The organism is Cellulosimicrobium sp. KWT-B, assembly GCF_002127155.1.
GTDB lineage: Bacteria > Actinomycetota > Actinomycetes > Actinomycetales > Cellulomonadaceae > Cellulosimicrobium > Cellulosimicrobium funkei.
Window position 1 is genome coordinate 914670 of the sequence record NZ_NEDO01000001.1, and the last position, 57671, is coordinate 972340.

The 57671-nt window shown below is 75.4% G+C and carries 46 protein-coding genes, 1 tRNA gene and 1 pseudogene (2 of these 48 cut by a window edge); 21 read left to right on the plus strand and 27 right to left on the minus strand.

What is annotated here, in order from left to right:
- The 5 genes from B9L22_RS03975 to B9L22_RS03995 form a co-directional block, all read left to right on the plus strand.
- Positions 1 to 974, plus strand: the 3' portion of a protein-coding gene (locus B9L22_RS03975) for a sensor histidine kinase (RefSeq protein WP_233139713.1). Its footprint begins 718 nt before the window's first position; only the last 974 of its 1692 coding nucleotides appear in the window; its start codon lies off the left edge, out of view; the stop codon is at positions 972 to 974.
- Positions 971 to 1711, plus strand: coding sequence for a response regulator (locus B9L22_RS03980; RefSeq protein WP_233139714.1), 741 nt, complete (start codon positions 971 to 973; stop codon positions 1709 to 1711). The genes B9L22_RS03975 and B9L22_RS03980 overlap by 4 nt, the downstream gene beginning before the upstream one ends.
- Before the next feature lie 59 nt (positions 1712 to 1770).
- Positions 1771 to 2556 carry an exodeoxyribonuclease III gene (locus B9L22_RS03985; protein ID WP_086149277.1) on the plus strand — a complete coding sequence of 262 codons (786 nt, stop codon included), beginning with the start codon at positions 1771 to 1773 and terminating at the stop codon, positions 2554 to 2556.
- Between the two features lie 90 nt (positions 2557 to 2646).
- Positions 2647 to 3297, plus strand: coding sequence for a DUF4190 domain-containing protein (locus B9L22_RS03990; RefSeq protein WP_086149278.1), 651 nt, complete (start codon positions 2647 to 2649; stop codon positions 3295 to 3297).
- On the plus strand, positions 3294 to 4127 hold the full coding sequence (locus tag B9L22_RS03995) for a DUF4190 domain-containing protein (protein ID WP_233139715.1): 834 nt from the start codon (positions 3294 to 3296) through the stop codon (positions 4125 to 4127). The genes B9L22_RS03990 and B9L22_RS03995 overlap by 4 nt, the downstream gene beginning before the upstream one ends.
- Before the next feature lie 21 nt (positions 4128 to 4148).
- On the opposite strand, the gene B9L22_RS04000 is transcribed toward B9L22_RS03995, so the two are convergent.
- Both B9L22_RS04000 and B9L22_RS04005 read right to left on the minus strand, forming a co-directional pair.
- The gene (locus B9L22_RS04000; RefSeq protein WP_086149279.1) at positions 4149 to 4820 is read right to left on the minus strand and encodes a TetR/AcrR family transcriptional regulator; all 672 of its coding nucleotides are present in this window, start codon (positions 4818 to 4820) and stop codon (positions 4149 to 4151) included.
- An 88-nt stretch (positions 4821 to 4908) separates the two neighbouring features.
- Complete coding sequence (locus B9L22_RS04005) at positions 4909 to 5718, minus strand: peptidoglycan-binding protein (RefSeq protein ID WP_143317060.1); 810 nt, start codon at positions 5716 to 5718, stop codon at positions 4909 to 4911.
- Between the two features lie 292 nt (positions 5719 to 6010).
- Between B9L22_RS04005 and B9L22_RS04010 the strand changes: the two genes are divergently transcribed.
- From B9L22_RS04010 to B9L22_RS04025, 4 genes are all read left to right on the plus strand, one after another.
- On the plus strand, positions 6011 to 6724 hold the full coding sequence (locus B9L22_RS04010) for an ABC transporter ATP-binding protein (protein WP_086149281.1): 714 nt from the start codon (positions 6011 to 6013) through the stop codon (positions 6722 to 6724).
- Positions 6724 to 7617: a hypothetical protein gene (locus tag B9L22_RS04015; RefSeq protein ID WP_086149282.1), complete on the plus strand. Its 894-nt coding sequence runs from the start codon at positions 6724 to 6726 to the stop codon at positions 7615 to 7617. The genes B9L22_RS04010 and B9L22_RS04015 overlap by 1 nt, the downstream gene beginning before the upstream one ends.
- A 144-nt stretch (positions 7618 to 7761) precedes the next feature.
- Positions 7762 to 9069: a sensor histidine kinase gene (locus B9L22_RS04020; protein ID WP_086149283.1), complete on the plus strand. Its 1308-nt coding sequence runs from the start codon at positions 7762 to 7764 to the stop codon at positions 9067 to 9069.
- A complete protein-coding gene (locus B9L22_RS04025) occupies positions 9066 to 9725 on the plus strand; it encodes a response regulator transcription factor (protein ID WP_085386651.1) in 660 nt (219 codons plus the stop codon). The genes B9L22_RS04020 and B9L22_RS04025 overlap by 4 nt, the downstream gene beginning before the upstream one ends.
- 2 nt (positions 9726 to 9727) lie before the next feature.
- On the opposite strand, the gene B9L22_RS04030 is transcribed toward B9L22_RS04025, so the two are convergent.
- The 4 genes from B9L22_RS04030 to clpB form a co-directional block, all read right to left on the minus strand.
- Positions 9728 to 10453 carry a YqjF family protein gene (locus B9L22_RS04030; RefSeq protein ID WP_158097143.1) on the minus strand — a complete coding sequence of 242 codons (726 nt, stop codon included), beginning with the start codon at positions 10451 to 10453 and terminating at the stop codon, positions 9728 to 9730.
- A 77-nt stretch (positions 10454 to 10530) separates the two neighbouring features.
- Entirely contained in the window at positions 10531 to 11286 is a 756-nt protein-coding gene (locus B9L22_RS04035) for a UdgX family uracil-DNA binding protein (protein WP_086149285.1), read from the minus strand.
- 62 nt (positions 11287 to 11348) lie between these two features.
- The gene (locus B9L22_RS04040) at positions 11349 to 12332 is read right to left on the minus strand and encodes a diacylglycerol kinase family protein (RefSeq protein WP_086149286.1); all 984 of its coding nucleotides are present in this window, start codon (positions 12330 to 12332) and stop codon (positions 11349 to 11351) included.
- A gap of 133 nt (positions 12333 to 12465) precedes the next feature.
- Positions 12466 to 15087 carry an ATP-dependent chaperone ClpB gene (clpB, locus tag B9L22_RS04045; RefSeq protein WP_086149287.1) on the minus strand — a complete coding sequence of 874 codons (2622 nt, stop codon included), beginning with the start codon at positions 15085 to 15087 and terminating at the stop codon, positions 12466 to 12468.
- 294 nt (positions 15088 to 15381) lie between these two features.
- Between clpB and B9L22_RS20155 the strand changes: the two genes are divergently transcribed.
- On the plus strand, positions 15382 to 16752 hold the full coding sequence (locus B9L22_RS20155; RefSeq protein WP_198947191.1) for a hypothetical protein: 1371 nt from the start codon (positions 15382 to 15384) through the stop codon (positions 16750 to 16752).
- 73 nt (positions 16753 to 16825) lie between these two features.
- Here B9L22_RS20155 and B9L22_RS04055 read toward each other — a convergent pair whose 3' ends face one another.
- A complete protein-coding gene (locus B9L22_RS04055; protein ID WP_086149664.1) occupies positions 16826 to 18157 on the minus strand; it encodes an enoyl-CoA hydratase/isomerase family protein in 1332 nt (443 codons plus the stop codon).
- Between the two features lie 106 nt (positions 18158 to 18263).
- Between B9L22_RS04055 and B9L22_RS04060 the strand changes: the two genes are divergently transcribed.
- From B9L22_RS04060 to B9L22_RS04070, 3 genes are all read left to right on the plus strand, one after another.
- Entirely contained in the window at positions 18264 to 19241 is a 978-nt protein-coding gene (locus B9L22_RS04060) for an alpha/beta hydrolase (RefSeq protein ID WP_086149288.1), read from the plus strand.
- 65 nt (positions 19242 to 19306) lie between these two features.
- Positions 19307 to 20911: a DNA-3-methyladenine glycosylase 2 family protein gene (locus tag B9L22_RS04065; RefSeq protein ID WP_304441579.1), complete on the plus strand. Its 1605-nt coding sequence runs from the start codon at positions 19307 to 19309 to the stop codon at positions 20909 to 20911.
- Positions 20908 to 21483, plus strand: a complete 576-nt coding sequence (locus B9L22_RS04070; protein ID WP_086149289.1) for a methylated-DNA--[protein]-cysteine S-methyltransferase — start codon at positions 20908 to 20910, stop codon at positions 21481 to 21483. The genes B9L22_RS04065 and B9L22_RS04070 overlap by 4 nt, the downstream gene beginning before the upstream one ends.
- Before the next feature lie 27 nt (positions 21484 to 21510).
- On the opposite strand, the gene B9L22_RS04075 is transcribed toward B9L22_RS04070, so the two are convergent.
- From B9L22_RS04075 to B9L22_RS04130, 12 genes and pseudogenes are all read right to left on the minus strand, one after another.
- Positions 21511 to 22059 carry a DoxX family protein gene (locus B9L22_RS04075; protein ID WP_086149290.1) on the minus strand — a complete coding sequence of 183 codons (549 nt, stop codon included), beginning with the start codon at positions 22057 to 22059 and terminating at the stop codon, positions 21511 to 21513.
- Between the two features lie 133 nt (positions 22060 to 22192).
- On the minus strand, positions 22193 to 23209 hold the full coding sequence (locus tag B9L22_RS20160) for a CAP domain-containing protein (RefSeq protein ID WP_198947192.1): 1017 nt from the start codon (positions 23207 to 23209) through the stop codon (positions 22193 to 22195).
- Positions 23210 to 23293: 84 nt separating this feature from the next.
- On the minus strand, positions 23294 to 24286 hold the full coding sequence (locus B9L22_RS04085) for a cation diffusion facilitator family transporter (RefSeq protein ID WP_021483834.1): 993 nt from the start codon (positions 24284 to 24286) through the stop codon (positions 23294 to 23296).
- Positions 24287 to 24563: 277 nt separating this feature from the next.
- A pseudogene (gene mnhG, locus B9L22_RS04090) lies at positions 24564 to 24947 on the minus strand (monovalent cation/H(+) antiporter subunit G); the annotation flags it as partial.
- On the minus strand, positions 24947 to 25354 hold the full coding sequence (locus tag B9L22_RS04095) for a monovalent cation/H+ antiporter complex subunit F (protein WP_043653007.1): 408 nt from the start codon (positions 25352 to 25354) through the stop codon (positions 24947 to 24949). The pseudogene mnhG and the gene B9L22_RS04095, both read right to left, overlap by 1 nt.
- Positions 25351 to 25950, minus strand: coding sequence for a Na+/H+ antiporter subunit E (locus tag B9L22_RS04100; protein WP_086149292.1), 600 nt, complete (start codon positions 25948 to 25950; stop codon positions 25351 to 25353). Before B9L22_RS04100 ends, B9L22_RS04095 begins: the two co-directional genes overlap by 4 nt.
- The gene (locus tag B9L22_RS04105) at positions 25947 to 27575 is read right to left on the minus strand and encodes a Na+/H+ antiporter subunit D (RefSeq protein WP_086149293.1); all 1629 of its coding nucleotides are present in this window, start codon (positions 27573 to 27575) and stop codon (positions 25947 to 25949) included. The genes B9L22_RS04100 and B9L22_RS04105 overlap by 4 nt, the downstream gene beginning before the upstream one ends.
- Positions 27572 to 28192, minus strand: a complete 621-nt coding sequence (locus tag B9L22_RS04110) for a Na(+)/H(+) antiporter subunit C (RefSeq protein ID WP_369824792.1) — start codon at positions 28190 to 28192, stop codon at positions 27572 to 27574. Before B9L22_RS04110 ends, B9L22_RS04105 begins: the two co-directional genes overlap by 4 nt.
- Positions 28189 to 31218 (minus strand): Na+/H+ antiporter subunit A, encoded by a 3030-nt coding sequence (locus tag B9L22_RS04115; protein WP_233139717.1) that lies wholly within the window; start codon positions 31216 to 31218, stop codon positions 28189 to 28191. Before B9L22_RS04115 ends, B9L22_RS04110 begins: the two co-directional genes overlap by 4 nt.
- A 225-nt stretch (positions 31219 to 31443) precedes the next feature.
- Positions 31444 to 32514 carry a hypothetical protein gene (locus B9L22_RS04120; protein ID WP_086149295.1) on the minus strand — a complete coding sequence of 357 codons (1071 nt, stop codon included), beginning with the start codon at positions 32512 to 32514 and terminating at the stop codon, positions 31444 to 31446.
- Positions 32515 to 32579: 65 nt separating this feature from the next.
- Positions 32580 to 33155 carry a dCTP deaminase gene (gene dcd, locus B9L22_RS04125; RefSeq protein WP_086149296.1) on the minus strand — a complete coding sequence of 192 codons (576 nt, stop codon included), beginning with the start codon at positions 33153 to 33155 and terminating at the stop codon, positions 32580 to 32582.
- A gap of 176 nt (positions 33156 to 33331) precedes the next feature.
- Entirely contained in the window at positions 33332 to 33889 is a 558-nt protein-coding gene (locus B9L22_RS04130) for a TM2 domain-containing protein (RefSeq protein ID WP_086149297.1), read from the minus strand.
- A 154-nt stretch (positions 33890 to 34043) separates the two neighbouring features.
- On the opposite strand from B9L22_RS04130, the gene B9L22_RS04135 reads away from it, so the two are divergent.
- Positions 34044 to 34114 (plus strand) — tRNA-Gly (locus B9L22_RS04135).
- A gap of 73 nt (positions 34115 to 34187) precedes the next feature.
- Here the strand turns inward: B9L22_RS04135 and B9L22_RS04140 are convergent.
- From B9L22_RS04140 to B9L22_RS04175, 8 genes are all read right to left on the minus strand, one after another.
- The gene (locus B9L22_RS04140) at positions 34188 to 34379 is read right to left on the minus strand and encodes a hypothetical protein (protein WP_086149298.1); all 192 of its coding nucleotides are present in this window, start codon (positions 34377 to 34379) and stop codon (positions 34188 to 34190) included.
- Between the two features lie 53 nt (positions 34380 to 34432).
- On the minus strand, positions 34433 to 35713 hold the full coding sequence (locus B9L22_RS04145) for an AGE family epimerase/isomerase (RefSeq protein WP_086149299.1): 1281 nt from the start codon (positions 35711 to 35713) through the stop codon (positions 34433 to 34435).
- Positions 35714 to 35863: 150 nt separating this feature from the next.
- Positions 35864 to 41299: a GH92 family glycosyl hydrolase gene (locus B9L22_RS04150; RefSeq protein WP_086149300.1), complete on the minus strand. Its 5436-nt coding sequence runs from the start codon at positions 41297 to 41299 to the stop codon at positions 35864 to 35866.
- 285 nt (positions 41300 to 41584) lie between these two features.
- Positions 41585 to 42712, minus strand: a complete 1128-nt coding sequence (locus B9L22_RS04155) for a LacI family DNA-binding transcriptional regulator (protein ID WP_198947193.1) — start codon at positions 42710 to 42712, stop codon at positions 41585 to 41587.
- A 1-nt stretch (position 42713) separates the two neighbouring features.
- Positions 42714 to 43928, minus strand: a complete 1215-nt coding sequence (locus B9L22_RS04160; RefSeq protein ID WP_086149301.1) for a sugar ABC transporter permease — start codon at positions 43926 to 43928, stop codon at positions 42714 to 42716.
- The gene (locus tag B9L22_RS04165) at positions 43925 to 44725 is read right to left on the minus strand and encodes an ATP-binding cassette domain-containing protein (RefSeq protein WP_086149302.1); all 801 of its coding nucleotides are present in this window, start codon (positions 44723 to 44725) and stop codon (positions 43925 to 43927) included. The genes B9L22_RS04160 and B9L22_RS04165 overlap by 4 nt, the downstream gene beginning before the upstream one ends.
- Positions 44722 to 45798, minus strand: coding sequence for a substrate-binding domain-containing protein (locus tag B9L22_RS04170; protein ID WP_233139719.1), 1077 nt, complete (start codon positions 45796 to 45798; stop codon positions 44722 to 44724). Before B9L22_RS04170 ends, B9L22_RS04165 begins: the two co-directional genes overlap by 4 nt.
- Before the next feature lie 50 nt (positions 45799 to 45848).
- The gene (locus B9L22_RS04175; RefSeq protein WP_081895839.1) at positions 45849 to 46967 is read right to left on the minus strand and encodes an ROK family transcriptional regulator; all 1119 of its coding nucleotides are present in this window, start codon (positions 46965 to 46967) and stop codon (positions 45849 to 45851) included.
- Between the two features lie 372 nt (positions 46968 to 47339).
- Between B9L22_RS04175 and B9L22_RS04180 the strand changes: the two genes are divergently transcribed.
- The 7 genes from B9L22_RS04180 to B9L22_RS04210 all read left to right on the plus strand — a co-directional run.
- Entirely contained in the window at positions 47340 to 48641 is a 1302-nt protein-coding gene (locus tag B9L22_RS04180; protein WP_021482622.1) for an ABC transporter substrate-binding protein, read from the plus strand.
- A gap of 140 nt (positions 48642 to 48781) precedes the next feature.
- On the plus strand, positions 48782 to 49684 hold the full coding sequence (locus tag B9L22_RS04185) for a carbohydrate ABC transporter permease (RefSeq protein ID WP_061267180.1): 903 nt from the start codon (positions 48782 to 48784) through the stop codon (positions 49682 to 49684).
- A complete protein-coding gene (locus tag B9L22_RS04190) occupies positions 49681 to 50583 on the plus strand; it encodes a carbohydrate ABC transporter permease (RefSeq protein WP_086149305.1) in 903 nt (300 codons plus the stop codon). Before B9L22_RS04185 ends, B9L22_RS04190 begins: the two co-directional genes overlap by 4 nt.
- A gap of 253 nt (positions 50584 to 50836) precedes the next feature.
- Positions 50837 to 54814, plus strand: a complete 3978-nt coding sequence (locus tag B9L22_RS04195; RefSeq protein ID WP_143317062.1) for a discoidin domain-containing protein — start codon at positions 50837 to 50839, stop codon at positions 54812 to 54814.
- Between the two features lie 197 nt (positions 54815 to 55011).
- Entirely contained in the window at positions 55012 to 56442 is a 1431-nt protein-coding gene (locus tag B9L22_RS04200) for an efflux RND transporter periplasmic adaptor subunit (protein WP_086149307.1), read from the plus strand.
- Entirely contained in the window at positions 56439 to 57188 is a 750-nt protein-coding gene (locus tag B9L22_RS04205) for an ABC transporter ATP-binding protein (RefSeq protein ID WP_086149308.1), read from the plus strand. The genes B9L22_RS04200 and B9L22_RS04205 overlap by 4 nt, the downstream gene beginning before the upstream one ends.
- On the plus strand, positions 57185 to 57671 hold the 5' portion of the coding sequence (locus B9L22_RS04210; RefSeq protein WP_086149309.1) for an ABC transporter permease. 731 nt of this gene lie beyond the right edge of the window; the window shows 487 of its 1218 coding nt (coding positions 1–487); the start codon lies at positions 57185 to 57187; its stop codon lies beyond the right edge, outside the window. The genes B9L22_RS04205 and B9L22_RS04210 overlap by 4 nt, the downstream gene beginning before the upstream one ends.

Below are 57671 nucleotides of genomic sequence, written 5' to 3' on the forward strand. Positions count from 1 at the left end.
CGCAGCGCCTCCTCGGGATCGCGGCGGCCGACGCCGTCGGGCGGCCCGCGCACGACGTCCTCGACCCACAGCTGCTCGCGCTCGTGCCCGACGCCGCGGGGCCCGCCGACGTCGACGCGCCCGCCGCCGGGCCCGAGGAGGGCGGCGCGCTCGTCCTCGCGGGCGAGCGCGTGCTGCTCGCGCGCGCCGACCGGGCCCGGGTCGCCGGACGCGCCGTCGGCACCGTGCTGCTCCTGCGCGACCACACCGAGCTGCACGCGCTCCTGCGCGACCTGGACGGCGCGCGCGGCCTCACCGACGCGCTGCGCGCGCAGTCCCACGAGTTCGCCAACAAGCTGCACGTCGTCTCGGGCCTGCTGGAGCTCGGGCAGGCCGACGAGGCCGTCGCGTTCATCGAGCGCGCCGGGCACGGCGGCCTGCTCACCGCGTCGGGCGTCGCGCCCGGCGTCCACTCCCCCGAGGTCGCGGCGCTGCTCCTGGTCAAGGCCACGACGACGCGCGAGCGCGGCTCGCGCCTCGAGGTGTCGCCGTCCGCGCACCTCGCCGCGCCCACGGGGCCCGACGACGCCGCCCTGCACGGCGACGCCCTCACCGTGCTCGGCAACCTCGTCGACAACGCGGTCGACGCCGTCGGGGCCGGGGGGCGCGTCCGCGTCCTCGTGACCGACCGCGCGCCCGACGGCACCGGCCCGACGCCGGGCGACCGCGTGGTCGTCGTCGTCGAGGACGACGGGCCCGGCATCCCCGCGGGCTCCCGCGCCGACGTCTTCGCCGCCGGGTACACCACGAAGGCGGGCCCGCCGGGGCGCGGGATCGGCCTCGCGCTCGTGCGGCGCGTGGCCGCGCGGCGCGGCGGGACGGTCGAGGTGACGACCTCCGTCCTCGGCGGGGCGCGCGTCGCGGTGGCCCTCCCCGCGCAGCCCGTCGACGCCGCCGCGGGCGCCCGGGCCCGGACGCCGGAGACGGCGTCGTGACCCCCGCCGGCCGCTCCCCCGCCCCCACCGGCGCGCCCACGGCGCCGCCGGGCGACCGGCTGCGCGTCCTCGTCGTCGAGGACGACCCGACGATCGCGCGCCTGCACCGCGGCTTCGTCGAGTCGCACCCGCGCTTCGTCGTCGTGGGCGAGGCGCGCACGGCGGCCGAGGCGCTGCGCGCGTTCGCCGTGCTCGACCCGGACGTCGTGCTGCTCGACATCTACCTGCCGGACGCGACCGGGCTGCACGTGCTGCGCCAGATCCGGCGCCGGCCGTCCCCGCCCGTGGACGTCGTCGCGACGACCGCCGCGCGCGAGCTGGAGAGCGTCCGCCAGGCCATGGCGGGCGGCGTGCAGCACTACCTCGTCAAGCCGTTCACGGCCGCGGCGCTGCGCGGCCGGCTCGACGAGGTCGCCCGGCTGCGCGACTCGCTGCGCACCGCGGGCGACGAGCTCGACCAGGACGCCGTCGACCGCCTCGTGCGGCGCGGGACGCCGGACACCGCCGCGCTGCCGAAGGGCCTGTCCGAGCGCAGCCTGCGGCTCGTCGTCGAGGCGCTCGCGGCCGCGTGCGCCGACGCGGGCGACGCGTCGGCGGGCGAGGTCGCCGCGCGGACCGGGATGTCGCGCGTGAGCGCGCGCCGCTACCTCGAGCACCTCGTCGCGACGGGGCGCGCCGACGTCGCACCCCGGTACGGCGCGGCCGGGCGGCCGGAGAACGGCTACCGGCCAGCCTGACCGTCGGGGCCGCTGCGGGTCGCTGCGGGTCGCGCCCGCGACGCCGTACGGTGGGGCCCGTGCGCCTCGCGACCTGGAACATCAACTCCGTCCGTGCCCGCGTCGACCGCGCGGTCGCGTTCCTCGAGCGGACGGGGACCGACGTCCTCGCGCTCCAGGAGACCAAGTGCACGGACGCGCAGTTCCCCGTCGCGCCGTTCGAGGCGGCCGGGTACGAGGTCGCGCACGTCGGCGTGAACCAGTGGAACGGCGTCGCCGTCGTCTCGCGCGTGGGCCTCGACGACGTCGAGACGTCGTTCCCCGCCCAGCCCGCGTTCGGCGACAAGGTCGAGGCCCGCGCGCTCGGCGCGACGTGCGGGGGCGTGCGCGTGTGGAGCCTCTACGTGCCGCACGGGCGCGAGGTCGGCGACCCGCACTACGCCTACAAGCTGCGCTGGCTCGACGAGCTGCGCGCGCAGGCCGCGGGCTGGCTCGCCGCCGACCCGGCGGCGCAGGTCGCGCTCGTCGGGGACTGGAACGTCGCGCCGCTCGACACCGACGTGTGGGACGTCGCGTACTTCGCCGGGAAGACGCACGTCACCCCCGCCGAGCGGGACGCCTTCGCCGCGTTCGGTGCCGCCGGGTACACCGAGGTCACGCGCGAGGCGATCCCCGCCGAGCGCACCTACACCTACTGGGACTACCAGCGGCTGCGGTTCCCGCGGAACGAGGGCATGCGCATCGACTTCGCGTACCTGTCGCCCGCCGCCCGCGCGCGCGTCACGGGCGTGACGATCGACCGCGACGAGCGCAAGGGCAAGGGCGCGTCGGACCACGTGCCGGTCGTCGTCGACCTGGCGGGCTGACCTCCGGGGCGTCCGCCGTCGGGCTCGGGCCGCGGGTCCGAGCCGCGGGTCCGGGCCGGACGGGGCGCGTCCCCTCGCTACGGTGTGTCCATGACGACGCCACCCGTCCCTCCGTACGGGTCCCCCGACGAGCCCGCCGACCCGTACGCCCCGCGGCGTCCGCACCAGCCGCCGCTCACGCCGTACCACCCGCCCACCGAGGACGCCCCCGCCGCGCCGGACGACGGCGGGTTCGTCGCGCCGTCGGGCGCCGGGGGCGGGTACGGGAGCACGCCGGGCGGCGGGAGCGGGTACGGGAGCACACCGGGTGCCGGCGCCCCGTACGGCGCACCGGCCGCGCCCGCCGGGTCGCCCTACGGTCCCGGCTCCCCCTACGCTCCCGGGGCGACGCCGTCGTACGGCGGGACGCCCGGGTACGCGGCGCCGCCCGGACCCGCGGCGTACCCGGCGCCCGGCTACGGGGGCTACCCGCCGCCGTACGGCGCGCCCTACGCGCCCCCGCCGCGGACGAACGGGCTCGCGCTCGCGTCCATGATCGTGTCGATCGCGAGCCTCGTGCTCTGCGCGGGCTTCCCCGGCCTCGTCGGCCTCGTGCTGGGCATCGTGGCGCTCAACCAGGTCATGCGCGACGGCACGCGCGGGCGCGGTTTCGCGGTGACCGGGATCGTCGTCGGCGCGGTCGGCACGGCGTTCGCGATGCTCGTCGTCCTCGCCGGCACGCTCGGGGACTCGGCACCGTGAGCGACGACGACCTCTTCGCCCCGCCCGGCGGCCGCACGTCCGGGCCCTCGGGAGGCCCGCCCGTCCCGCCCCCCGCGGCAGCGCCCGGGGCCCCGGAGCCCCCCGCCGCGGACGGCGCGCCCCAGGCCGGCCCGACGCCGCGCGGCCCCTCCGGTGCGGCGGCACCCGTGCCGCCGCCCGGGCCCGGCGACCGGACCGGCTTCGCCCCCGAGACGTACTACGCGCCCGGGTGGCAGCCCGCGGCGCCCGGCGTCGAGCCGCTCGCCGTCGCGAGCGTGCCCGTGGGCGTGGTGCTCGGGCCGGTCGGGGTCGGCCTCGGTGCCGCGGCCCTGTCGCGTGTCCGCTCGCGCGGCACCCGCGGACGCGGCCTGGCGGTGACCGGGATGGTGCTCGGCGCCGTCGTGACGCTCGGATGGGTGGTGGGCGGGATCGCCTGGTGGCAGGGCGAGCAGGCGCGCACGCCGCTCGCGGGCGACGTGGACGCGCCCCGCACGGTGAGCGCGGTGCAGCTCGTGCTGGGGACGTGCCTCGACGAGCTCCCGCCCGACGGCGAGGTCTCGCGCGTGCGCGCCGTCCCGTGCGCGGACGAGCACCGGGCCCAGGTCGTCGCCCGCACCGACCTCGGCGCGGACGAGGTCTGGCCCGGCCAGGACGCCGTGGACCGCCGCGTGGCGCGCGTGTGCACGCCCGAGACCCTCGGCCCGGACGCCCCGGAGGACGTGCGGCTCGTCGTGTGGGCACCGACCGAGGCGTCCTGGCGCGGCGGCGACCGCACCGGGCTGTGCCTGGCGAGCAGCGAGGCCCCGCTCCCGGCGGACCTGATCGGTTGATGGTCCTCGCGGACCGCGCCGTCAGCGTTCGGCGTCGGACAGCACGAGGCGCAGGTACGCGCGCAGGTCCGCGGCCATGTCCACGCGCTCGGGCCGCGGGCGGTCGAGGGACAGCAGCCACTGGACCTGGAGACCGTCCATGAGCGCGACGAGCTGGCGGGCCGCGACGTCCGGCTCGACGCCGTCGCGCAGGCCGCCCGCCCGGGCGCGGCGGGAGAGCTGCTCGCCGATGCGCGCGACCGTCGACTCGTAGCGCTCGACGAAGTACGCGTGCGCCGGGTGGTCGGGCGACGTCGCCTCCGCCGCGAGCGCCGTGAACAGCTCGACGATCGGCCGGCGCAGGGCGTTGCGCTCGACGAGCCGCACGAGCGCGTCGAAGAAGTCGGTCCCGCGCGCGAGGTCCTCCTCGAGGTCGGCGCGGTCGACGGTCTCCCGGTGGTCGAGCACCGCCTCGAGGAGCGCCGCCTTCGTCGGGAAGTGGTGGAGCAGCCCGGGGTGGGACATGCCCACGCGGGACGCGAGCTCGCGCAGCGACGCGGCGTGGAAGCCGACCTCGCCGAAGAGCACGACGGCCGCCTGGAGGATCTCCTCGCGCTTGGCGCGCCCCTTCGCGTACCCGCGGGCGGGGTCGGGCGCCGCGGCGCGGCGGGAGCCCGTGCGGTCCTGCCCGGCGCCGATGGCCGCGCTCGTCATGGCACTGCTCCGTCCGTCGTCCGACGAGGGCACACCCTACCGACCGCGGTGCGGCCCGGCGGGGTGCCCGCGCCCGGGCGGAGGAGGTTCAGGGTGCGGGGGCGAGCGTCGGGGCGGGCTCGTCAGCGCTCGACGACGGCCCGGGCACCGCGACCGACGGCCGGTCGGTGGAGGGCGTCGGCGCGGGCTCGGCCGGGGGCGTCGGGCCAGGTCCGGTGGGGTCCTCGGCGTCGGGCGGCGCGGCGCGCAGGGCCTCGGCGGTCGCCGCGGTGACGGTGCCGTCGGGCGTGAGGCCGTGCGCCTTCTGGAACGACCGCAGCGCGGTGCGCGTGGCGTCGTCCATCGTCCCCGTGACGGCGACGTCGGCACCGTGCACCCGGAGCCGCTCCTGGACCCACGAGACGGACGCCGTGCCGGGGTCGGTCGTCGGGGAGGGCGTGGGGGTGGGCGCGGTCGGTGCCGGGGTCGGCTCGGACGCGGTGGGAGCGGGCGCGGGCTCGGTGGTGGGCGAGGGCGCGCCGGGCGCGGCCTGCTCTCCCGGTCCGCTCGCGGACGGGCGCGGGGACGGGGCCGGGCGCGCGTCGTCGGACGTGCCGTCCGCCGCGTCGGGCGGAGGGATGCGGGTCACCTCGGGGCGGGGGGTGTCGGGGCGCGGCGTGACCGCGGGGACCGTGTCCTCGCCGTTCGCGCCGCCCTCGGCGGAGACCCCGCCGACGACGACCGCCTCGCCACCGCCCGTCGCGGCACCGACCATGCCCGCGACGGCGACGACGAGCGTGACCGCCCCGGCACCGGCGGCGACCGTGACCCACGGCGTGGCGGTGCGGCGCGCGGGCCGCTGGAGGGGGGCGGTGCGGTCCCGCTCGGCGGGTCCGGACCGGTCGTGGCGTCGGCGCACGTCGCCTCCTTCCGGGGCTGTCGAGGGGGCGGACGGCGCGACACGCTGCCCGCCGGGGCGGTCGGGTGGACGTCCACCCTGCCCCATCCCGGCTCGTGTGTCACGCCCGACGCCCTCACCTGCGGCGATGCCCGCCACGGCTCCCCCGGTCCAGCGGGGCGGCGCCGCGCCTCCGACGGAGGTCGCAACGCAGGTTCCGCCCTGCGCCGCAAGACCCGGCGGGGGCCCGCGCGACAGCCTGGTGGGGCACCGCACGGGAGGCCCGTGCGGGACGCACGAGGGAGGGACCGGCATGACCACCATCCACGTCTCCGGGCTGCGCAAGGCGTACGGGGCGTTCGACGCCGTGCACGACGTGACGTTCACCGCGGCGCCGGGCCGCGTCGTCGGGCTGCTCGGCCCGAACGGCGCCGGCAAGACGACCACGCTCCACGTCCTGCTCGGGCTCGCGGCCCCGACCGCGGGCACCGCGACGTTCGACGGCCGCTCGTTCGCGGACCTGGCGCACCCGGCCCGCACCGTCGGCGCGCTGCTCGACGCGGGCGGCCTGCACCCGGGGCGGACGGGGCGCGACCACCTGCGCGTGCTCGCCTCCGCCGGCCGGATCCCGGCCCGGCGCGTCGACGAGGTGCTCGCGCTCGTCGGCATGACGCCCGCCGCGGACCGCCGCGTGCGCACCTACTCGCTGGGGATGCGGCAGCGCGTCGGGATCGCGGCCGCGCTGCTCGGCGACCCGGAGGTCCTCGTCCTCGACGAGCCCGCGAACGGTCTCGACCCCGCCGGGATGCGCTGGCTGCGCGACCTCGTCCGCGCGTTCGCCGACGACGGCGGCACCGTGCTCCTCGCGAGCCACGTGCTGTCCGAGGTGCGGCAGGTCGCGGACGATCTCGTCGTCGTCGGGCAGGGGCGCGTCGTCGCGGAGGGGCCGCTCGACGAGCTGCTGCACGGGGAGTCCCTCGAGGACTTCTACCTCGACCTGACCGCCACGACCGAAGGGGTGCGCTGATGTACCGCGCCGAGATGCTCAAGCTCCGCACGACCCGCGCGACGTGGGCCGTCGCGGCCGTCGCCGTCGCCGGGATGCTCGTCGTCCAGGCCTTCACCCTGCTGCTCCCGACGATCCTGCGCAGCGCCGACGTGGCCGGCGGCGGCACGACCGTCGGGCTCCAGGCCCCGCCCGAGATGGTGGCCGAGCTCGCGCCGGACCTCGGTGCGCTCGCCGACGTCTCGCAGCCCGCGTTCCAGCGCTCGATGCTCGACCTCCTCGGCACCGGCCTCGGCGGCTCCGGCTCCGTCGGCGTCGCGACCGTGTGCATGCTCCTGCTCGGGGTGCTCGCCGTGACGACCGACTTCCGCACGGGCGGCATCGTGCCCACGGCGCTCGTCCAGCCGTCGCGGCTGCGCATCCTCGGCGCGAAGGCGGGCGCGACCGCGACCGTCGCGCTCGGCGTGGGCGTCGTCCTCGCCCTCCTGGGCGCCCTGGGCCTGCTCGTCGCGATCGTCACGACGCCGGGCGCGGGCCTCGCGCTCGGCCCCGGCGACGTCCTCGGCGTCTGGGCCCGCGGGCTCGCGGTGCTCGTCCTGCTCGCGTGGCTCGGGCTCGGCATCGGCACCCTCGTGCGCGGCCAGGTCGCGGGCGTCGTCACGGTCGCCGCGCTCGCGCTCGCCGAGCCGATCGTCCGCGGGGCGGTGACGCTCCTGTCCGGCGGCGACTCGGCCGCGGCCGAGTGGCTCCCGCTCGGGCTGGGCGCGCTCGCGTCGACCGGCGGGTCGGCCGCGACGCTCCTCGGCGGCGCGGCCCCGCTCGGCGCGCTCGCCGCCCTCGCCGGGCTCGCGGCCTGGGCCGCGCTCCTGCTCGGCGGCGGCGCCGTGAGCCTGCGCCGGCGCGACCTCGTCTGACCACAGCCGGTCGGCTCCCGACGCGACGACCCGGTCGTCCACAGGCCGGGAACCGCGCGGCGCCGTCGGCCCGCCCGCCCCGTAGGGTGGGCGGGCCCGACGGCGCACCCCGTCCCCGCACCCGTCGCCCGTTGGAGGAGGACCGTGACCGAGACCCTGCGCCGCGCGCTCGACCGGGTCGGCGTCCGCACCGACACCGGCCGCGACGCCGTGCTGGCCGGTGTCGTCGCCCTCGCGACCGTCGCGCTGTTCCTCGGCATCGAGCGCGTCCTCGCGACGGAGGTCGGCGCCACGTTCGGCGCGGGCCCGGGCGAGAGCGTGATCAGCCCGGGTGTGCGCGCGGCCGTGCTCGCGCTCGTCGTCGGCCAGGCGGCGGCGCTCGTGCTGCGCCGTCGGGCGCCGCTGGTCTGCCTCGCGCTGACGGTCGTCGCGCAGGTCGCGATCACCGCGCTCCTGCCCCCGTACGTCGGGTTTCAGGCCCCGGCGACGCTCGTCGCCGCCTACTCCGCCGGCGCGTACGCGCCCCGCCGCGCCCGCCTCGGGGCGCCGGCGCTCGCGGCGCTCGCGCAGGTCCTGCTCGTCTTCGCGCTCGGCGGTCTCGGCAACCCCGCCGGGGCCGGGCCCGCGCAGCACGCGCTCCAGGTGGGCGGCGCGCTGCTCTCGGCGGTCCTCACGTTCGTGGGCGCGGCCCTCGTCGGCTCGTACGTCGCGACGCGGCGCGAGCTCGTCGCCGAGCTGCGCGACCGCGTGGTGCGCGCCGAGCGTGAGCGCGAGGCGCTCGCCGCGCAGGCCGTGCTCGAGGAGCGTGCCCGCATGGCGCGGGAACTGCACGACGTCGCGGCCCACCACCTCTCGGGCATCGTCGTGCAGGCGTCCGCGGCGGAACGGCTCGTCGACGCCGACCCGGAGCGCGCCAAGGAGTCGGTGCGCTGGATCCGGTCGCAGGGCCGCGAGACCCTCGACGACCTGCGCCTCGTGGTCGGCATCCTGCGCGGGCGCGACGACGAGGGCGACGAGCGCGAGGCCCCGCAGCCGACGCTCGCCGACCTCCCCGCGCTCCTCGAGACGGCGCGCGCGGCGGGCACCACGGTCACCGTCGAGACCGAGGGCGAGCCCTGGGAGCCCGCGCCCACCGCGCAGATCGCCGTCTACCGCGTGCTGCAGGAGGCGCTCGCCAACGCGCGGCGGCACGCACCCGGGCGACCGGTCGCGGTGCGGCTCGCGTGGAGCCCGGCGGCCGTCGTCGTCACCGTGCGCAACCCCGCCGGTCGCGCCGCTCCCCCGCAGGACGCGCGACCGGGCCACGGCCTCGTCGGGATGCGCGAGCGCGCGGCCGTGCTCGGCGGCACGCTCGACGCGCGGCGCACGCCCGACGGCGCGTGGCTCGTCCGGCTGACCGTCCCCCGCGCCCCCGCGCGCGACCCCCGCACCCCCGCCCAGGAGGCCTCGTGACCCGCGTCGTGCTGGTGGACGACCAGGCCGTCGTCCGCGCCGGTTTCACCGTCATCCTCGAGAGCGAGGGCCTGGAGGTCGTCGGCGAGGCGTCGAACGGCGCGGACGCCGTGCGGGTCGCGCGCCGCGAGCGCCCCGACGTCGTGTGCATGGACGTGCGCATGCCCGGCGGCGACGGCATCACGGCGACGCGCGCGCTCGCCGGGCCCGACGTCACGGACCCGGTGCCCGTCCTCGTGGTGAGCACGTTCGACCTCGACGACTACGTGTTCGGGGCGCTGGAGGCCGGGGCGAGCGGGTTCCTGCTCAAGGACGCCGAGCCGGAGGTGCTCGTGGACGCCGTCCGCCGCGTCGCGTCGGGCGACGGCCTCGTGGACCAGTCGCTCACGCGCCGCGTGCTCGGCGAGTTCGCGCGACGTCGTGCCCCGGTGTCGCGGGACGACGACGCGGCGGCGCTCCTCACGCCGCGCGAGCTCGACATCGTGGCGCTGCTGTGCCGGGGGTCGTCGAACGCGGAGATCGCGACGGCGCTGTTCCTCGAGCCGAGCACCGTGAAGTCGCACCTGAGCCGGGCCATGACGAAGACGGGCGCGCGCGACCGCGTGCAGCTCGTCGTGTGGGCATTCCGGCACGGGATCGTCGACCCGGCCGCCTGACCTCAGCGCACGGGCCGCGGGACCGCGAACCGGGCGTGCACCGGCGCGGCGACGTGCACGAGCGGCGGGTCCGTGGGCGGCAGCCCGAGGCGGTCGAGCAGGTCGGTGTCGAGGGCGTCGAGCGTGCCCCGTCGCAGGGTCCACGGCTCGTGCACCACGGGGAACCGCCACAGCCGCCCGGCCCGCGCGCCGTACGCGGACCACCGTGCCGTGAGCCACCGCACGAGGCCCGACGACGCGTCCACCTCCTCGTGCGCGCGCACCTCGGCGTGCAGGGAGAGGTCGCGCAGCCCCGGGTGCTCGTGCGGCACGCGCAGGGGCCCGCGGCCGTCGGACCGGAACCGGTAGCGCACCGCGGACGGCGCCCCGGCCCGGTCGCCGCGCGCGTGCACCGCCGCGCGGGCCGGGTGGTACGGGACGCCGGCCGCGCGCGTCGCGGCGACGAACGCGCGCGACGTCGCCCACAGGCCGAGGAACCACACGCCCTCGGTGCCCGCACGGTCGCGCACGTACACGCGGACGTTGAGCTCGGGGAACGCCGACCACGCGCCCAGCGGCGGCAGCGGCGGGACCCGGACGCCCGCCATGGAGAACGGGACCACCCCGAGCCACGTCGTCCCGCCCGCCTCCTGCACGGTGAGGCCGGGCGGGAGCCAGCCCTGCACGACGGCCGGGTCGACGGGCCAGTGCAGGAACGTCAGGGCCTCCCAGCGCTGGGCGTTCACCACCACCCGCGGTGTCGGGTGCGGCGACGCACCGGGCGGCGGCGTGCCCGGCCCCGCACCGGGCGGGGCCGGGTGGGCGCTCACCGCGTGCCCGCCGCGTCGGCCGCGTCGGCCGCGAGGCGGAGGTCGTCGACGAGCGCGGCGAACGCCGCCTCGCGCTCGGCGCGGTCGCGCACGCGCAGCAGCGCGGACGGATGGGTGGTGAGGACGACGCGCGGCGCGTCCGTCGGCCGAGGCAGGCGGGCGCCGTCGGACGGCTCGGAGCGCCCACCGCCGCCGGGTGCGCCCGGGGAGAACGGCGACGCCGGCTCCGCGTCGCCGAGGTCGAGGACCCGTCCCCGCTCGGCGGTCACGCGCACGGGCCGCCCCAGGACGGCGCGCCCCGCGGTCGCGCCCATCGCGACGACGACGCGCGGCCCCACGGCGGCGACCTCGGCGGTGAGCCACGGCAGGCACGCGCGGACGTGCGCGACGTCCGGGCTCTTGTGCAGGCGGCGCCCGCCGCGCTGCTCGAACCGGAAGTGCTTGACGGCGTTCGTCAGGTACACGTCGTCGGCCGCGAGCCCGGCCGCGTCGAGGGCGTCGTCGAGGAGGCGCCCGGCCGGGCCCACGAACGGCTCGCCCTCGCGGTCCTCGTGGTCGCCGGGCTGCTCGCCGACGAGGGCGAGCCGCGCGTCGTGCGGCCCGCGCGAGAACACGACCTGCGTCGCGTCCGCCCAGAGCTCGCACCCGTGGCAGTCGTGCGCCGCCCGGTCGAGCGCCTCGACGTCGTGCACGGCGCGGCCGCGGGGCAGCCACTCCTGCGCGCCGGGACGCTCGGGCGGTCGTGGGCTCATGGCCCTACGGTGCTCCCGCGCGCCCGCCCTCGCACGACGTCGGCGCACCGGTCAGAACAGGCTCAGCGGTTGCCGGGAGCACCGCGCGTGAGGTCCTCGGACTCCTCGGGGTGGTAGACGCACACGTGCAGGGCATCCGGTCGCACGCTGACGTCGAGGCGCTCGTCCGGATCGATGACGTCGCCGTCGAGCTGGCGGGGCTGCGGCCGGTCGGACACGACGGACACCTCGCGCCCCCGCACGACCTCGCGGCTCGGCACCCGGCTCTTGCCGCGCACCACGCCCCACAGGAGCTGGACCCAGTGCTGGAGGTTCCGGGGCGCGAAGATCGCGACCTCGAGCTGGCCGTTGTCGGGTTCCGCGTCCGGGAGGAGATTCGTCCCGGCCTGGAGCCGTCCGACGTTCCCGATGACCACGGTGCGCGCCCGGCGCCGCCGCGTCCGCCCGTCGACGGTGACCTCGACGTGCATCTCGTCGTCGGCGAGGTGCTTGAGCGCGGAGAAGACGTACGCGATCGAGCCCGCGCGGGCCTTGAGCGCCGTCGGCGCGTCCTGCATCATCGCGGCGTCGAGGCCCATGCCGGCCATGATCGCGAACGTCTGGCCGTCGGCCACCCCGACGTCGATCGTGCGCCGGCCGCCGCGCAGCACGAGCCGGATGCCCTCCTCGGCGTCCGACGGGACCCCGAGGTTGGCGGCGAGCAGGTTCCCCGTGCCGCCCGGCAGGATCGCCAGCGCGGCGTCGGTGCCCGCGAGCCCCTCGACGACGGCGCGGACCGTGCCGTCGCCGCCGCTCACGAAGACCACCTCGGCGCCGTCCTCGACGGCCTGGCGCGCCTGCCCCGTCCCCGGGTCCTCGGCCGTCGTCTCGAGCCACGCGGGCTCGGGCCACCCGGCGTCCGTGAGGCGCGCGACGATGAGCTCGCGCAGCGCGTCGAGCCCCTCGACGCGGTTCGGGTTGACGATGACCGCGGAGCGGCGCGGGACGTCGTCGGGCCGCCGCTGCGCGGAGGTGGTCGCGGAAGAGGTCGTCTCGTCGGTCGGCACGGACCGAGTATGTCCCGGTCGCCGCGAGGACGCTCGGCCGAGGACCGCCGAGGACCGCCGAGGCGCGAAGACGCCGCGGCCCGTGCCGCGCCCCGCCCGCGGGGGCAGGACGCGGCACGGGCCGGCGGTCGGGTCAGGCCGTGAGGATCTCCGTGCCGAGGGCGAGGCCGTCGCCCTCGGGGTCGCGGTCGACCCGCACGACGTCGCCGTCGGCGACGTCGCCCGAGAGCAGCATCCGCGCGAGGCGGTCGCCGATCTCGCGCTGCACGAGGCGGCGCAGCGGGCGCGCCCCGTACGCCGGGTCGAAGCCCTCGAGCGCGAGCCACTCGCGGGCGGCCGTCGTCACGTCGAGCGTGATGCGCCGGTCCGCGAGGCGCCGGCCGAGCGCGGCGACCTGGATGTCGACGATCCGGCCGAGCTCCTCGATCGTCAGCGGCTCGAACACGATGACGTCGTCGAGCCGGTTGAGGAACTCGGGCTTGAAGGACGCCCGCACCGTGCTCATGACGGCCTCGCGCTTCTCCGCGTCGTCGAGCATCGGGTCCACGAGGAACTGCGAGCCGAGGTTCGACGTCAGCACGAGGATGACGTTGCGGAAGTCGACCGTGCGGCCCTGGCCGTCGGTGAGACGGCCGTCGTCGAGCACCTGCAGCAGGATGTCGAAGACCTCGGGGTGCGCCTTCTCGACCTCGTCGAGCAGCACGACCGAGTACGGCCGACGCCGGACGGCCTCGGTGAGCTGGCCGCCCTCCTCGTAGCCGACGTACCCCGGGGGCGCCCCGACGAGCCGGGCGACCGAGTGCTTCTCGGAGTACTCGGACATGTCGATGCGCACCATGGCGCGCTCGTCGTCGAAGAGGAAGTCGGCGAGCGACTTCGCGAGCTCCGTCTTGCCGACGCCCGTGGGGCCGAGGAAGAGGAACGAGCCCGTGGGGCGGTCCGGGTCGGCGACGCCCGCGCGCGAGCGGCGGACGGCGTCGGACACCGAGCGGACGGCGGCCTGCTGGCCGATGAGGCGCTCCCCGATGACCTCCTCCATGTGCAGGAGCTTCTCGCTCTCGCCCTGGAGCATGCGGCCGGCCGGGATGCCCGTCCACGCGGACACGACCTCCGCGATCTCGTCGGCGCCGACCTTGTCCGCGATCATCGGCGCGGCCTCGGGGCCGGACGCGGCGAACGCGTCGTCGGCCTGCTCGGCCGCCTCGGCCTCGTCGAGCTCGCGCTGCACCTGCGGGATCTCGCCGTACTGCAGGCGGCCCGCGGTCTCGAGGTCGCCCTCCCGGATCGCGCGCTCGACCTGGACGCGCAGCTCGTCGAGCTTCGCGCGCAGGTCGCCGACGCGGTTGTGGCCCGCCTTCTCGGCCTCCCACCGCGCGGTGAGGGCCGCGAGCTCCTCACGACGGTCCGCGAGGTCGGCGCGCAGCTTCTCGAGCCGTTCGAGCGACGCGGGGTCGGTCGACTCCGACAGCACGACCTCCTCCATCTCGAGGCGTGTGACCGCGCGCTGGAGCTCGTCGATCTCGATCGGCGAGGAGTCGAGCTCCATGCGCAGGCGCGACGCCGCCTCGTCGACGAGGTCGATCGCCTTGTCCGGGAGCTGGCGCCCGGTGATGTACCGGTCGGAGAGTGAGGCCGCCGCGACGAGCGCGGAGTCGGCGATGGTCACCTTGTGGTGCGCCTCGTACCGCTCCTTGAGCCCGCGCAGGATCGCGACCGTGTCCTCCACCGAGGGCTCGCCGACGAACACCTGCTGGAACCGGCGCTCGAGCGCCGGGTCCTTCTCGATGTACTCGCGGTACTCGTCGAGCGTGGTCGCGCCGACGAGGCGCAGCTCGCCGCGCGCGAGCATGGGCTTGAGCATGTTGCCCGCGTCCATGGCGCCCTCGCCGCCCGCGCCCGCCCCGACGACCGTGTGCAGCTCGTCGATGAACGTGACGACCTCGCCGTCGGAGGACTTGATCTCCTCCAGGACGGCCTTGAGGCGCTCCTCGAACTCGCCGCGGTACTTCGCGCCCGCGACCATGCTCGCGAGGTCGAGCGACACGAGGCGCTTGCCCTGGAGCGAGGTCGGGACGTCGCCCGCGACGATGCGCTGGGCGAGACCCTCGACGACGGCCGTCTTGCCGACGCCCGGCTCGCCGATGAGCACCGGGTTGTTCTTGGTGCGGCGGCTGAGCACCTGCACGACGCGCCGGATCTCGGAGTCGCGCCCGATGACGGGGTCGAGCTTGCCCTCGGCGGCCCGCGCCGTGAGGTCGGTCCCGTACTGCTCGAGCGCCTTGTACGTGCCCTCGGGGTTGGGGCTCGTCACGCGCGCGCCCCCGCGGACGGCGGGCAGCGCGGAGCGCAGGGCCTCGGCGGTCGCGCCGGCCTGCTGGAGGATCGTCGCGGCCTGCGACGACCCGGCCGCGATGCCGAGGAGCAGGTGCTCGGTCGAGACGTACTCGTCGCCGAGCGCCTGGGCCTCCTTCGCGGCGGCGTCGAGCGCCGCGGACGTGGCGCGTGACGGCGTCGGCTGCGCGACGGCCGAGCCGCTCGCGGTGGGCAGCGCGACGAGCGCCGCGCGCACCTTCTGCCCGACAGCCTGCTTGTCCGCGCCGACGGCGTCCAGGAGCCCGACGGCGACGCCGCCCTCCTGCGTGAGCAGCGCGGCCAGGAGGTGGGTCGGCTCGAGCTGGGGGTTGCCGGCGGCCGACGCGGTCTGGATCGCCTCGCCGATCGCCTGCTGCGACATCGTGGTGAACTTCGTTTCCATAGGTGCTCCGTGTGATGCTCGAAAAGATGGTCTGACCAGTGGAACGACTCCTAAGTTGAGTGTATTCCGCTCAACTTCGATCGGCACCCCCGTGCGACCTCTCCTCGCCCGCCCGCATGCCGGAGCGGATGAAGTCCGGCCGCATTCCGTCTCAAAACGGCATCGACCCTCGCCCCGGGCGACGATCCGCGACATGCTGGGCGGGTGAACACCTCACCCTTGCGCAGACGACTCGGCCTCGGTGCCCTCCTCGCCACCCTCGCACTGTTCCTCACGGGGTGCATGAGGATGGACATGGCCATCACCCTCAACGAGGACGACACGTTCGACGGCAGCGTCGTCATGGCGTTCTCGGACGAGGTCGCCGAGTCCATGGGCTCGGACCCCCAGGAGCTCTGGGACCAGATGGGCTCCGAGATGGAGTCCGAGATGCCGGAGGGTGCGACGCAGGAGCCGTACGCGCAGGACGGCTACACCGGCACCAAGATCACCTACGCCGACCAGCCGATCGCGCAGCTCGACACCGGCGCCGCCGACTCGATCTCCGTCACCCGCGAGGGCGACGACTACGTCGTGAGCGGCTCGATGGACATGACGGGTGAGGAGTTCAACCCGGACACGGGTGACGCGGCGACCGACGAGATGTCGCGGCAGATGATGGAGGGTCTCGACATCAAGATCGCCATCACGTTCCCCGGCGAGGTGGCCGAGTCCAACGGCGAGGTGGACGGCAACACCGTGACGTGGACCCCGGTGGTCGGCGAGGTCAACGAGATGACGGCGCGCGGCTCGGCCGTGCCCGGCGGCTCCGCGGGCTCGGGGACGGACGAGGGCACAGACGAGGGCACGGACGAGGGGACCGACGACGGCGCGACCGCGCCCGACGCCGACAGCTCCGACGGGTCCGGCTCGTCGGCGTGGATCTGGTTCCTGGTCGGCGGCCTCGTGCTGCTCGGCATCATCGGCCTCGTGCTGTGGCTCGTGCTCCGCTCGAAGCCCGGCACGCAGGACGGCCAGGCCACGGGCTTCCCGCAGGGCGGGTACCCCGGCCAACCCGGCCAGCAGGGGGTCTACGGCGCACCGGGTCAGTACCCGGGCCAGCCCGGCCAGCAGGGTCAGTACCCCGGCCAGCAGCCGTACCCGGGCCAGCAGGGCCAGTACCCCGGGCAGGGCCAGCAGGGCCAGTACCCGGGCCAGTACGGCCAGCCCGGCGCGCACCCCGGCCAGCAGGGCCAGTACCCCGGGGCCCCGGGCCAGCCGGGTCAGTACCCCGGCCAGCCCGGCCAGTACCCCGGCCAGCAGGGCCAGTACCCGGGTCAGCCCGGCCAGCCGCAGGGCTACGGGACGCCGTCCGGCCCGGGCCAGCAGGGTGGCCCGTACGGCGGCCAGCCGCCGGCACCGCCGCAGCAGGGCGGCTACCCGGGCGCCGCGCCGTTCGCGCCCCCCGGCGCGCCGCACCCGCAGTCGTCCCCGACGACGCCGCTGCCCGCCCAGCCGCCCGTCCCGCCGGGCGCGACCCAGCCGCTGCCGCCGCACCAGCCGCCGGCACCGACCCAGCCGCTCCCGCCGCAGCCGGGCCCCGCGGGCCAGGACGGCCCGGGCGCGCAGGCCGGTCCCGACGACGAGATCGACGACGCGACGCGCCTGCGCCCGCCGACCGACTGAGCGGTCCGCACCCCGCACGACACGACGGCCCGCCCCGGGAGACCGGGGCGGGCCGTCGTGCGTCCGGGACCGTTCAGGACTCGACGGTGACCTCGACGACGTCGCCGACGGCGTCGAGCCGCACCGCGGGCCAGTAGCCGTCGAGGAAGTGCTCGCCGCACGTGTCGGCGAGGTGCACGACGACGCTCCCGTCCTCGTGCCGCTCCACGAGCTCGACGACGAGGTCGTCGTGCGCCGCGGCGAGCTCGTCGGGCGTCGGCTCCCCCTCGCTGAAGCGGCGCACGACGGCCTCGACCGCGCGGCGCGCGAGCCGCGGGCCGAGGGCGTCGTCCCACAGCGCCTCCGCGGGCACGTAGGCGAGCGCCTCGGCGCCGAGCGCGGGGTCGACCTCCGCGAGCGTCGCGGGGCGCCACGACGGGTCGCGGTCCTTGTCGACCACCTGCGCGCGGATCCCCTCGACGAGGTCGGGCTGCGTGTCGACGAACCAGCAGACGAGCCCGTACTCCTGGGCGAGCGCCGCGCGGAGGTCGGGCAGGTCGCGCGCGCTGCGGACGGCCGCGAGCGCGACGGTCACCGCGGTGGGCGACAGCCGTTCGAGCTCGTCCGCCTCGGCGCCCGCGCGCTCGTCGCCGTCGGCCGCAGCCGCCCGCAGGCGGGCCACGATCTCCGGCACCGTGTCCGCCGCGTACGCGGCGTCGATCGCGGCGCGGCGCGCGACGAGCCCGGACACCGGCGCCGGGAGGGCGTGCCGCCGCACGACGTCGCGCACGGCCTCGACGTCGAGCGGGTCGACGCCCGCGCTCGCGAGCGCGGCGAGGTCCGCGCCGAGCACGGGCAGCCGCTCGCTCGGCACGTAGTGGTCGGCGAACCCGGCGTGGATCGCGTCGGCGGCGTCCATCGTCACCGCGCCGAGCGCGAGCATCTCCCCCAGCCGCCCCGGCGCGCGGGCGAGGAGCCACGACCCGCCGACGTCGGGCGTGAAGCCGATCCGCGTCTCGGGCATGGCGACGCGCGAGCGCTCCGTGACGACGCGGACCGGCGCGTGGGCCGCGAGGCCGACACCGCCGCCCATGGTGATGCCGTCCATGATCGTCACGACGGGCACGGGCAGCTCCGCGAGCGCCGCGTCGACCGCGTACTCGCGCCGGAAGTACCGGCGCGCGTCGGCCTGCCGCCCGGCGACGACCGACGCGTGGAGCTCGCGGATGTCGCCGCCCGCGCAGAGGCCGCGGTCGCCCGCGCCGTCGAGCAGCACGAGCCGCACGGTCGGGTCGACGCGCCACTCGTCCAGCACGTCGGCGATCTCGCCGAGCATCGAGTACCCGAGCGCGTTGAGCGCGCGGGGCCGGTCCAGGGTGAGGTGCCCGACGCCGTCGTCGACGCGGGCGAGGATCTCGCTCGTCATCCGCGTCACGCTACCGCCCGTCGGCGGCCGCGGGCACGCACGACGTGGGACCCTGGCACGGCAGAGGGGTCGGGCCGGCGGTGCCGGCGGCAGCGAGGAGGCGGCGGTGGACGAGGCGACGCGGACGGACGGGACCTGGCGGCCCGACGTGCTGGGCGGGGACTGGGTCGCGCGCGACCTCGACCTCCCGGGCGGCGCGGTGGCGACCCTGGTGCGGCGCGACGCCGCGGCCCCCGCGGGCGACCGGCCCGCGGTGCTGTACGTGCACGGGTTCATCGACTACTTCTTCCAGACGCACGTCGCGGAGGCGGTCGAGGCGCGCGGGTACCGGTTCTACGCCGTCGACCTGCGCGGCTACGGGCGCTCGATCGGCCGCGGCTCGGGCGCGCCGTCGCGGCCCGACGACGACCCCAACTTCGTCACCGACCTCGCCGTCTACGCGCAGGACCTCGACGCGGCCGCGCGCGCGGTGCGCGCCGAGGGGCACGACCGGCTCGTGGTGCTCGGCCACTCGACCGGCGGTCTCCTCGCGAGCCTGTGGGCCGACGCGCGGCCCGGCCGGCTCGCGGCGCTCGTGCTCAACAGCCCGTGGTTCGACCTCAACAAGCCGTGGCTGTTCCGCGGCCCGGTGACGTGGGTGGTCGACGTCGTCGGACGGGTCGCGCCGCGGCTCGTCGTGGGCGCGCTCGACCCGCACTGGGCGGAGGCGCTGCACGCGAGCACGGGCGGCGAGTGGGACTTCGACCTCGCGTGGAAGCCGATCGAGGGGTTCCCGGTGCGCGCCGGGTTCCTGCGCGCGGTGCGCCGGGGCCACGCCCGCGTCGCGCGCGGGCTGCACGTCGACTGCCCGGTGCTCGTGCTCGCGTCCGCGCGCAGCGGCCCGGCGTCGGGCTGGCACGACGCCCTGCTCACGACGGACAGCGTGCTCGACGTCGGGCACATCACGTCGCGCGCCGAGCGGCTGGGCGACGACGTCACGGTCGTCACGGTCGAGGGCGGCGCGCACGACCTCGCGCTCTCCCCCGAGCCCGCCCGGTCCACGTACCTGCGCGAGGTCCTCGACTGGCTCGACGCGCGGGTCTGACGCCTCCCACCGTCGTGTCCGAATCCCGCTAGCCAGGGCGTGGTCCGGCGGGTGAGGATCGAGTCATGACGACGACCCTCGCGACGCCCCCGGCGACCATGGACCCCGTGTTCGCCGAGCGCTACCGCGCCATCGCGTCGCGCGACCGCCGCTTCGACGGGCAGTTCATCACCGCCGTGAGCAGCACCGGCATCTACTGCCGGCCGTCGTGCCCGGCGCGCACCCCGAAGCCCGAGAACGTCACCTTCTACCTCACCTCGGCCGCCGCCCACGAGGCCGGCTACCGCGCGTGCAAGCGCTGCCTCCCGGAGGCGGTGCCGGGCACGCCGAGCTGGGACCTCGGGCACGACCTCTCAGCCCGGGCCATGCGGCTCGTCGCGGACGGCGTCGTGGACCGTGAGGGCGTCGACGGCCTCGCCGCCCGCCTCGGGTACTCGGCCCGGCACGTGCACCGCGTGCTCGTCGCGGAGCTCGGCGCGGGCCCGGTCGCGCTCGCCCGCGCGCTGCGCGCCCAGACGGCGCGGGCGCTGCTCACGGGGACGGACCTGCGGCTCGCCGACGTCGCGTTCGCCGCCGGCTTCGGGAGCGTGCGGCAGTTCAACGACACGATCACGGAGGTCTTCGACACGACGCCGGGCGAGCTGCGCCGTCGGGCCCGGCCCGACCGGGCGCCGTCGACCGGCGACCCGCGCCGCCCGCCCGCCGCCGCTCCCGCCGGGTCCACCGCGGACGACGGCGGCGCCACCGCCGCGCTCGACCTCACCCTTCCCCTGCGCGAGCCGTTCGACGCGCGCGGCGTGTTCGCGTTCCTCGCGGCGCGCGCCGTCGACGGCGTCGAGGTCGTCGACCTCGACGGCCCGCTGCTCTCCTACGCGCGGACGCTCGCGCTGCCGCACGGGCAAGGCGCGTTTCGGGCCACCTACGGGCCGCCGCCCGGGAGCCGACGGCGCGCGCCGCGCTTCCACGTGGAGCTCGAGCTGACGTCCGTGGCCGACCTGCCGGCCGCGATCGCGCGCGTCCGGCGGCTGTTCGACCTCGACGCCGACCCGGCGGCCGTGGACGCGGCCCTCGCGGCGGACCCCGCGCTCGCCGCCTCGGTGCGCGCGGTGCCGGGGATCCGCGTCCCGGGGGCGGTGGACCCCGCCGAGATCCTCGTGCGCGCGCTCGTCGGGCAGCAGATCTCGGTCGCGGCCGCGCGGACGCACCTGTCGCGGCTCGCCGTCGCGCTCGGGACGCCCTTCGCGTCGCGGTTCGGCCCGAGGCGCCTGTTCCCGACCCCCGCGCAGCTCGCCGCCGGGGGCGCGGACCACCTGCGCGGCCCCGCCCGGCGCACGGCCGCGGTGCTCGGCGTCGCGCACGCCCTCGCCGACGGGTCGCTCGCCCTGTCCCCGGCCGACGACCCCGCGGCCCAGCGCGCCGCGCTCGAGGCGATGCCCGGCGTCGGGCCGTGGACCTCCGGGTACGTGGCGATGCGCGTGCTGCACGACCCCGACGTCCTGCTCGACGGCGACCTCGCGCTCCGCGCCGGTGCCGCCGCGCTCGGCCTGCCCGACGACCGCCGCGCGCTCGCCGCCCGCGCCGAGCGCTGGGCGCCGTGGCGCTCGTACGCCGCGATGCACCTCTGGCGCGCCTCCGCGCCCACCCCGACCCCTGCGAAGGAGACCCCGTGACCACCGCACCCGCCCCCACCACCACGACGGCAGGCACGAGCCCGGCCGTCACCACGACGCTCACCACGCCCGACGGCCCGTTCACGGTCGTCGTCGACGCCGGCGGCGCGGTCCTCGCGTCCGGCTGGACGAACGAGCCCGCGGACCTCGTCGCGCTCGTGCACCCCGGCCTGCGCCCCGCGACGGTCTCCCCCGTGCCCGACGACGACCCCGCCGTCGCGACCGCCGTCGCCGCCGTCCGGGCCTACTACGCGGGCGACGTGCACGCGATCGACGCCGTGCCGGTGCGGCAGGCCTCGGGCCCCTACCGCGCGCACGCGTGGGACGTGCTGCGCACGGTCGAGCCCGGCGACCCGGTGACCTACACCCGGTACGCCGAGCTGTCGGGGCGGCCCGCCGCCGTGCGCGCCGCCGCGGGCGCCTGCGCGATGAACGCGGCGGCCCTGTTCGTGCCCTGCCACCGCGTGCTGCGCACGGACGGCAGCCTCGGCGGCTTCCGCTACGGACTGGACGTCAAGCGCAGCCTCCTCGACCGCGAGGCCCGGGCGACCGTCACGGCACCGGCGCGCTGAGCCCGCCGCGGGCGGACCGCCCCGGCATCACGCCGCCGGAGCGCGCGCCGGCTCCGCGGCCGCGAGCGTGAACCGTGCCCCGAGCGTCGCCGCCGCGACCACCCCGGCGGCGGCGACGAGCACGACGTCCTTGAGCACGTACTGACCCATGAGGGTCATGCCGTCGCCGAACAGGTCGCCCGGGAAGAGCGCGACCGGCGAGAGGACACCGGCCAGCGTGACGGCGAGCACGACGAGCCCGGCCCGCAGCGCGCGACCGGTGAGGAGCGCGATCCCGACCGCCGTCTCGACGACCGCCGTGAGGACCACGGCGGCGGTGCCGTCGACGAGCCCGAAGGTCAGCGCCTCGACCGTACGGCGCACGATCTGCTCCGCCGGGCTCGCGCCCGGGAAGAACTTGAGCACCCCGAAGACGAGGAAGACGAGGCCGAGGGCGACCCGCAGGGCCGGCACGGACCAGGCGGCGAGGCGCTCGCAGAGCCCCTCGCGGAGCCGCCGGGCCGCGGCGCGCCGCGGCCCCTCCGCAACGGGGGCGGGGGTGGGCGGGGTCGATGCGGCGGGTCCGGTGGGGGCCATTCTGAACTCCTCGTCGAGCAGTAGCGTTCCACTTTCCGGCGATAAGATAGCGGACCTGCGATATCCACCGCGCGTGGCTCCGCGCCCGCGAGACGCGGGACGGGCGGTGCGCCCGTCGCCGAGGGGCCGGGGATCAGCCCCAGCCGAAGACCTGCGTCCAGGCCCCGTTCGAGTGCCCGACGCCGATCTCCCGCAGGCCGCAGTTGAGGATGTTCGCGCGGTGGCCCGGCGAGTCCATCCACCCGCGCACCACGTCCTGGGCGGTCCGGTAGCCCTTCGCCACGTTCTCGGCGCCCGGGTTCAGGTAGCCCTGCGCCTGCGCCCGGTCCCACGGCGAGCGGCCGTCGAGGCTCGTGTGGTCCATGTACCCCTGCGCGTCCATGTCCTCGCTGTGGAGCTGCGCCGCGGCGGTGAGCCGCTCGTCGACGGCGAGCGGCTCGCACCCGGCGGCGGCCCGCTCCGCGTTCGTCAGCTCGACGACCGCCGCGCCCTCCGCCGTGAGCGCCCCGGGGCCGGCTCCGCTCGGCGCCGCCGCCCCGGCGGCCGAGGCGGTCCCGGCAGCCGGCGCGGCACCGTCGGCCGTTCCGGTGCCGGGCGTCGGGCCCGACGCGGTCGCGCCGTCCGGGCCGGCCGGGTCCGCCGCGCCCTCGGCGGGCGGCACGTCCTCCGGCGTGGGCGTCGGCACCGGGTCGGCGGGAGGCTCCTCGGTCGCCGCGGGCGCGGTCGCCGCGGGCGGCGCGTCGTCGGCCCCGGGCGCACCGGGCGCCGTCGGGCCGTCCGCGGGGAGGTCGTCCCGCGCGTCGGCCAGGGTGCGCGACGCGCGGTCGTCGCGCGGGTCGCGCCCCGCGAGCCACTCCTGCGGCGCGCTCCCCTGCCACGGCAGCGCCGCGACGACAGGGCCGAGCGGGCCCACGTGCTCGGGCCGGATCTCGCCCGTCACCGTCGCGGCCGTGAGGCCCAGCGGAGGGCCGAGCAGCAGGGCGGCGGCGACGCCCGTCGTCACCGCGACGCGCGGACCGGACCGCAGGTGCCGGGCGAACGGGCCGCCGCGCCGTCGTGCGGGCGCGGCGGAGGACGCGGGCACAGGAGACGACTCGGGAGACGGCGCCGCCCCCGCCGAGCGGTGCCGGGGCGTGCGCTGCGAGACCATCGCTCGACCCTACCCATGAGGACCGCGGATGTGTACCGCTTCGTCCGTTCTGCGCCTGTTCGACGGCGGAGGTCGGCCGCCAGGTCAGACGATCGACGGCTCCTCCGGGGCGGAGACCGTGAACACCGCGCCCGCGATGAGCGGCACGGACGTCACCCGGCGCTCGAGCTCGTCGAGCCGGCGGGCGACGGACGTCTCGGACTCGTCGCCGCGCAGGTCCACGCTCGCCACGAGGTACAGCGCGCGCGGGCCGACGTACTCGAGCCGCAGGTACGTGACGCGCTCGACCTCCGGCAGGTCGCGGATGCCCGCGAGCACCGCGGCGCGCGTCGCCGGCATCGCCGCCTCCCCCACGAGGAACCGCCGGTTGCGGTCGATGAGCACGACGGACACCACCGCGAGGACGAGGCCGACGACGATCGACCCCACGGCGTCGGGCACGGGCGACCCGGTGAGCTGGTGGGCCAGGACGCCCCCGAACGCGACCACGAGGCCGATCAGCGCGGCGGCGTCCTCCGCGAACACCGCGCGCAGCGTCGGGTCCGACGTGACGAGCACGTGGTGCAGGGTGTCGCGGTCCGCGGCCTGCGCCTCGGCGCGCGCCTGCCGCCGGGCGCGCAGGAACGACACGCCCTCGAGCACGAACGCCAGGGCGAGGACCGCGTAGGCGACCACGAAGTCGTCCGCCGGCTGCGGGTGCACCAGCTCCTGGATGCCGTGCGTGATCGACACCCCCGCGCCGACCGCGAACAGCCCGATCGCCGCGAACATCGACCACACGTACGCCTCGCGGCCGAACCCGAGGGGGTGCTCGGTGTCCGCCGGGCGGCGCGAGCGCCGGTCGGCGACGAGGAGGAAGATCTCGTTGCCCGTGTCCGCCCACGAGTGGACGGCCTCCGCGAGCATCGACGCCGAGCCGGTCACCGTCGCGGCGACCGTCTTCGCGCCCGCGATGAGCGCGTTCGCGAGGAACGCGACGATCACCGTGACGGTGCTGTCGCCGCCGCCCTCGGGTCGCGCGACGCGCGGGTTGCGCGACTCCGGCTGCGGCGGGGCGGGCGTGGGGGCGTCGGGCATGCTGCCGGTCTACCAGCCGCGTGCACGACCCGCGCGCGGAGGCCGGACGCTCACGGGTCGAGCACGCACGGGCCGGGCGCGCACGGCCCGGCGCACGGGCCGGGCGCCCGGTCCGGCACCGTGCGTGCGCGCGGCGGCGTCAGCGCGCCGGGCCCTCCGCGTCGGCGGGGCGACCCGCGTCGTCGGGGCGACCCGCGTCGTCGGGCCCGGGGTCGCCCGTGTCGGCGAGCTCGACGCCGCCGGTGGCGCCCGGCTCGCCGTGCCGGTCCGCGTCGTCGTGCTCGCCCGTGTCCTCGCGCTCCGCCGCCTCCTGGTCGCGCGTGAGCTCGTCGACGACGAGCAGGTCCGTGCGGACCTTGCCCGTGCGGTAGCCCGCACGGCCGACCATGTGCGCCGCGACGGGCGACGTGAGGAGCTGGAACACGACGACGAGGAACAGCGTCGCGACGGCGCCCCACGAGCGCAGCCGCAGGCTCAGGCCCGCGAGCACGAGGATCAGCCCGAGCACCTGCGGCTTGGTCGCGGCGTGCATGCGCGCCAGCAGGTCGGGGAACCGCACGACGCCCACGCCCGCGGCGAACGCGAGGAACGCCCCGCACAGGAGGAAGACCGCGGACACGACGTCGGCGATCGTGTCCCACAGGCCGGTGTTCGGGTCCATCAGCGCACCTCCCCCTCGGGCGCGCCGCCGTGGTGCTCGGCGTCGACCGCCGAGTCCCGGTCGGACTCCTCCGCCTCGCGGCGGGCGGCGTCCTCGGCGGCGATCTCCTCGGCCGTGCGGATGCGGCCCTCGTCCTCGGGCTCGACCGACGCGAACCGCGCGATCGTCACCGAGCCCACGAACCCGACGAGCGAGAGCACGACGAGGATCGGGATGGTGTCCGTGCGCCGGGAGAACGCGGCCTCGAGCGCGATCGCGCCGACGAGCGTCGTCGTGAAGACGTCGAGCGCGATCGTGCGGTCGAGCATCGACGGGCCGCGCTCGGCGCGCGCGACGGCGAAGGTGGCCCCGGCGGCGAGCAGCACGGCGCTCACCACGACGATCACGAGGTAGACGGTGTCGCTCATGCCTCGGCCACCTCTCGCGCGGACGGGACGTCGTACAGGCCGGCGGCCCGCAGCTCGTCGTTCGACGCGAACGCGTGCAGCACGCGCGCCTCGAGCGCGAGCGTGTCCTCGCGGACCTTCTCCACGCCGCCCGCGGTCTCGACGTCGAGCACGTGCAGGTAGAGCATCCCGGTGAGGCGGTGCGCCTCGACGACGATCGAGCCGGGCACGAGCGACGACAGCTCGGCCGTGATGGTCAGGTAGATGTCGGACGGGTTCCGCAGCCGCACGCCCACGACGGCGCCGCGCGGCGTGTGCCGCGGGTTCAGCGCGAGGATGCTCACCTGGAACGACGCGACGACGAGGTCGGAGACGAAGCGCCCGACGAGCACGAGGAACGGCCACGGCCGGAACTTCCCGCGCGCCGCGATCGACGGCAGCGGGAAGAACGTGATGACGGCGAACCCGATGAGGACGCCCGCGAGCACGTTGCCCACGGACAGGTCGCCCCAGAGCATGACCCAGACGATCGTCAGCCACAGGATGGTGCGCCACTGCGTGGTGACGCGGGCGAACCAGCCCGAGGCGAGCGCGCGGCGACGGCGGTGCAGGCTCATCCGTCCGCACCTCCGCCCGTGCCGGCCGGTTCGGTGCCGGCGGGTTCAGCGCCGGCAGGTTCCGTGCCGTCGCTCTCGCCCGTCGCGACCTCGTTCGACTCGCCCTGGCCGCGGTCGGAGTCGCCGGGGAACACGGCGTCGACGTACGTGTGGCCGTCGAGCAGCGTCGCGGCGGCGCGCTCGGTGTACGAGTAGAGCGGGCCCGCGACCACGGTGAGCGCGAGGCCGAACGCGACGAGCGCCGTCGCCGGGCCCACCATGCCGCGCGGCAGGCGCGCGTCCGCGGGGATCTCGACGGGCGCCGTCTGCCAGAAGGCCTTGTTCCACGCCTTGACGATCGCGTACAGCGTGAGCAGCGACGTCACGACGGACCCCACGACGAGCGCCCACGTGAGCGGCGTGCCCTGCGCGACGCCCTCCTCGAGGAGGCCGACCTTGCCGAGGAAGCCCGACAGCGGCGGGATGCCCGCGAGGTTCATCGCCGGGATGAAGAACAGGATGGCCAGCCCGGGCGCGAGCTTGGCGAGCCCGCCGAGGCGGTCGAGCGACGTCGACCCGCCGCGGCGTTCCACGAGGCCGACGACGAGGAACAGCGTCGTCTGCACCGTGATGTGGTGCACCACGTAGAAGATCGCGGCCGCCATGCCCGGCTCGGACGCGAGCGCGATGCCGAAGATCATGTAGCCGATGTGGCTCACGAGCGTGAACGACAGCAGTCGCTTGATGTCGTTCTGCGCGACGGCGCCGAGGATGCCCACGACCATGGTCAGCAGCGCGAGCCACATGAGGACGTCGTCGACGACGCTGTCCTCGGGGAAGAGCAGCGTCTGCGTGCGGATGATCGCGTAGACGCCCACCTTGGTGAGCAGGCCCGCGAAGACCGCGGTGACGGGAGCGGGCGCCGTCGGGTAGGAGTCGGGCAGCCATGCGGACAGCGGGAAGATCGCCGCCTTGATGCCGAACGCGAGCAGCAGCAGGAGCTGGATCGCGAGCGCCGTCCCGGGGTCGATCTCCGCGTACCGCTCCGAGAGCTGGGCGAGGTTGACCGTGCCGGTCGCGGCGTAGGTGAGCGCGATCGCGACGAGGAAGACGATCGAGGAGAGCAGCGCCACGACCACGTAGATCGACCCGGCGCGGATGCGCTCGCCCGTGCCGCCGAGCGTGAGGAGCACGTAGCTCGCGGCGAGGAAGATCTCGAACCCGACGTAGAGGTTGAACAGGTCGCCCGAGAGGAAGGCGTTGAACACGCCCGCCGCGAGCACCATGAACGTCGGGTGGTAGATGGCGACCGGCGCCTCCTCGTCGCCGTCCGCCACGCCCTGCGCGAGCGAGTACAGCAGGACGCACAGCATGACGAAGCTCGACACCACGAGCATGAGCGACGAGAGCCGGTCCGCGACGAGGTCGATCCCGACGGGCGCCGCCCAGCCGCCGACGTCGACGACGATCGGCCCCGAGTCGGCCGCGACCAGCAAGCCGACGGACGCCGCGAGGACGAGCGCGAGCGCGGCCACGGTGATGATCCGCTGGGCGCGCGGGTGGCGCCAGAGCGCGAGCGCGAGGCCGGCCGCGACGAGCGGCAGGACGACGGGGAGCGGGACGAGGGCCGCGGCGGTGAGGCTCATCGCGGCTCCTTCCCGTCGGTCCGTCGGTCGTCAGGTCGTGCGTCGTCGTGCCGGGCGTCGGAGCCGCCGGTGCGGCCGTCCGTGGCGTCCCCGGCGTCCTGCCCGGCCGGGCCCGACGGCGGCTCCTCGCCGTCCGTGACGCCGTCGCCGTCGCCGTCGGTCTCGTCGCGGACCTGGGCGGCCTCGTCGTCCAGGGTGGCGCCGCTCTCCTCCGTGTCCGCGTCCTCGAACGCGGGCGCGTTGCGCGCGGCGTGCCGCGCGACGCGGCGGTCCTCGAGGTCGTCCTGCACCTCGTCGTGGCCGTGGAGCTGCCACGAGCGGTAGGCCATCGCGAGCACGAACGCCGTGATGCCGAGCGTGATGACGATGGCCGTGAGGACCATCGCCTGGACGAGCGGGTCGCTCATGTCCTCCTCGGGCGTCGTGCCGATGAGCGGCGCGCCCCCGGCGCGCCCGCCCGCGACGAGGAAGAGCAGGTTGGCGCCGTTCCCCATGAGGATGAACCCGAGCAGGACGCGCGTGAGGCTCCGCTCGAGGAGCAGGTAGACGCCCGCGGCGAACAGCACGCCGATCGCGAGGACGAGGACGACGCTGGGCGTCATGTCGATGACGTTCACCGGCGGCCACCTCCGATCGAGTCGGGCTCCATGGCCTCGAACGGCCCCGTGTCCTCGCCGGGCTCGCGACCCGCCGCGGCGCGTTCCGCGTGCCGGTCGATCTCGGCGCCGAGCGTGCGCAGGATGTCGAGGACGAGCCCCACGACGACGAGGAACACGCCGACGTCGAAGAACAGCGACGTCACGAGGTGGATCTCCCCGACGAGCGGGAGCGCGAGGTCGTAGGCCTCGCTGCCGAGCACGTTGCCGGTGAGCAGGAACGCGACGAGCCCCACGCCCGCGGACAGGAACAGGCCCGTCCCGAGGAGCAGACCGGGGTGGACGGGCGCGGCCTCGCCGAGCTCGTACCGCCCGCCCGCGAGGTAGCGCACGATGAGCGCGATGCCGACGACGAGCCCCGCCGCGAACCCGCCGCCCGGCGCGTTGTGGCCGGAGAACAGCAGGAAGAGCGCGAAGACGATCATGGCGTGGAACAGCACGCGCGTGACGACCTCGAAGATCACCGAGCGGCGTTGGGGCGCGAGGGTGCGCCCGGCGCTCAGCCACACGAGCATGCGCGGCTGGTCCTTCTCCGTGACCCCGCGGCGGCGCAGCGCGGCACCCGGGTCGTCGGTGTCGCTCCAGACGCCCGAGCCGGTGGCCGTGGTCGCGGGCCGGGCCCCCGACGCGCGCAGGATCTCGCCGCTGCGCGAGCGCAGGAACACGAGCGACGCGACGCCCGTCGCGGCAGCCAGGAGGACGGAGATCTCGCCCATCGTGTCCCACGCGCGGATGTCTACGAGGGTCACGTTGACGATGTTCTTGCCGTGCCCGAACTCGTAGGCCTCGGCCGGGAAGTCCACCGAGATGGGCGTCGCGACGCGCGCGAGCGGCGCGACGAGCGCGAAGCCCATCATGACGACGGCCACCGCGAGGCCGATCCCCAGGCGGACCCACCGGCTCGCCGCGAGCGGCCGGTTCGAGAAGTACGCGGGCAGGCGCCGCAGCACGAGCACCATGACGACGAGCGTGATCGTCTCGACGAGGACCTGCGTGAGCGCGAGGTCGGGCGCGCCGTGCAGGAGGAAGAGGACGGCGTTGCCGTACCCCGCGATCCCGACGAGGATCACGGCCTTGAGCCGGCGGCGCGAGCGCGCGGCGAGCACCGAGGCGATGCAGATCGCGGCGACGGCGACGAGCTGCGCGGGACGGTCCCAGGCCCGGAGCTGCTCGGGCCACGCGGTCTGCGCGACCATGACGACGCCCGGGCCGAGCACGAGGACCACGAGGATCGCGCCGAGGTAGAACGGGAGCGAACCACGCTGCGTGACGGCCGTGACGTCGGCGGCCAGGTCGTCGAGCTTGCGCATGACCTTGCGGTACGTGACGTCGGCCTCGGGCCCCGTCCACAGCGACGCCTGGAACCGCTCGACGCGCGACCGCTGCCAGAACAGCACGACGCCGACCGCGAGCACGAGGACGGTCAGGGCGAGCGCGGGCGTGAGGCCGGCCCACAGGACGAGGTGGCCGGGCTCGCCGACGGGGTACGTGTCGGCGTAGGGGGCGAGGAGGTCCTCGCCGAAGTGCGGCACGAGCGCCGTCGCGAGGCCGAGGACCGCGAGCACGACGGCCGGGCCCACGAGCAGGAACGGCTGGCGGTGGATGCGCGCCGGGTCGATCGGCGGCTCCTCGGCCTCGACCGCCGGGCGGCGCGCGGTGCCGGTGCCCCACGCCTTCTCGTGCGCGTTGGCGCGCGCGGGCGACGGGCCGAGGTGCGGCTTGGACGCGAACGCGCCCCACCAGAAGCGCAGGCCGTACGCGACCGTGAACATCGAGCCGACGACGACCGACCACAGCACGACCGTGTCGACCCAGACCGGCCCCTCGCCGTGCAGGAGCGACTCGAGCGCCGCCTCCTTCGCGACGTACCCGGCGAACGGCGGCAGCCCGATCATCGACGCGGTGGCGAGCCCGCCCGCGACCGCGGTCCACGGCAGGGCCTTGCCCACGCCCGTGAGGCGGCGCAGGTCGCGCGTGCCGGCCGCCGCGTCGACCACGCCGACGACGAGGAACAGCGAGGCCTTGAACATCGCGTGCGCGCCGATCATGGCGAGCCCGGCGAGCGCGGCCCCGCGCGTCCCGAGGCCCACGAGCAGGATGATGAGGCCGAGCTGGCTCACGGTGCCGAACGCGAGGACGAGCTTGAGGTCGTACTGCCGCAGCGCGCGGTAGCCGCCCACGAGCAGGGTGCCCGCGCCGAGCACGACGACGAGCGTGCGCCAGACCGTCGTGTCCGAGTAGGCGGGCGCGAAGCGCGCGACGAGGTAGACACCGGCCTTGACCATCGCGGCGGCGTGCAGGTAGGCGCTCACCGGCGTGGGCGCCGCCATCGCGGCGGGCAGCCAGAAGTGCAGCGGGATGAGCGCGGACTTGCTCGCCGCGCCCACGAGGAGGCAGATGATCGCGGCGGTCACGGCGCCGCCCGTCGGGGGGTCCGCGATGATCTCGGACATGCGGAACGTCCCGCCCTGGACGCCGAGGATCACGACCCCCACGAGCATGGCGAGACCGCCCGCGGTGGTGAGGATGATCGCCTGCATGGCGGCACGACGGCTCGCCTTGCGGTCGGCGTAGTGGCCGATCAGCAGGTACGAGAAGACGGTCGTGAGCTCCCAGAACACGAACAGGAGCAGCATGTCGTCCGCGGTGACGAGCCCGACCATCGCCCCCGCGAACGCGGTGAGGACGCCGCCGAACCGCCGCAGGCCCTGCGCGGTGGGCGAGAAGTAGGCCGAGCAGTAGACGAGGACGAGGGCGCCCACGCCGCCGACGAGCAGCAGCATGAGCCACGACAGCGTGTCCATGCGGAAGGCGAGCTCGAGCCCCAGACCGGGCACCCACTCGATGACCTGCGTCGGGTGCTCCCCCGACATCACGCGGTCGGTCCAGGCGAGCGCGTAGGCGGCCGCGGACGCCGGCGCGAGCGCCATGACGAGGAACGCCCGGCGGCCGAGGAACGAGACGAGTGCAGGCGCGCCCAGTGCCATCACGAGATGGGCAAGGAGCACGTAGAGCACGGGCCGCTCCGTCCGGGTCGGGGGCGGGTGGGCGAAGTTCTTGCTGGACTTGTCATCGCCGCGCCCGGGCGGAGGGAAGCCGCAGGGCACGACAGTTCACGGCGCCGACGAGGCCGGGCCGAGAACCATTTTACCGACTCCTCAGCCGTGCGGGGCGCCCGTAGCCCCGTCCGTGACCGATTCCTCAGTCGGCCGTCACAGATCCTCGGGGTCCACGAGGAACTCCGCCTCGTCCGCGATCTCCCCGCCGACCGCCTGGTGCAGCGTCCGCGTGACCTGCGTGACCACCTCCGCGGCGCGCTTGCGCGCGATCTGGTGCTCCAGCGAGGGCTGCTCCCGCTGGGACTCCGCGAGGTCCTGCGGCTCCCAGCGCACGCGGTAGCTCACGGCGCCGCCCACCGTCCACGGCAGCCCGCGCAGCAGGAGGGGCAGCGCCTCCTCGCCGCCGACCTCGACCGCGACGAGCCCGTCCATGCCCAGGTCGACGAGGAGGCCGTACCCGTCGAGCACCGCACCGGTGGTCAGCGCCTTGATGTCGACGTCGTCCGCCGCGGCGTGCAGCGCGCGCCGCAGCTCGGGGTCCATCTTCTCGCCCGGGTAGAGCGGCAGCTCCGCGATGCCCTTCGGCGGCCCCTCGTACGGCTTGCCCTCCGTCGCGAGCCGCGTGCGGGGGTGGAGCCGGCCGACGAGCGCGAGCGCGGCGTGCGGGTCGAGCCACACGTCCGAGTACAGCGTCATGTCGACGGCGACGCCCGGGTCGGGCGTGAGGACGACGCCCGCCCCCGCCGGGTTGCCGACGTCGGTCCGGACCGACCCGCCGAGGCGGCGCGCCGCCGCGACGAGGAACGCGACCACGCGCTCCTCCTCCCGGACCGGCAGGCCGCCGGGGAACGCTCGCCCGACGCCGTCCCGGTCCCCGCCGCCCGGGTAGGGGACGTCCCCGCGCTCGCGGGGGCAGACGACGTCGAACACGAGCGCGGCGCCCGGCACGCCGGAGCCGGGGCCCGCGTACGGGCCGGTGAGCGTCGTGTGGCGCGACGTGCGCAGGACGCCCGGCTCGCCCGGCCGCGCGGTCCGCGCGGGCGGCACGAGGGGCTCGGTGCCCTCCGGCGCGACGTCCCAGCGGGCGCCCGCGAACCGCGAGAGCGCGAGCGTCTCGACCTCGTCCACGAGGACGTCGGCGGGCAGCCCCAGCACGTGCCGCGCCTGGTAGGACTGCGCGGCCCCGGGCCCGGCGGGGTGCGGCAGGGGAGGGAGCGGGCTCATGCGGTGCGGTCCTCCGGTCCTCGGGTCCTGCGGGGTCGAGCGGCGTCCGACGCGGCGGGCCGCGCTCAGACGTCGGTGCGGTGGAAGTTCTGCCACGAGCGGGAGGCCGTCGGGCCGCGCTGGCCCTGGTAGCGGGAGCCGTAGACGCTGGAGCCGTACGGGTTGTCGGCGGGCGAGGACAGCCGGAAGAAGCACAGCTGGCCGATCTTCATACCCGGCCACAGCGTGATCGGCAGCGTCGCCACGTTGCTCAGCTCGAGCGTCACGTGCCCGGAGAAGCCCGGGTCGATGAACCCCGCCGTGGAGTGCGTGAGGAGGCCCAGACGGCCCAGGCTCGACTTGCCCTCGAGGCGCGCCGCCACGTCGTCGGGCAGCGTGACCGTCTCGAACGTGGACCCGAGCACGAACTCCCCGGGGTGGAGCACGAACGGCTCGGCCGGGTCGACCTCGACGAGCCGCGTGAGGTCGGGCTGGTCCTGCGACGGGTCGATGAACGGGTACTTGTGGTTGTCGAACAGCCGGAAGAACCGGTCGAGGCGCACGTCGATGCTCGACGGCTGGAGCATCGAAGGGTCGTACGGCTCGAGCTGGACGCGGCCGGCGTCGAGCTCGGCCCGGATGTCGCGGTCGGAGAGCAGCACGGGCCCACGCTAGCCGACGCCGGAGCGTGCCCGGACCGGGCTCCGCACCGTGGATCGGCGCCCTGGACCGGCGCCCCCGACCGGCGCCCTGGATCAGCGCGGGCCGGGCGCCGTCGGGCGCGGGGCCGCGCCGGCTCGTCGTCGAGGCGGCGCGGCCCCCGCCCGCGGACGGGAGGTCAGGCGCGCAGCGGACGGCCCGTCGAGTCCACGGAGTAGTAGCCCGTCTTCGAGGTCAGGTAGAGGATGCCCTCGACCAGGCCCCAGATCGCGATGACCGGCGCCGCGAACCCGAAGGACAGCACCGACACGAGCAGCATCGTCAGGCCGATGCCGGTGTACCCGAGGTAGAAGCGGTGGATGCCGAGGCTGCCGACGAGGATGCCCAGCAGGCCCGCGGCGAGACGCGACTTCGCCTGCGGGTCGTACGCCGGGTCGTAGCCGGGCTGGCCGTACGCGCCGGGCTGGCCGTAGGCGCCCGGCTGCGCGTAGCCCGGCTGCTGGGCGTAGCCCTGCTGCGGGGCGGAGCCGTAGCCCTGCTCGGGCGCCTGCTGGCCGTAGCCGGGGGCGCCGGGCGTCCCGTACGCCTGCTGGCCGTACGCGTCACCGGCCCCGGGCTGCTGGCCGTAGCCCGGCGTCGGGCCCGACGGCGTGGCGGAGCCGCCGTAGACCGGGTCACCGGGGGCGGTGCTCCCCTGCGACGGGTCGGGCTGCTGCTGGTACGGGTTCTCGGACAAGGCGGCTCCTCGGGCGGCGCGCCGCTCGTCGGCGCGGGACTGGTCGTGGTGCGGGCGGTTCTGGCATCACCGGCGTCGTCCGCTATGATCGGGTCGCGCGCTGGTTCGCCGAGGATCCTCCCAGAGGGCCCGGGGCGGACGCCACCGGCGCCGCGCGGGTGTAGTTCAATGGTAGAACTTCAGCTTCCCAAGCTGATAGCGCGGGTTCGATTCCCGTCACCCGCTCAGCCTGCGAGAGCCCCGCACCGGTCCGGTGCGGGGCTCTCGTCGTCGTGGGCCACAGGGACGACGCGCTTGGTCACGGCCATGCCGCGAGCAGATCGTCTGCCGTCCACACCCGGGACAGGCGCAGATCGCCCTCGGTGGCGACGTCACGCGCGGCGAAGGGCGTGCGGGCGTGCCACGGGACGCTCCCGACGAACACGGAACCCCCATCAAGAAGACGACTCTTGATGGGGGTGTCGTCGCCGAGCCCGAGGTCGCGCGCCACGGCGACGGTGACGTGGCGCGCGACCCCGGCCTCGGCGGTCGGAGGCCCGGGCGTCAGCCCAGGATGCTGCCCGCGGCCTTGGCCGAGGCGGCGAGGGAGCCGGTGAGCGGCAGGTCGGGCAGGATCACGGCCTGGGCCGCGTGGTAGACGTCGGGCTTGCCGACCCACGTGACGCCGTCGGGCCGGTTGGCGGTGTCGAGCTCGTGGTGCCACGACCCGCGCTCGTGGTCGACGAGGTGCTCGTCGATCCACTCCCACCAGCCCGCGGCGGCCTCGGCGAACCGGGGGTCGCCCGTGACGCGGCCCAGCACGTCGGCGGCCGCGACGGCCTCGGCGGCGACCCAGTGGTAGCGCCGGGGCTCGACCGGCGTGCCCGACCAGTCGACCGTGTACACGAAGCCGCCGCCGTGCTCGCCGTCCCAGCCGTCCGCGACGGCCCGGTCGAAGAGGGCGACCGCGGCGTCGGTGCGCGCGCCGGGCGTTCCGGCCGCGACGTCGACCTGGAGCAGCAGGCGCGCCCACTCCAGGCCGTGGCCCGGCGTCGACCCGTACGGCTTGAAGGGGTCGCGGGGGCGGTCCGCGTTGTAGTCCGGCAGGGGGTTCCAGCCGGCGTCGAAGTGCTCGGGAATGCGCCAGTCGTTCTCGCGCGCCCACCCCACGACGCGGTCCGCGACCGACGCCGCGCGCGCGAGCCACTCGGGGTCGCCGGTCGCGTCGTGCGCGGCGAGGAGCGCCTCGACGGAGTGCATGTTCGCGTTGACGCCGCGGTACTCGTCGAGCACGGTCCAGTCGCGCGACCACTCGTCGGCGTGCATCCGCGACCCGGGCTCCCAGAACCGCTCGTCGAGCACGGCGAGCGCCGCGTCGAGCAGCTCGCGCGCGCCCTCGCGGCCCGCGATCGTGCCCGACGCTGCGGCGAGCACCACGAACGCGTGCGCGTAGGCGCTCTTCGTCCCGTCCACCGGGACGGCCTCGCCCGCCGCCGGGTCGTGGCCGTCGCCCGGGCGCCGCGCGGGGCCGCGCGACGAGACCCAGCCGCCGTTCTCGGCGTCCACGAGCACCGCCCGCAGCCCGTGGAGCGCGGCGTCGGCCCGCTCCCCCGCGCCCGGCACGCCGAGGAGCGACGCGAACGCGTAGACGTGCGCCATGCGCGACGTGATCCACGTGTGCACCGGTTGCGACAGGTCGGGGCGCCCGTCGTCGTCGAGCCACTGCGCGGCGCCGTCCGCGCGCAGCGACGCCTCGCCGAAGCGCAGCAGGTCGGCGAGCTGCTCGCGACGCCAGCCCCGCAGGTCGGTCGCAGGCGTGGGCTGCTCGGTCGGGTGCTCGGTCATCTCTCGGTCCTTCTCGTGCTGGGTGCGTGGCGCCGCACCGGGCGCGGTGCCCGTACGGCGCGGTGCCCCGGGACGATCATCCCGGGGCACCGCCGGTGGTGCATGCCTGCCCCACCCCGGTCGGACGCGGGGCGGGGCGGGCTCAGGGGTTCAGCCGCAGGTCACGGCGGCGTAGTCGGCCTGGATCGACGCCGTCACCTCCTCGTCGCCGGTGCCGCGCGTCGCCTCGACGGTGACGGTGCCGGCCTCGACCGCCGTGGCCCGCGTCGCGAACGACTGGTAGGCGTTGGCGCCCGGCGCGACGGCCGCGACCTCCTTGGTGCCGAACGGCGTGACGAGCCGGATCGCGAGCGGCACGTCCTCGCCGTTCTCGGCGCGGACCGCGACGTACGCCTTGCCGGCGAGGCAGCGGGTGCTCACCGTGACGTCGACGGCGAGCGCCGGCTCCGCCTCGGTCACGGTCACGGGGACCTCGACCACCTGGCTGGTCCAGCCGTCGTCGACCACGACGTACGCCGTGTACGTCCCGGCCGCCGTGTAGGCGTGCGAGCCGGAGACCGACCCGTCGGCCACCGTGCCGGCCGCGACGTCGGAACCGTCGCCCCACGTGACCGCCGCCCGGAGGTCGGCGCCCTCGCGTCCGCCCGCCACCTGCGCGAGCGCGACGTCCGTGGTCTGCCCGACGGCGAGCGTCACGCCCTCCGCGGCCGTGACCTCGAGCGCGGGGTGCTCGGCGAAGGTGCCGTCGTGCGCGACCGCGACCACGTGGATGCGGCCGTCGCGCGAGAGCTCGCCCGGCTGGTCCGGGAGCGTGAGGCTCACGGGCCGCTTGCCCTCGGGGAGGGTGATCGGCGCCGTCGCGAAGAACGCGGCGGGAGTGCCGGTCTGCGGGCTGCCGCCACGGAGACGGCTGTCCGTCACCGCGACGGGGATGTTGCCGAACACGGGGTTGCGGGCCGCGCCCGACCAGTCGCCGAAGCTCAGGTCGATCGGCTGGGTCGAGCCGTCGTCGAAGGTCAGCGTGCCGGTGGCCTGCTGGTTCTTCTCCGTGCCCGTGCCGATCACCGAGAGCTGCTCCGCGTCCGCGGGGACGTCGAGCTCGATGGTCTGCCCGTCGCCCGTGGCGTTGTCCGGCTGCCCGGCGGGGACCGCCGGGACGTCGAACGCGAGGTCCGTGCCCGGCACCGTCGCGCGCTCGCCCTGGACGAAGCCCTTCGCCGCGAGCTGCGCCCGGTCGAAGAACACGCCCTGGCCGTCGCACGAGCCGACCGTCGTCCCGGCGTCGCCGATGCAGACGTTGTCGTACGCGGCGAGCAGCGAGCCCTCGCGCAGGAGCGAGACGCTGACGTACGAGGAGGCCGAGACGGTCTCGATCCCCTCGCCCGAGACCGTGACGGTCACGGGGTAGACGCCGGGTGCGGTCCACGTGTGCGCGGCGTCCACCGCGTACCCGCCGAACGCGCCCGCCCGCAGCGTGCCTGCGACCGGCTCGGAGCCGTCGCCGAACGCGACCTGCACGTCGAGCGCCGCGACGTCGCCCTCGACCCCGGTGAGGGTCGCGAACGAGCCCGAGACCTCGCGGCCCGTGACGCCGTCACGGTCCGGCGCGGCCGAGAGGGTGAGCTCCTCGGCCCCCGACTCCTTCGGGTCGGCGAGGAGCTCGACCTCGGCGAGCGACAGCGCGCCGGAGCCCGACGTCGCGGTGACCGTGACCCGGTACCGCGCGAACGCCGTCGGCTCGGCGACCGTGAACGGCCGCGTCTGGAGGGCCCAGCGGAACTGCTCGCCGGACCGCTCGTCGAGCGTCGTCCACGTCTCGCCGTCGTCGGAGCCCTCGAGGGTCCACGCGGACGGCGACGCCGTCCCGCTCGCCCCGGAGGTCAGCGTGTACGACCCGACGGTCGGGCGGATGCCGTTGCCCGCCCACGTGATCGACGGCGTCGTGGTGGCGAACGTCGTGCGCGTCCCGGACGTGTTGTCCGTGAGCGCCGCGGCGCTCGTGGTCGCGTCGCCGTCGGCGACGGTCGTCGTGCCGAGGCCCGCCGTCGTCGCGTCCTGCACCGGCGCCGGGGGCTCGTCGCCCTCGGTGAGCGACGGCGGGGCGTCGTCCTCGCCCGTGCCCCAGTCCGACGGCTCCGGACCCATGACGAAGTCCAGCGTCGCGCCGCCCGAGAGGTCGGCCTGCGAGAGCGACGTCGAGGTGCGGGCCTCGCCGTCCACCGCGAGGGACTGCACGTAGACGTTGTCGACCGAGTTGTTCTCGGCGTTGACGACGAGGTCGCCGTCCGGCAGGTGCACGGTCGCCTTGTCGAACAGCGGCGAGCCGACCGCGTACTGGTCCGAGCCGACCTGGAGCGGGTAGAAGCCGAGCGAGGCGAAGATCCACCACGACGACATCTCGCCGTTGTCCTCGTCGCCCGGGTAGCCCTGGCCGATCTCGCTGCCCACGAAGAGGCGGCGGGTGACCTCGCGCACCTTCTCCTGGGCCTTCGACGGTGCGCCCGCGGCGTCGTAGAGCCACGGGATGTGGTGCGACACCTGGTTGCTCATGCCCCACTGGCCCATGCGGACGTCGCGCGCCTCGCGCTGCTCGTGGATGCCGCCGTTGCCGGCGCCCTTCTCCGGCGTGGAGAAGAACTCGTCGAGCTTGTCCTCGAGGCCCTGCTTGCCGCCGTAGAGGTTGGCGAGGCCCTGGCCGTCCTGCGGGGCGTGGAACGCGAAGTTCCAGCCGTTCGTCTCGGTGTACCCGCCGCCCCAGGCCTCCGGGTCGTACGTCTCGGGGTCGACGGCCCACGTGCCGTCCTCGTGCCGCGGCACGAAGAAGTCGACCTCGGGGTCGAACAGCTCGACGTAGTGCGTGGCCCGCTCGAGGAAGTACGCGGACTCCTCGCGCAGCGTCTCGCGGCGCTCGTCCGGCGTCGCCGGGTCCTCCGCCAGGGCGGCGGCCATGTTGCCGATGCCGAAGTCGTTGACCAGGCCCTCCAGGCCCCACGACACGGACTCGTGCGTGGACTCCGGCGTGAACCCGAGGAACGGCGACGTCTGCAGGCCCTTGCGGCCCACGGCGTTGCTCGGCGGCGCGACGGTCGCGTTGCGCAGCGCGGCGTCGTACGCCTCGAGCGCCGTGCCCGTGGGGAGCGACCCCTTGAGGTACGCGTCCGCGAACGCCACGTCGGAGCTCGTGCCCGTCATGAGGTCGGCGTAGCCCGGCGAGGACCAGCGCGCGATCCAGCCGCCGTCGCGGTACTGCTGGACGAACCCGTCGACCAGCTCGGCCGCGAGCTCCGGGTAGAGGAGCGAGTACGCCGGCCAGGCCGTGCGGTACGTGTCCCAGAACCCGTTGTTCACGTAGATCTTGCCGTCGACGATCTTCGCGTTGGTCTGCGTGTCCGTCGCGGAGCCCGTGGTCGCGGAGACCGGGCTCGCGTACTTGTAGACCGGCTCCTGCGCCGTGCCCGTGTTCTCGAACTGCGAGTTCGGGTACAGGTTGAGGCGGTAGAGGTTGGAGTACAGCGTGACGAGCTGGTCCTCGCTCGCGCCCTCGACCTCGATGACCCCCAGGCGGTCGTTCCACGCCTGCGCGGCGGCGGCCTTGACCTCCGTGAAGGTCTTGCCGGTCACCTCCAGGTCGAGGTTCTTGCGCGCCTGGTCGAGGCTGATGAACGACGTCGCGACGCGCAGCTCGACCGTCTTGTCGGACGACGTGTCGAACGTCGCGAAGCGCGCGTCCGCACGGTTGCCCGCCGCCGTCCCGACCGCCGTCGGACTACGGTCGAAGGTGCCGGCGACGAACATGCGCGTGCGGCCCACGGACAGGCCCGAGCCGTTCTCGACCCAGCCGGAGATCGTGCCCGTGGCCTGGTCGTACGTGAGCTTGGACGAGCCGTCCACCTTGTCCACGAGCACGTGGCCCTTGGCTCCGGGGTAGCTGAAGCGGAGCACCGCGCCGTGGTCGGTGGGCGTCGCCTCGATCGCGGACCCGTTGGTGAACGTCACCCCGTAGTAGTCGGGCCGCGCCGTCTCGTCGGCGTGGTCGAACTCGAGGCCGCGCGTCGAGAGCGTGGCGTCGGGCGTCCCCGACGCCGTCGACGGGAGGAACGTCAGCTGGTTGCGGTCGCCCATCCACGGGCTCGGCTCGTGCGAGATCCCGAAGCCCTGGAGGACGGGCTTGTTGTTGGCGTTGTTGGCCTTGTGGTACTCGTACAGCCAGCTCTGCGAGGAGGCGTTCGTGTACGGCGTCCAGAAGTTGAACCCGTTGGGCGTCGCCGTCGCGGGGATGTTGTTCCCGCGCGAGAAGCTGCCCGACGCGAGCGTGCCGCGGCGCGTGTCCACGTAGTTGGCGAGGCTCGACCCGTCGATCGTGGCCGGCTCCGCCGTGATCGCGACGTCGTCGAGCCAGCCCGCGAACTTCGTCCCGGCGTGACCGCCCGGGTTGTCGTACCCGAGCAGCACCTGGTCCACGGTCTTGCCCGCGGCGACGTCGCCGAGGTCGACCCGCACGGAGTTCCACTGGTCGGCGTAGAGGATCTTGCCCTCGCCCTGCGCCTGCGCGGTCGCGACCGTCTCGTGCGCGTCGCGCGCGCCGAGGTCGGACAGGTAGGTCCCATCGGTGAACAGGACGTCCACCGCCGCGTACGTCGACGGGTACTGCAGGTCGTCGAGCAGCTCGGGGAAGATCGTGTAGCTCAGGCGCGTGTCCTCGCCGACGACGACGTCCACGTCGTCGTAGAGCACGTTCGTCGCGTAGGTCTCGCCGTCGGCGAGGTGCGAGCCGTCGTACCGGAGCGAGTGCAGGCCGGAGAACCCGACGCCCGCCTTGTTGGTGAAGTTGACCCGCGGCCCGGTGCCGACCTTCGTCGTCATGGGGGCCGCGGACGGGCCGGCGCTCAGGTCGGCCGAGAGGTCCCACCCGGCGAGCTGGACGATGGAGTCGCCCGAGTTCGCCGTGACGTTGAGGCGCAGGTACGTGTACGCCGCGGTGGGCGCCTCGAGCTCGAACGTGCGCGTCTGCTGGCGGTTCGGGAAGTCCTCGTCCGTCCGCCGGTCGAGCGCGGTCCACGTGGACCCGTCGTTCGACCCCTCGACCGTCCAGGTCTTCGGGTCGCGACCGGCGGCGTCGTCGCCGGAGGTCATCGTGTACGCGACGAACGAGACGGGCTCGGCGAACTCGTACCGGACCCAGCCGGTCGACGCGAACGCGAGCCACTTGGTGCCCGAGCTGCCGTCGGCGAGGTTCGCCGCGCCCTCGTTGGGCAGGTTCTGCGCGCTCGCCGTGACGCCCTTCAGCTGCCCGAGGACGCTCCCGGGCAGGCCGGCCGTGAACGAGCCGACGTTCGCCTGCCAGGGCGCGCCGTCGCGCTCGGCCACCGTGGTGGGCAGCGCCGCCGGGTCGCCGGACTCGAACGACGACGAGAAGTCGCCAGGCTCCGCGGCCGCGGCGGGAGCGGCGGCGAGGGCTCCCGCGGGGGCCGCGAGAGGCACTCCGAGCGGGACGGCGAGAGCGGCGGCGAGCACGAGGCCGAGAGGCCGGGCGCGGCCGCTGCCGGACCGCGCGACCGCGCGTCCGGACGGGAGTGGTCTGGTCATGCCGCGATCTCCTTCGATCGTCTGACAGCGCTGTCAGGCTGCAGGGGTGCCCCTGACAACGCGCAGGGGGGAAGCGTTGTCAGGGGCGACCTGAACCTATGCGTCGCTTCCGGGCTTTGTCAACGCGGCCAGGGCCCCGCCGGGAGGGTGCGGACGAGAGGACCCCCTGGCGCGAAAGTCACGCTCGGCGTGACTTTCGCGCCACCCGCTCGACCGCCGAGAACGTCGGACGCCATCAGCACGACCGCGCTCGCACCGGCACGCGCACGAGCACCGCGGCCACGCCTAGGCCGCGGGGCCGGGGACCTCCCCCGTGCCGCGGACGACGAGCCGCGTCGGCACCACGACGAGCCGCGGGGCGAGCTCCGGGTTCTCGGCACGGGACACCGCGAGCGCCGCCGCCTGCCGGCCCATCTCGACGACGTCGTACCCCACGACCGTCACGTGCAGCAGGTCCGCGAGCTCGAAGTCGTCGAAGCCGACGAGCGCGACGTCCGCCGCCCCGCCCGACGACTCGCGGTCGCGCAGGGCGTGGAGCGCGCCGACCGTGATCTTGTTGTTCGCCGTGACGAACGCCGTCGGGGGCTCGGGCAGCGCCAGGAGGTCCGCGACGAACACTCGCGCGAGGTCGGCGTCGTGGGCGCCGTCCCGCACGTACCGGCCCGGGTCCTCGACGCCCGCGGCCCGCAGCGTCGCGACGAACTCGTCGCGACGCTCCTGGAACGTCCACAGGCGCGACACGTCGCCCACGAGCGCGATCCGGCGGTGCCCGTGCGCGAGGAGGTGCGTCACGGCGTCGCGCACTCCGCCGCGGTTGTCGATGACGACCGTGTCCGCCTCGACGCCGCGCGCGGGGCGGTCGATGAACACGACCGGCAGGCCGTCCTCGAGCTCGCGGCGCAGGCCCGAGTGGTCCGTCGACGTCGGGGTGACGACGAGCGCGCCGACGCGGCGCTCGACGAGCGCCTCGGTGAGCGACCGCTCGCGCTCGGGCTCCTCGTCCGAGCTCGTGGTGATGAGCTGGAGGCCGTGGTGGCGGAGCTCGCGCTCGATGCCGCTGGCCAGCGCGGAGTAGAACGGGTTCGCGAGGTCGCCGGTGACGAAGCCGACGAGCCGCGACGAGCCGCCGCGCGCGAGGTCCGCGGCCACGGCGTTGCGCCGGAAGCCGAGCCGCTGCGCGGCCTCCTGGACCTTGGCGCGCGTCTGCGGCGCGACGTTCGGCTCGTCGTTGAGGACGCGCGACGCCGTCTTGAGGCTCACGCCGGCGACCTCCGCGACGGAGGCGAGCGTCGGGCGCCGGCCTCCGCGTCCGCCGTGCGGACGCGCCACGGCCGCCCCCGTCGGGGTGTCGGGGACCACGACCCCGACCTCGCCCGGCGGGACCGTCCCCGCGCTCTCCCCCTGCATCACCATCTCAGACCTCCCGTCGACCACGAATCAGCATGTCGACGACGATAGCGAGCAGCAGGACCGCTCCGGTCACGATGTACCGCGTGGCCGTGTCGAGGTTGAGCAGCGTGAGCCCGTTCGCGATGGACTGGAGCACGAGCACGCCGAGCAGCGCCGACCACGCGCTCCCGCGCCCGCCGAACAGGCTCGTGCCGCCGATGACCGCGGCCGCGATCGCCGTCAGGTAGGTGTCCGCCGCGCCGGTCCCCTGGTTCGCCGCAGCGAGCCGCCCCGCGGCGAGGACGCCGCCGAGCGCCGCGAACGTCGAGCACGCGACGAAGCACGAGACGACCGTCCGACGCACCGCGACGCCCGCGAGGAGCGCGGAGCGCCGGTTGCCCCCGACGGCGCGCACGGAGCGTCCCCACCGCGTGCGGCGCAGCAGCACGTCGACCACGACCACGAGCGCCACGAAGAGCACCACGGTGTAGCCGATCCCGCGCGCCGTCCCGAGGTACGCGACCGTCGCGACGAGCACCGCCGCGAGGACCGCCGTCCGGACCGCGACGCGGGCCAGGCCCGGGCTCGGCAGCTCCGCCCGGACGCGGCGCACGTGGTCGGTCACCCGCAGCGCGGCGTACCCCGCCACGACCACGACCACGAGGCCCCACGCGACCGCGGGGGCGAGGAAGCCCTGCTGGACCGTGCGCACGAGCCACGACTCGAACGGCAGGTTGATCGATCCCTTCGGGCCGAGGACGCGCAGCTGCACGCCCGCGAGGATCAGGAGCCCTGCGAGCGTGAAGACGAACGACGCGAGCCCGAGGCGTGTGGAGAGCAGCCCGTACCCGAGCCCGACGACGACCCCGACGGACAGCGCCGCGACGATCGCGACCCCGACCGGCCAGCCGAGCCCGACCGTCCCGACGGCGAGCACCGCCGCGGCGAGCCCGCTCACCGAGCCGACCGACAGGTCGATCTGGCCGACGAGCAGCACGAGCACGACGCCGAGCGCGATGATCCCCGTGGGGGCGCTCTGGAGCGTGAGGTTGACGAGGTTCTCCGCGGAGAGGAACGCCGGGTTGATCGCGCCGAGCACGACCCAGATGAGCACGAGCGCGGCGACGATCGGCAGCATGCCGAGGTGCGCGCCGCGCAGCTGCTGCACGACGGACCCGGACAGCGCGCCCGTCAGGGGCCGGTCGAGCGCCGCGCCCGAGGTGCGGCCGGGGACGCTCATCGGTGCACCGCCCCGGTGCCGCCGGTGCGCCGCTCGCGCTCGGCCCCGCCCGAGCCGCTCGCGCGCGCCGGGCGCACGGCGCCGGTCATCGCGGCGAGCAGGTCCTCGTAGGACGTGTCGCCCGGGAACTCGCCGTGCACGCGGCCGAGCCGCAGCACGAGGATGCGGTCGGCGACGGCCTGGAGGTCGCCCGCCTGGTGGCTGATGAGGACGACGGCGTGCCCGCGCTCGCGCAGCTTCTCGATGAGGTTGAGCACCTCGGCCGTCTGCCGGACGCCGAGCGCCGCCGTCGGCTCGTCGAGGACGAGCACGCGCGGCGACCCGAGAAGGGCGCGCGCGACGGCCACGACCTGCCGCTGGCCGCCCGAGAGCGTGCGCACCGGCTGCCGCACGGACGGGACGGTCGCGGCGAGCTGGTCGAGCAGGCCCCACGCCTCGCGCTCCATCGCGATCTCGTCGAGGAACGGCCCGTGGAGGACCTCCTGCCCGAGGAACACGTTCTCGACGACGTCGAGGTCGTCGACGAGCGCGAGCTGCTGGAACACCGCCGCGATCCCGTGCTGGCGCGCGGCCGCCGGCGAGTCGAGCACGACGGGCGCGCCGTCGAGCAGCACCTCGCCCGCGTCGGGGCGGAACGCGCCCGCGACGACGCCCGCGAGCGTCGACTTGCCGGCGCCGTTGTCGCCCACGACGGCGAGGACCTCGTGCTCGCGCACCTCGACGTCGACGTCGACGAGCGCCCGGACGCCGCCGAAGCTCTTGGAGATCCCGCGCAGGGTCAGGACGGGTGCGCTCACGGTGCCGCCTCCAGGAGACCCGCGTCGACGCACGCGTCGACGTAGGACGGGGTGCAGATCTCGTCGACCGTGTAGACGCCGCCGTCGACGAGGACGCGCCGGACGTCGTCGACGCCGACCGCGCGCGGCGCGAGCAGGAGGCTCGGGACGCCGTCGATCACCACGGTCGCGCGCGGGTCCTCGCCGCGCAGGACCCGCACGGCGAGCTCGGCGGCCGTGCGCGCCTGCTCCGTCGTGGCCTTGTAGACGGTCATGTACTGGTCGCCCGAGACGACGCGCTGGACGGCCGCGAGCTCGCCGTCCTGGCCCGTCGTGGGCGGCACCGGGTCGAGGCCGGCGGCCTTCATCGCGGCGATGGCGCCGCCTGCGATGCCGTCGCTCGCCGCGAAGACGCCGTCGACGCGACCCGGGTACTGCGTGAGCTGCCCCTCGACCCACTCGGTCGCCTTGTCGGGGCTCCAGTCGGGCGTGTCGTACTCGGCGAGCACGTCGATGTCCTCTCCCTCGAGCGCGCGGTGTGCGCCGGCGGCGAGCTCCGCGGCGTTCGGGTCGGTCGGCGAGCCCTGGACGAGCAGGACGCCCGGCCGCCGGCCCTGCGCCGGCGGGTCCTGCTCCGCACGGTCGAGGACCGCGCCGACGAGCGCCTCCCCCATGAGGTACCCGATGAGCTCGTTGTCGAACGAGACGTAGTAGTCCGCGCCGTCGACGAAGCGATCGTAGGCGATGACGGGCACGCCGAGGCGCTGGGCCTCGGCGACGACGCTCACCGCGGCGACCGCGTCGACCGCGTCGAGCACGAGGACGTCCGCGCCGCGCGCGAGCATCGACTCGGCCTGCTGCTGCTGGTTCGCGGCGTCCTGGGCGGCGTTCGCGTACAGCACCTCGCACGACGGGCAGCGCCGCTCGACCACCCCGACGAAGGTCGGGCGGTCGGTCGTCTCGTAGCGCGCGGTCTTGGCCTCGGGCAGCAGGAGCCCGATGGTCCCCTCCGACGGCCCGGCGGGCTCCTCCGGCGGCGCGCAGCCCGCGAGCGCGAGCAGCGCGACGACGACGGCCGCCACAGCCGTCGTCACCGCGCCCCGCGCACGACGGCGGGCGCTCCCCCGGTGAGCCCCGTCCCCGTTCATGCGCTCACCCCCAGGGAGCCGCTCACGCGCGCGAGGTCGAGCGCGACGGCGAGCGCGCCGCGCACCTCGGCGGCCGACCCGAGCTCGGACGCGACGACCCGCACCGGGCCGGCCGTGCTCGGGACCGTGCGCTGCTCGAGCGCGGTGCGGAGCGGGCCGAGCAGGGCCTCGCCCGCCTCGGCGAGCTGCCCGCCGACGACGACGATCTCCGGGTCGACGAGGTTGCACAGGTTCGCGGCCGCGACGCCGAGGTGCTGCCCGGCGTCGAACAGGACGCGGCGGCAGCCGGGGTCCCCCTCCTGGGCCCGCGCGATGACGTCGCGCAGCGTGAGGTGGCCGCGGCTCTCCGAGAGCATGGACAGCAGCACGCCCGCGCCGACGTACATCTCGAGGCAGCCGCGGTTGCCGCACCGGCACACCGGGCCGTTCTCGTCGATCGTCACGTGCCCGATCTCTCCCGCGACGCCCGCGCGGCCGTGCACGACGCGCCCGCCCAGGACGAGCCCGCCGCCCACGCCGTGGGACACGCGCAGGTAGGCGACGGCGTCGTGCCCGACGGCCGCCCCGAACCGGGTCTCGGCGAGGGCACCGAGGTTGGCGTCGTTGTCCACCGTCACGGGCGCGCCGAGCTCGGCCTCGAGCAGCTCGGGGACGACGACGCCGTCCCAGCCGCGCATCATGCCGACGGTCGCGATGCGCCCGGCGCGCACGTCCACGGGGGCGGGCACCCCGACCCCGACCGCGAGCAGCTCCTCGGGGGACGCGTCGACCGACGCGACCATCTCGCCCACGAGGAGCGCGGCGCGCTGGAGGCCGGTGTCGGCGCGGTGGTCCGGGGCGAGCGGCATGCGCTGGTCGGCGAGCACGCGCATGGACGCGTCCGCGAGCGCGACGCGCATCGAGCGGGTGCCGAAGTGCACCCCCGCGACGAGCCCGAGGTTGCGCGCGAGGGTCACCTGGAGCGCGCGCCGCCCGCTGCGCGTGGAGGGCGAGGTGTGCAGGACGCCCGCGCCGGTGAGCTCCTTGACGATGTTGGAGACGGTGGCCGGGGACAGCCCGGTGACGCCGGCCAGCTCGATCTGCGTGAGGGAGCCACGCTGCTGGACGGCGCTCACGATCCGGGCTCGGTTGGCCTCACGCAGTGAAGTCTGCGAGCCCGGTGTCACCCGGTCAGCGCGCACGTCGGCCAGGATACCGCCGGGAGGTGCGCGCCCAGGTGGGGCGCCTCGCGGTGCAGGTCGGGGCGGAGGACTCGACAGGACTCGGACAGCGCTGTCAGAATGATGCCGCCCGCAGCCGCGCTCGGCCTTGAATCCATGCCTTGACGTGAACATCACGATTCGGCGTCGCTTGCGTTCACTTCTTGACATCAAGCGCCGGCCGCCGTTGTATGGGCCTCGGGTTCGAGGGCGCGCCGGTGCGCCCGGCCGGTGCGACGTGGTCGTCCGCCGGTCCCCCACGACCGAAGAAGGCGTAGGGATATCACGATGCGAATCGATCGCAGGACGAGCGCGACGGTGGCGACGGCCGCCCTCGTGGGTCTCGCACTCGCCGCGTGCAGCGGCGGTGGTTCCGGTGACGGGGGCACCGGTGACGGGGGCGCTTCGGGGGGCGGCGACGAGGTCGAGGTCTTCACCTGGTGGGCCGCCGGCTCCGAGAAGGCGGGTCTCGACGCGCTGGTCGGCGTGTTCGAGGAGCAGCACCCCGACGTGGAGTTCATCAACGGCGCGGTCGCCGGCGGCGCCGGCTCGGCCGCCAAGGACCTCCTCCAGTCCCGCCTCCAGGCGCAGGACCCGCCGGACACGTTCCAGGCGCACGCCGGTGCCGAGCTCCAGGACTACATCGACGCCGCGCAGATCGAGGACGTCTCCTCGCTCTACGACGAGTTCGGCCTCACCGACGTCTTCCCGGCCGACCTCGTGGACCGCCTCAAGTCCGACGACGGCGCGATCTACTCGATCCCGTCGAACATCCACCGCGCGAACGTGGTCTGGGCGAACCCGACGGTCCTCGAGGCCAACGGCGTCGACCCGGCCGCGACCTACGCGGACCTCGACGCCTGGATGGCGGACCTCGACAAGCTCAAGGCCGCGGGCGTCACGCCGCTGTCGGTCGCGACGACCTGGACCCAGGTCAACCTCCTCGAGACCGTGCTCCTCGCGGACCTCGGGGCCGAGGGCTACAACGGCCTGTGGGACGGCTCGACCGACTGGGAGGGCGCCGAGGTCACGGCCGCCCTCGAGGACTTCGAGAAGCTCATGAGCTACACCAACACCGACCGTGACGGGCTCGACTGGCCCGAGGCGACCCAGATGGTGATCGACGGCAACGCCGCGTTCAACGTCATGGGCGACTGGGCCGTCGCGGCGTTCGAGGAGCAGGGCAAGACGCTCGGCACCGACTTCACCGCGTTCCCCGTCCCGGGCACCGACGGCGTGTTCGACTTCCTCGCCGACTCGTTCACCCTCCCCGTGGGCGCCCCGCACCCCGACGGCGCCAAGGCGTGGCTCGAGACCGTGGGCTCGCTCGACGGCCAGGTCGCGTTCAACAAGGCCAAGGGCTCCATCCCGGCTCGCACCGACGCCGACCCGGCCGACTTCTCGGAGTACCAGCAGACGGCGATCGAGTCGTTCGGCAACGACACGATCGTCTCCTCGCTCGCGCACGGCGCCGCCGCCCCGGTCGCGACGCTCAACGCGATCTCCGACGCGACGAGCAAGTTCACGTCGGGCGGATCCGACCTCGCGACCTACCAGTCCGAGCTCGCCGCCGCCGCCGCGCAGGGCTGACACCGCTCCGCCGGAGCCGCCGCGCGTCGTCGGGCACGTCCCGACGGCGCGCGGCGGACCCGCGCGGCCGGAACACGTCCCCGGGACGCCGGCGCTCCCCCGCGCCGCGGCCCACGCCCCCACGACCGGGAAGACCCACCATGCTCAAGTCACTGCGACGCGCCGGCCCAGCGCTGCTGCTGCTCGCGCCCTCGCTGATCCTCGTCGGCGTGTTCGTCTACGGCCTGATCGGCGCGAACTTCCAGACGTCGATCACGGACAACCACACCGCGGCACAGGCCACGGGCCAGAAGCCGTCGGTCGTCGTGTGGTTCGAGAACTACACGGCCCTCCTCGGCAGCGAGGCGTTCCAGCACTCGCTGAAGAACCTCGTGCTCTACACGGTGGTCTTCCTCGCCGGCACGATGCTCATGGGCTTCCTGTGGGCGTGGATGCTCGACAAGCCCGTCAAGGGCGAGGGGATCTTCCGTTCCGTCTACCTGTTCCCCATGGCCGTGTCGTTCGTCGCGTCCGGTGTCGTGTGGCGCTGGCTGCTCAACTCGAACCAGGGCGAGCAGGCGAGCGGCCTCAACCGGCTGTTCCAGATCGTCGGGCTCGACTTCCTGCAGAACAACTGGTGGAACAACGTCACGTGGGGCATCACGGCCATCGCGATCCCCGCGATCTGGCAGCTCTCCGGGTACGTCATGGCGCTGTTCCTCGCCGGGTTCCGCGGCATCCCCGACGAGCTGCGCGAGGCCGCCCGCATGGACGGCGCGAGCGAGTGGAAGCTGTACCGCCACGTGCTGTTCCCGCAGCTCTCGCCCATCGCGCTCTCGGCGCTCATCATCATCGGCCACATGTCGCTCAAGGCGTTCGACCTCATCATGTCGATCTCGAAGCCCGCGAACTACCAGACCAAGGTTCCGGCCGTCGACATGTACGTCTTCAAGTCGAGCTTCGACTACGCCAACGCGGCAGCCGTCGGCTCGATCCTGCTGATCATCGTGGCCGTCGTCATCGTGCCCTACCTGATCCGCACCAACCGTCAGGAGAAGCGATGACGACCACCTCGACACCGGCCGTCCCCGCCCCCGACGTCGTCGGCACGCCGCGCGGGCCCGCGCGCCGTACGCCGCGCGAGCGCTTCTCCGTCGGCCGCACGCTCAAGTACGCGGCGCTCGTGCTGTTCCTCGTCATCGTCCTCATCCCCGTCTACGTGCTCTTCGTGACGAGCTTCAAGGGCGCGGGCGACGCGTCGCCCGCGCGCGCGTGGTCGCTCCCGCAGACGTGGACGACGGAGAACTGGCAGACGGCGTGGACCGCGCTGTCCCCCGCCATCTGGCGCACGGTGCAGATGGTCGTGCCGTCCGCGATCATCGCGGCCTTCCTCGGGTCGCTCAACGGGTTCGTGCTCTCCCGCTGGTCGTTCAAGGGCGCGAACATCGTCTTCACGCTCATCCTCTTCGGGATGTTCATCCCGTACCAGGCCGTGATGATCCCGCTCAACCAGCTCGTGCTGGGCCTGGGCATCCCGAGCGGCGTGCCGTCGCTGATCCTGCTGCACGTCATCTACGGCATCCCCATCACGACGCTCATCTTCCGCAACTACTACATGACCGTGCCGCACGAGCTCGTCGAGGCCGCGCGCGTCGACGGCGCGGGGATGCTGCGCACCTACTGGTCGATCATCCTGCCGATCTCGATCCCGAGCTTCGTGGTCGTGCTCATCTGGCAGTTCACGTCCGCGTGGAACGACTTCCTCTTCGCGGTGTTCTTCTCCTCCAGCCAGAACGGCCCCGTGACGCTCGCGCTGAACAACCTCGCGAACGGCGCGCTGCTGCAGAACTACGGCGTCTCGATGGCCGGCGCGCTCTTCGCGTCGCTCCCGACGCTGCTCGTGTACATCGTCCTCGGCAAGTACTTCGTCGGGGGCCTGATGTCCGGTTCGGTCAAGGGCTGACCCGAACGACCGCCCACCGCGGTCCCGAGGCCCGTCGGGGAGCATGGTCACCACCACGCTCCCCGACGGGCCTCTGCGCGTCCCCACCGCCCGCGGCTTCACCCGCGGCAGTTTCGCCGAACCTCTGGACTCTGCCAGACAGCGCTGTCAGGATGGCGGGCACCGGCGCTCTGCACCCCCGCACCCGCACCCCGCGCCGCACCGCCGTCCACGGCGGACCCGCTCCCGACGACGACGACGAGAGACCCCCACCATGACCCGATCACCCGCCCGGCCCCCGGCCGCGCGCCGCGCGCGGCGCCGCACCACGACCGCCGTCCTCGCCCTCGCGACGGCCGGCTCCCTCCTCCTGGCCCCCGCGACCGCCCAGGGCGCGCCGGCCGCTCCGCCTGCGGCCCCGGCGTCGACCACGGCCGATGCCACGCCCGCGTACGGCGCGCCCGACGAGACCGCCGCCGACTACTACGGCGCCCTGCTACGGCACACGCGCTGGGTCGAGACCGTCTGGGACGAGTCCGCCGGGGTGTACCAGCTCAAGGACTTCAACTTCGCCGTCGTGCTGGGCAACGCCGTGCTCCTGACCCACGGCGAGTACGACGCCGAGCTCGCGGGCGTCCCGGAGGAGACGCTGCGCACCCGCACGCTCGCGACGATCCGGCACTACGCCGCGACGAACCGGTTCGTCGACCCCGCAGGCACGTGGGGCAAGAAGCTGTTCTGGGACTCGACGTTCCAGTCGTACTTCCTCGCGGCCGGGACGCTGCTGTGGGACGAGCTCGACGCGACGACGCAGGCCAACCTCACGACCATCGCGACCGGCCAGTCGAAGTACACCGCCGACCTCGACTTCGGCAAGGACCCGCTCTCCGGGTCGTGGACCGCCGACTGGCCGACGGGCAAGCACGAGGGCGACACCGCGCAGGAGGAGGTCGGCGTCTACACGCAGGCCCTCGCGCCCGGCCTCGCGTGGGCGCCCGACGACCCCGACGCCGCGCGCTGGGCCGAGCAGCTCGGCGACTGGGGCCGCAACGCGGCGGGACAGCCGACGGCCGACCGGAACAACCCGGCCGTCGTGGCGGGCAGGGCCGTGTCGACGAACACCATGCAGACCATCCACGACACGTACCTCGTGGAGAACCACGGGTCGTTCGGCCCGCACTACCAGTCCGACATCTGGCGGTCCGGCGGGCGCAACGCGATCCACTTCCTGCTCCGCGACGAGCCGCTGCCGGAGATCCTCACGCACCAGCCCAACTCGGCGGAGCTGTGGGAGTCGATCAAGCTCGTCATGTCCGACGCGGGCGAGCCGTTCATGCCCATGGTCGCCGACCGCGAGTTCCTCTACGGCCGCGACGCCATCCCGATGGCGTTCCTCGGCCAGGTCCTGCGCGACCCCGACGCCGCGCGCGCCGAGGCGAACCTCGCTGCGGCGCTCGAGGACTACCAGTCGTACGCGCCGGTCTACCGGCTCGCGAAGTTCTCGGGCGAGCCCAAGTACGAGCCCGAGGCGCGCGCGGAGATCGCGATCTCGTACCTCCTGCACGTCGAGGCCGCCGAGTCGCCCGAGGGCCCCGTCGAGCCGACGCCGCAGGACGAGTTCTTCGAGCGCCTCTCCGGCGTGCGCGACTTCGGCGCCGGGCCGGGCCTGACCGTCCAGCAGACCACGGACGCGTGGGCCGCGGCGTCGAGCCGCAAGGGGTTCGTGAAGTTCCCCTGGGTCCCCGCGCACGACTCGTGGCTGTTCCACGTCTCGGGCTCGACCCCGTTCCTCTACCCGACCACGGGCGCGACGGTCGACGACCGGCACGTGACGACGTACACCGGGCCGCGCGACGGCTTCGAGGGCACGTCGTCGGTGTTCCGGGTCGGCAGCGGCTACGCGGGCCAGGTCACGCTCCCGACCGGCGCCGCCGTCTACGCGTCGACCGGGGCGGGCACGGAGGACGCGAGCCTGTCGGTCCGCAACCTCGCCATGAACGGCTACTCGGGCCTCGACGGGTCGCGCACCTACACGACCGCCGAGGGCGAGACCACCGCGACGCTCCCCGTGACGCGTCCGGCCGACCCCGCGGACGCGAAGGCCGCGCGCGTCGACGACCTGTCGTTCGCGCCCGTCACGGCGCGGTACGTGCGGCTCCTCGGGCAGCAGGGCCACCCGCAGTACGGCTACTCGATGTTCGCGTTCCACACCTACGGCGACGAGGGGTCGACGACCGACCTCGCGGCCGGGAAGGTCGCGACGGCGTCGAGCCAGGACGCGGCGGGCGGCCGCACCGCGGCGCGCGTGACCGACGGCAACCCGTCGACCCGCTGGGCCGTCGCGGTCGGCGAGCGCACGCGACCGGACTCGTGGATCCAGGTCGACCTCGGCGAGGAGACCACCGTGGGCGGCGTGCGGTTCGCGTGGGAGGCGAGCGCGGGCGCGCGGTACCTCGTCCAGACGTCGACCGACGGCCAGACGTGGACCACCGCGACCGCCTACGGCAAGGCCCCGGCGGACGTGAACGTCGCGCGGCTCGACACCGTCGACCTCACCCCGGAGGGCGCGGACGAGCCCGCGCCGGTCACCACGCGCTACGTCCGCATGCAGGGCGTGCGCGGCGACGCGGCCTACGGCTACTCGCTCTACCACCTGCGCGCCTTCTCGCCCACGGGGACGGACGTCGCCGCGGGCAAGGCGGCGACGGCGTCGAGCGCCAACGGCTCGAACCCCGCGAGCGCCGTCACCGACGGCTCCGCCACGACCCGCTGGGCCGTCGCGGTCGCGGACCGCACGAAGCCCGACTCGTGGGTCCAGGTCGACCTCGGCGCACCCACCGCGGTGAGCCAGGTCCAGCTCGGCTGGGAGGTCGCCGCAGGCCAGGAGTACCGCGTCCAGACGTCGCTCGACGGGCAGACGTGGCACGACGCCGCGTCGTTCCGGTACACGGGCGACCAGGTGCTGAGCAGCGACGGCGGCTGGCTCAACGTCGAGGGCGAGGCCGGGTTCGTCGTGCGCGGCTCGGACGCCCCCGTGACCGTCTCGCGCGCGACCGACACGCGGCACGTCGTGCGGCTCACCGACGGCGCGACCGGGCCCCGGCTCGTCGAGATGGTCCCGGGCGACGCCGCGGCGACCGCCGCGCAGGCGGGCGCCCGCGTACCGACGTCCGAGGACCCCGCCGTGCTCGTGAGCGCGGTCGACGGGTACGTCGTCGCGTTCAACCTCACGGGCGCCGACGTCGCGACGACCCTCACCGTCCCGCACGACGGCGGGGCCGTCCCGGTCTACGCCGGCACCCAGACCGTCGGGGCGGACGCCTCGACGCTCGCGGTCACGGTCCCCGCGGGCGACGCCGTCGTGCTCGCGCCGCGCGCCACGGTCGCCACGCCCGCCGGGCAGACCCCGGCCGGGGTCACGGTCGCCGTCGACGACGCCCGCTCGTTCCGCGTCAGCGGCGACGGGGCGCCGGTCGAGCTGCGTCACGCCGAGACGGGCGCCACCCGCACGGTCGGGGCGACGCCGTCGGGCACGCGGGTCACCCTCCGGGACGCGACCCCGTTCCCGGTCGCGGACCACGCGCTCAGCACCCTCACGTTCCCCGCGTCCGTGCTGCCCGAGGGCATGACGTCGCCCTCGCTCGCCGTCGACGGCGACGCCGCGACGTCGTGGGTGCCCGGGCCGGACGGCCGCATGGTCACCGACCTGGGCGCGCCGCGCGAGATCGGCACCGTCGTCGCCGCGTGGGAGCGCGGCGGCGCGCCGGAGTCGGTCCTCTCGGTGAGCGACGACGGCCTGACCTTCACCGACGTCGGCACCCTCGGCGCCGGTGACGCGCGCGGCGCGCTCGCCGTGGACCGCACGGCCCGGTACGTCGCGCTGAGCACGTCGTGGCGCGACGGCGACCCGGGGCTCACGGCGCTGCGCGTGCTCGCGCCCGGCGCCGCGGACCCGGCGGTGCACCCGGGGGTCGCCGTGACGGCGACGGCGGAGGTGCGGTGCCTCGCGGGCAAGGCGTACGTGGCGGTGCGCGTCGTGAACGACGACGACGTCCCGCTCGACGTCGCCGTCGCCACCCCGTGGGGCACGAAGAGCTTCCCCGCGGTCAGCCCGGGGAAGAACGCGTACCAGTCGTTCGCCGTCCGCGGGGCCACGACCGGCCCCGTGACCGCGACGGCCGCGCCGTCCGACGACGCCGACGAGCGCGAGACCGTCGCGACGCCGGAGCACGGGCAGCCCGCCTGCGGCTGACCTGCGGCCGACCCACCGAACCCGGTGTCGCTTCCCCGATCCGTCTCCGGATCGGGAAGCGACCCGGGTTCGGCCATGTCGAGGGCCCGTGTGCTCATAGCCTGCGCACAGCCGCGCGCTACGTTCGGCCCAACCAGCGTCCCTAGCCTCCCGATCGACCGCCGCCGACCCGGTGGCACCGAGCCAGGGAGACGAGGGTGCTCCAGCAGCGCACACGGTCGTCCACGACCGCACCGAGGGGGACCTCCCCCGACCACCCGCCCGGCGCCCCCGAGGGCACCGTCAGCACGCGCCGCGAGCGCCTCGCACGTCGCCTCGGCGGCGCGCGCCCGCGCCGTCGTGCGCTCGTCGTCGGGGCGGTCGCGCTCGTCCTCGTCGCCGCGCTCGTCGTGTACCTCGCGGTCGTGCGGCCCCGTGCGTCGTCGGCCCAGGACGCGGGCGCTGCGCAGTCCGTCACCGCGCAGGCGACCACGGCTACGTTCGAGCAGACCGTGACGACCACGGGCACGCTCACGCCGAGCGTCCAGGAGGACGTCTCGTTCGCGGCGGCGGGCACCGTGCTGACGGTCGAGGTCGCCGCGGGCGACACGGTCGAGGCGGGCCAGACGCTCGCCACCATCGACACCCTCCAGCTCGACGCCGCGCTCGCGCAGGCGAACGCGGACCTCGCGCAGGCGCAGGCCGACCTCGCCGACGCGCAGGAGTCGGACGACGGCAGCGACGCCGCCGGGGCCGCGGTCGAGGCGCGCGAGTCCGCCGTCGCGGTCGCGCAGCAAGCCTCCGACGACGCCACCGCCGCGATGGCCGACGCGACCCTGACGGCCCCGGCCGCCGGACTCGTGACGTCGGTCGGCGTCGCCGTCGGCGACACCGTCGGCGCGGCGGGCTCGTCCGCGTCGACCGGATCGGGTGCGCCCGGCGGCACCGGCACGGCGCCCGGGGCCTCGACCGGCGTGTCCGGCAGCAGCGCGTCGTCGGGCTCGTCCGACACCGCCGCCTTCACGATCGTGGGCACCGACGCGTGGACCGTCGACGTGAGCGTGGGCGAGGCCGACGTCACGGCGATCGAGACGGGCGACCAGGTCGAGATGACCTCGGACGACCTCGCCGACACGGTGTTCGGCACGGTGAGCGAGATCGGCCGCCTGCCGTCCACGACCCAGGGCGCGGTCGCCTACCCGGTCTCGGTCGCGGTCACCGGCAGCCCCGCGGGCCTCTACGACGGCGTGAGCGTCGACGTCTCGATCGTCACCGAGCGTCGTACCGACGTGCTCTCCGTCCCCGCCGCCGCGGTCTCGACGAACGACGACGGCGCGTCCGTGGTCGCGCTCGTGGCCGACGACGGTTCCACCTCCGAGCAGGTCGTCGAGACCGGCGAGACGTCGGGCCAGTCCGTCGAGATCGTCTCGGGTCTCGCCCAGGGCGACACCGTGCAGTACACGGCGTTCACGCCCGGCGCGGGCCGCGGGCAGGTCGGCGAGCAGGGCGGCACCGGCGGGCAGGGGTTCCCCGAGGGGTTCGACCCGTCGCAGCTTCCGAGGGGCGGGCAGGGCGGCGGACAGGGTCTCCCGGAGGGCTTCGACCCGTCCCAGCTGGGCGCCCGCCCGGGCCAGGGCGGGAACTCGTGACCGCGGCGGCGACCGCCGTCGGGCACGCGGACCCCACGACGGCGGCCGGTGCGGACCGGCCCGTCATCGACCTGCGCGACGCACGCAAGACCTACCGCACGGGCGCCCTCGAGTTCGAGGCGCTGCGCGGCGTCGACCTGCGGATCGAGCGCGGCGAGTACGTCGCGATCGTGGGACCGTCGGGCTCGGGCAAGTCGACGCTCATGAACGTGCTCGGTTGCCTCGACACGCTCACCTCGGGCACGTACCGGCTCGCGGGCCACGACGTCGCCGACATGGACGAGACGGACCTCGCGAGCGTGCGCAACGAGCAGATCGGGTTCGTGTTCCAGCAGTTCAACCTGCTGCCGTCGCTGTCGGCCCTGCGCAACGTCGAGCTCCCGCTCGTGTACCGGGGCGTCGCCCCGGCCGAGCGCCGTGATCGAGCCGCGGAGGCGCTCGCGCGCGTCGGGCTCGCGGACCGCACCGCGAACCGCCCCGGTCAGCTCTCGGGCGGCCAGCAGCAGCGCGTCGCCGTCGCGCGGGCGCTCGTCGGCGAGCCGGCGCTCGTCCTCGCGGACGAGCCGACGGGGAACCTCGACTCGTGCTCCACGGCGGACGTGCTGGACCTCCTCGACGCGCTGCACGCGCAGGGCCGCACGATCGTCCTCATCACGCACGAGCACGAGGTCGCGCAGCGGTCCCGGCGGGTCGTGCGCGTGCTCGACGGCCTCGTGACGTCGGACGAGCGGGTGGTCGCGGCATGAGCTGGACGGAGACCGCCGCCACGGCGTGGCACGCGATCCGCGCGCACACGATGCGCTCGCTGCTCACGGTGCTCGGCATCCTCATCGGGATCGCCGCCGTGATCCTCACGGTCGGGCTCGGGCTGGGGACGCAGAAGGACGTGTCCGAGGACATCAGCGCGCTCGGGTCGAACCTGCTCATCGTCACTCCGGGGTCGTCCACGGACTCCGCGGGGGTCCGGGGCGGGTTCGGCTCCGCCTCGACGCTCACCGTCGTCGACGCCGAGGCCCTCGCCTCGCAGGTCGCGGTGCCCGACGTCGCCGCCGTCACCGCGGAGAAGGAGTCGTCGCAGTCGCTCGAGGCGGGCGACGCCAACTGGACCACGACCGTCGTGGGCGTCACGGGCGACTGGCTCGAGGTGCGCTCGCGCGAGCTCGCGGCCGGGGAGTTCGTCGACCCCGCGTCGACCGACGAGGTCGTCCTGGGTCCCGAGACGGCGACCG

Excerpts from the sequence above, each read along its gene's own strand:
- B9L22_RS04105 (WP_086149293.1), bottom strand. The coding sequence starts at position 27,575 with ATGAGCCTCACCGCCGCGGCCCTCGTCCCGCTCCCCGTCGTCCTGCCG.
- B9L22_RS04190 (WP_086149305.1), top strand. The coding sequence starts at position 49,681 with ATGACGACCACCTCGACACCGGCCGTCCCCGCCCCCGACGTCGTCGGC.
- B9L22_RS04160 (WP_086149301.1), bottom strand. The coding sequence starts at position 43,928 with ATGAGCGTCCCCGGCCGCACCTCGGGCGCGGCGCTCGACCGGCCCCTG.
- B9L22_RS20155 (WP_198947191.1), top strand. The coding sequence starts at position 15,382 with ATGGCCATCACCCTCAACGAGGACGACACGTTCGACGGCAGCGTCGTC.
- B9L22_RS04150 (WP_086149300.1), bottom strand. The coding sequence starts at position 41,299 with ATGACCAGACCACTCCCGTCCGGACGCGCGGTCGCGCGGTCCGGCAGC.
- B9L22_RS04155 (WP_198947193.1), bottom strand. The coding sequence starts at position 42,712 with ATGGTGATGCAGGGGGAGAGCGCGGGGACGGTCCCGCCGGGCGAGGTC.
- B9L22_RS04145 (WP_086149299.1), bottom strand. The coding sequence starts at position 35,713 with ATGACCGAGCACCCGACCGAGCAGCCCACGCCTGCGACCGACCTGCGG.
- B9L22_RS04115 (WP_233139717.1), bottom strand. The coding sequence starts at position 31,218 with ATGGCACTGGGCGCGCCTGCACTCGTCTCGTTCCTCGGCCGCCGGGCG.
- B9L22_RS04185 (WP_061267180.1), top strand. The coding sequence starts at position 48,782 with ATGCTCAAGTCACTGCGACGCGCCGGCCCAGCGCTGCTGCTGCTCGCG.
- B9L22_RS20160 (WP_198947192.1), bottom strand. The coding sequence starts at position 23,209 with ATGGTCTCGCAGCGCACGCCCCGGCACCGCTCGGCGGGGGCGGCGCCG.
- B9L22_RS04195 (WP_143317062.1), top strand. The coding sequence starts at position 50,837 with ATGACCCGATCACCCGCCCGGCCCCCGGCCGCGCGCCGCGCGCGGCGC.
- B9L22_RS04085 (WP_021483834.1), bottom strand. The coding sequence starts at position 24,286 with ATGCCCGACGCCCCCACGCCCGCCCCGCCGCAGCCGGAGTCGCGCAAC.
- B9L22_RS04000 (WP_086149279.1), bottom strand. The coding sequence starts at position 4,820 with ATGACGAGCGCGGCCATCGGCGCCGGGCAGGACCGCACGGGCTCCCGC.
- clpB (WP_086149287.1), bottom strand. The coding sequence starts at position 15,087 with ATGGAAACGAAGTTCACCACGATGTCGCAGCAGGCGATCGGCGAGGCG.
- B9L22_RS04095 (WP_043653007.1), bottom strand. The coding sequence starts at position 25,354 with ATGAGCGACACCGTCTACCTCGTGATCGTCGTGGTGAGCGCCGTGCTG.
- B9L22_RS04065 (WP_304441579.1), top strand. The coding sequence starts at position 19,307 with ATGACGACGACCCTCGCGACGCCCCCGGCGACCATGGACCCCGTGTTC.
- B9L22_RS04015 (WP_086149282.1), top strand. The coding sequence starts at position 6,724 with ATGTACCGCGCCGAGATGCTCAAGCTCCGCACGACCCGCGCGACGTGG.
- B9L22_RS04035 (WP_086149285.1), bottom strand. The coding sequence starts at position 11,286 with ATGAGCCCACGACCGCCCGAGCGTCCCGGCGCGCAGGAGTGGCTGCCC.
- B9L22_RS04100 (WP_086149292.1), bottom strand. The coding sequence starts at position 25,950 with ATGAGCCTGCACCGCCGTCGCCGCGCGCTCGCCTCGGGCTGGTTCGCC.
- B9L22_RS04180 (WP_021482622.1), top strand. The coding sequence starts at position 47,340 with ATGCGAATCGATCGCAGGACGAGCGCGACGGTGGCGACGGCCGCCCTC.
- B9L22_RS04120 (WP_086149295.1), bottom strand. The coding sequence starts at position 32,514 with ATGAGCCCGCTCCCTCCCCTGCCGCACCCCGCCGGGCCCGGGGCCGCG.
- B9L22_RS03990 (WP_086149278.1), top strand. The coding sequence starts at position 2,647 with ATGACGACGCCACCCGTCCCTCCGTACGGGTCCCCCGACGAGCCCGCC.
- B9L22_RS04055 (WP_086149664.1), bottom strand. The coding sequence starts at position 18,157 with ATGACGAGCGAGATCCTCGCCCGCGTCGACGACGGCGTCGGGCACCTC.
- B9L22_RS04010 (WP_086149281.1), top strand. The coding sequence starts at position 6,011 with ATGACCACCATCCACGTCTCCGGGCTGCGCAAGGCGTACGGGGCGTTC.
- B9L22_RS04075 (WP_086149290.1), bottom strand. The coding sequence starts at position 22,059 with ATGGCCCCCACCGGACCCGCCGCATCGACCCCGCCCACCCCCGCCCCC.